Annotated in this window: 42 protein-coding genes, 1 tRNA gene, 2 rRNA genes and 11 pseudogenes (1 of these 56 running past the window's edge); 23 read left to right on the top strand and 33 right to left on the bottom strand. The window is 56.3% G+C overall.

Annotated elements, in window-relative coordinates:
• Positions 1–481 precede the first annotated feature (481 nt).
• The 4 genes and pseudogenes from RBH71_RS03455 to RBH71_RS03470 form a co-directional block, all read right to left on the bottom strand.
• Positions 482–772, bottom strand: coding sequence for a hypothetical protein (locus tag RBH71_RS03455; RefSeq protein ID WP_323687393.1), 291 nt, complete (start codon positions 770–772; stop codon positions 482–484).
• 80 nt (positions 773–852) lie between these two features.
• A pseudogene (locus RBH71_RS03460) lies at positions 853–966 on the bottom strand (hypothetical protein); the annotation flags it as partial.
• A gap of 467 nt (positions 967–1,433) precedes the next feature.
• The gene (locus RBH71_RS03465; protein ID WP_323687090.1) at positions 1,434–1,772 is read right to left on the bottom strand and encodes a hypothetical protein; all 339 of its coding nucleotides are present in this window, start codon (positions 1,770–1,772) and stop codon (positions 1,434–1,436) included.
• 200 nt (positions 1,773–1,972) lie between these two features.
• Positions 1,973–2,607, bottom strand: a pseudogene (locus RBH71_RS03470) (DUF1062 domain-containing protein).
• Between the two features lie 514 nt (positions 2,608–3,121).
• On the opposite strand from RBH71_RS03470, the gene RBH71_RS03475 reads away from it, so the two are divergent.
• Positions 3,122–3,598, top strand: a complete 477-nt coding sequence (locus tag RBH71_RS03475; protein ID WP_323687091.1) for a GNAT family N-acetyltransferase — start codon at positions 3,122–3,124, stop codon at positions 3,596–3,598.
• Positions 3,599–3,681: 83 nt separating this feature from the next.
• Here the strand turns inward: RBH71_RS03475 and RBH71_RS03480 are convergent, their stop codons facing one another.
• Positions 3,682–3,921 (bottom strand): hypothetical protein, encoded by a 240-nt coding sequence (locus RBH71_RS03480; protein ID WP_323687092.1) that lies wholly within the window; start codon positions 3,919–3,921, stop codon positions 3,682–3,684.
• A gap of 703 nt (positions 3,922–4,624) precedes the next feature.
• Here RBH71_RS03480 and RBH71_RS03485 point away from each other — a divergent pair.
• From RBH71_RS03485 to RBH71_RS03515, 7 genes and pseudogenes are all read left to right on the top strand, one after another.
• Positions 4,625–4,945: a hypothetical protein gene (locus RBH71_RS03485; protein WP_112157683.1), complete on the top strand. Its 321-nt coding sequence runs from the start codon at positions 4,625–4,627 to the stop codon at positions 4,943–4,945.
• Positions 4,946–5,308: 363 nt separating this feature from the next.
• Positions 5,309–5,879: pseudogene (locus RBH71_RS03490) on the top strand (AAA family ATPase).
• A pseudogene (locus tag RBH71_RS03495) lies at positions 5,857–6,476 on the top strand (histidine phosphatase family protein). Before RBH71_RS03490 ends, RBH71_RS03495 begins: the two co-directional pseudogenes overlap by 23 nt.
• A 70-nt stretch (positions 6,477–6,546) precedes the next feature.
• On the top strand, positions 6,547–6,930 hold the full coding sequence (locus RBH71_RS03500) for an ester cyclase (protein WP_065662358.1): 384 nt from the start codon (positions 6,547–6,549) through the stop codon (positions 6,928–6,930).
• A gap of 206 nt (positions 6,931–7,136) precedes the next feature.
• Positions 7,137–7,796 carry an outer membrane protein gene (locus RBH71_RS03505; protein WP_013762458.1) on the top strand — a complete coding sequence of 220 codons (660 nt, stop codon included), beginning with the start codon at positions 7,137–7,139 and terminating at the stop codon, positions 7,794–7,796.
• Between the two features lie 661 nt (positions 7,797–8,457).
• Positions 8,458–8,673: a hypothetical protein gene (locus RBH71_RS03510; RefSeq protein ID WP_111810206.1), complete on the top strand. Its 216-nt coding sequence runs from the start codon at positions 8,458–8,460 to the stop codon at positions 8,671–8,673.
• Between the two features lie 259 nt (positions 8,674–8,932).
• Complete coding sequence (locus RBH71_RS03515) at positions 8,933–9,112, top strand: hypothetical protein (protein WP_111810205.1); 180 nt, start codon at positions 8,933–8,935, stop codon at positions 9,110–9,112.
• Positions 9,113–9,275: 163 nt separating this feature from the next.
• Here RBH71_RS03515 and RBH71_RS03520 read toward each other — a convergent pair whose 3' ends face one another.
• Both RBH71_RS03520 and RBH71_RS03525 read right to left on the bottom strand, forming a co-directional pair.
• Positions 9,276–9,665 (bottom strand): SDR family NAD(P)-dependent oxidoreductase, encoded by a 390-nt coding sequence (locus RBH71_RS03520; protein WP_323687093.1) that lies wholly within the window; start codon positions 9,663–9,665, stop codon positions 9,276–9,278.
• 98 nt (positions 9,666–9,763) lie between these two features.
• Entirely contained in the window at positions 9,764–10,660 is an 897-nt protein-coding gene (locus RBH71_RS03525) for a LysR family transcriptional regulator (protein ID WP_323687094.1), read from the bottom strand.
• Positions 10,661–10,750: 90 nt separating this feature from the next.
• On the opposite strand from RBH71_RS03525, the gene RBH71_RS03530 reads away from it, so the two are divergent.
• Positions 10,751–11,959 (top strand): MFS transporter, encoded by a 1,209-nt coding sequence (locus RBH71_RS03530; RefSeq protein WP_416349301.1) that lies wholly within the window; start codon positions 10,751–10,753, stop codon positions 11,957–11,959.
• Between the two features lie 16 nt (positions 11,960–11,975).
• On the top strand, positions 11,976–13,142 hold the full coding sequence (locus RBH71_RS03535; RefSeq protein ID WP_323687096.1) for a serine hydrolase domain-containing protein: 1,167 nt from the start codon (positions 11,976–11,978) through the stop codon (positions 13,140–13,142).
• A gap of 396 nt (positions 13,143–13,538) precedes the next feature.
• On the opposite strand, the gene RBH71_RS03540 is transcribed toward RBH71_RS03535, so the two are convergent.
• Positions 13,539–14,087: a GNAT family N-acetyltransferase gene (locus RBH71_RS03540; RefSeq protein ID WP_013762451.1), complete on the bottom strand. Its 549-nt coding sequence runs from the start codon at positions 14,085–14,087 to the stop codon at positions 13,539–13,541.
• 467 nt (positions 14,088–14,554) lie between these two features.
• On the bottom strand, positions 14,555–15,367 hold the full coding sequence (locus RBH71_RS03545; protein WP_003518975.1) for a nickel-binding protein: 813 nt from the start codon (positions 15,365–15,367) through the stop codon (positions 14,555–14,557).
• Between the two features lie 238 nt (positions 15,368–15,605).
• Between RBH71_RS03545 and RBH71_RS03550 the strand changes: the two genes are divergently transcribed.
• A complete protein-coding gene (locus tag RBH71_RS03550; RefSeq protein ID WP_013762449.1) occupies positions 15,606–16,670 on the top strand; it encodes a class I SAM-dependent methyltransferase in 1,065 nt (354 codons plus the stop codon).
• Between the two features lie 161 nt (positions 16,671–16,831).
• Here RBH71_RS03550 and RBH71_RS03555 read toward each other — a convergent pair.
• The 5 genes and pseudogenes from RBH71_RS03555 to RBH71_RS03575 form a co-directional block, all read right to left on the bottom strand.
• Positions 16,832–16,954, bottom strand: a pseudogene (locus RBH71_RS03555) (type II toxin-antitoxin system Phd/YefM family antitoxin); the annotation flags it as partial.
• An 818-nt stretch (positions 16,955–17,772) separates the two neighbouring features.
• Complete coding sequence (locus RBH71_RS03560) at positions 17,773–17,958, bottom strand: hypothetical protein (RefSeq protein ID WP_323687097.1); 186 nt, start codon at positions 17,956–17,958, stop codon at positions 17,773–17,775.
• Between the two features lie 167 nt (positions 17,959–18,125).
• Positions 18,126–18,372, bottom strand: a pseudogene (locus RBH71_RS03565) (DUF3175 domain-containing protein).
• 69 nt (positions 18,373–18,441) lie between these two features.
• Positions 18,442–18,633, bottom strand: a complete 192-nt coding sequence (locus RBH71_RS03570) for a hypothetical protein (protein WP_111790949.1) — start codon at positions 18,631–18,633, stop codon at positions 18,442–18,444.
• Between the two features lie 50 nt (positions 18,634–18,683).
• Positions 18,684–18,869 (bottom strand): annotated as a pseudogene (locus RBH71_RS03575) (hypothetical protein); the annotation flags it as partial.
• 152 nt (positions 18,870–19,021) lie between these two features.
• On the opposite strand from RBH71_RS03575, the gene RBH71_RS03580 reads away from it, so the two are divergent.
• Together RBH71_RS03580 and RBH71_RS03585 are read left to right on the top strand one after the other, a co-directional pair.
• Positions 19,022–19,210 (top strand): hypothetical protein, encoded by a 189-nt coding sequence (locus RBH71_RS03580; RefSeq protein ID WP_111800619.1) that lies wholly within the window; start codon positions 19,022–19,024, stop codon positions 19,208–19,210.
• 51 nt (positions 19,211–19,261) lie between these two features.
• Positions 19,262–19,501: a DUF6894 family protein gene (locus RBH71_RS03585; RefSeq protein ID WP_006315847.1), complete on the top strand. Its 240-nt coding sequence runs from the start codon at positions 19,262–19,264 to the stop codon at positions 19,499–19,501.
• Here the strand turns inward: RBH71_RS03585 and RBH71_RS03590 are convergent.
• Positions 19,484–20,230 carry a Crp/Fnr family transcriptional regulator gene (locus RBH71_RS03590; protein ID WP_323687098.1) on the bottom strand — a complete coding sequence of 249 codons (747 nt, stop codon included), beginning with the start codon at positions 20,228–20,230 and terminating at the stop codon, positions 19,484–19,486. The genes RBH71_RS03585 and RBH71_RS03590 overlap by 18 nt on opposite strands.
• Positions 20,231–20,491: 261 nt before the next feature.
• On the opposite strand from RBH71_RS03590, the gene RBH71_RS03595 reads away from it, so the two are divergent.
• Positions 20,492–20,830 carry a hypothetical protein gene (locus tag RBH71_RS03595; RefSeq protein ID WP_323687099.1) on the top strand — a complete coding sequence of 113 codons (339 nt, stop codon included), beginning with the start codon at positions 20,492–20,494 and terminating at the stop codon, positions 20,828–20,830.
• A gap of 24 nt (positions 20,831–20,854) precedes the next feature.
• Here the strand turns inward: RBH71_RS03595 and RBH71_RS03600 are convergent, their stop codons facing one another.
• A complete protein-coding gene (locus RBH71_RS03600) occupies positions 20,855–21,103 on the bottom strand; it encodes a hypothetical protein (RefSeq protein WP_323687100.1) in 249 nt (82 codons plus the stop codon).
• Between the two features lie 250 nt (positions 21,104–21,353).
• On the opposite strand from RBH71_RS03600, the pseudogene RBH71_RS03605 reads away from it, so the two are divergent.
• The 5 genes and pseudogenes from RBH71_RS03605 to treZ all read left to right on the top strand — a co-directional run bounded on the left by RBH71_RS03605 (position 21,354) and on the right by treZ (position 26,714).
• Positions 21,354–21,712, top strand: a pseudogene (locus tag RBH71_RS03605) (hypothetical protein).
• Between the two features lie 15 nt (positions 21,713–21,727).
• Positions 21,728–22,510: a Crp/Fnr family transcriptional regulator gene (locus RBH71_RS03610; RefSeq protein ID WP_003518989.1), complete on the top strand. Its 783-nt coding sequence runs from the start codon at positions 21,728–21,730 to the stop codon at positions 22,508–22,510.
• Positions 22,511–22,634: 124 nt separating this feature from the next.
• Positions 22,635–22,862, top strand: coding sequence for a hypothetical protein (locus tag RBH71_RS03615; protein WP_003518990.1), 228 nt, complete (start codon positions 22,635–22,637; stop codon positions 22,860–22,862).
• Positions 22,863–23,376: 514 nt separating this feature from the next.
• On the top strand, positions 23,377–24,906 hold the full coding sequence (glgA, locus tag RBH71_RS03620; RefSeq protein WP_323687101.1) for a glycogen synthase GlgA: 1,530 nt from the start codon (positions 23,377–23,379) through the stop codon (positions 24,904–24,906).
• A gap of 26 nt (positions 24,907–24,932) precedes the next feature.
• Positions 24,933–26,714, top strand: a complete 1,782-nt coding sequence (gene treZ, locus RBH71_RS03625; RefSeq protein WP_323687102.1) for a malto-oligosyltrehalose trehalohydrolase — start codon at positions 24,933–24,935, stop codon at positions 26,712–26,714.
• 116 nt (positions 26,715–26,830) lie between these two features.
• On the opposite strand, the gene RBH71_RS03630 is transcribed toward treZ, so the two are convergent.
• Together RBH71_RS03630 and RBH71_RS03635 are read right to left on the bottom strand one after the other, a co-directional pair.
• Complete coding sequence (locus tag RBH71_RS03630) at positions 26,831–27,355, bottom strand: sigma-70 family RNA polymerase sigma factor (protein ID WP_323687103.1); 525 nt, start codon at positions 27,353–27,355, stop codon at positions 26,831–26,833.
• A 145-nt stretch (positions 27,356–27,500) separates the two neighbouring features.
• Complete coding sequence (locus RBH71_RS03635) at positions 27,501–27,668, bottom strand: hypothetical protein (protein ID WP_162649015.1); 168 nt, start codon at positions 27,666–27,668, stop codon at positions 27,501–27,503.
• Positions 27,669–27,818: 150 nt separating this feature from the next.
• On the opposite strand from RBH71_RS03635, the pseudogene RBH71_RS03640 reads away from it, so the two are divergent.
• Positions 27,819–28,050, top strand: a pseudogene (locus tag RBH71_RS03640) (hypothetical protein).
• A gap of 21 nt (positions 28,051–28,071) precedes the next feature.
• Here RBH71_RS03640 and RBH71_RS03645 read toward each other — a convergent pair.
• From RBH71_RS03645 to RBH71_RS03690, 10 genes and pseudogenes are all read right to left on the bottom strand, one after another.
• The gene (locus RBH71_RS03645) at positions 28,072–28,269 is read right to left on the bottom strand and encodes a hypothetical protein (RefSeq protein ID WP_003519000.1); all 198 of its coding nucleotides are present in this window, start codon (positions 28,267–28,269) and stop codon (positions 28,072–28,074) included.
• A gap of 99 nt (positions 28,270–28,368) precedes the next feature.
• Positions 28,369–28,995: an isochorismatase family cysteine hydrolase gene (locus RBH71_RS03650; RefSeq protein WP_323687104.1), complete on the bottom strand. Its 627-nt coding sequence runs from the start codon at positions 28,993–28,995 to the stop codon at positions 28,369–28,371.
• 9 nt (positions 28,996–29,004) lie between these two features.
• Positions 29,005–29,664 carry a DUF6766 family protein gene (locus tag RBH71_RS03655; protein WP_003519015.1) on the bottom strand — a complete coding sequence of 220 codons (660 nt, stop codon included), beginning with the start codon at positions 29,662–29,664 and terminating at the stop codon, positions 29,005–29,007.
• Positions 29,665–29,745: 81 nt separating this feature from the next.
• Positions 29,746–30,246 carry a ferritin-like domain-containing protein gene (locus tag RBH71_RS03660; RefSeq protein WP_003519016.1) on the bottom strand — a complete coding sequence of 167 codons (501 nt, stop codon included), beginning with the start codon at positions 30,244–30,246 and terminating at the stop codon, positions 29,746–29,748.
• A 48-nt stretch (positions 30,247–30,294) separates the two neighbouring features.
• Complete coding sequence (catE, locus tag RBH71_RS03665) at positions 30,295–32,433, bottom strand: catalase C (RefSeq protein WP_323687105.1); 2,139 nt, start codon at positions 32,431–32,433, stop codon at positions 30,295–30,297.
• Between the two features lie 68 nt (positions 32,434–32,501).
• Positions 32,502–33,110, bottom strand: a complete 609-nt coding sequence (locus RBH71_RS03670; RefSeq protein WP_323687106.1) for a general stress protein — start codon at positions 33,108–33,110, stop codon at positions 32,502–32,504.
• A gap of 26 nt (positions 33,111–33,136) precedes the next feature.
• Positions 33,137–33,454 (bottom strand): PepSY domain-containing protein, encoded by a 318-nt coding sequence (locus RBH71_RS03675; RefSeq protein WP_003519019.1) that lies wholly within the window; start codon positions 33,452–33,454, stop codon positions 33,137–33,139.
• 254 nt (positions 33,455–33,708) lie between these two features.
• Positions 33,709–34,326, bottom strand: a complete 618-nt coding sequence (locus RBH71_RS03680) for a flavodoxin family protein (protein ID WP_112158292.1) — start codon at positions 34,324–34,326, stop codon at positions 33,709–33,711.
• A gap of 105 nt (positions 34,327–34,431) precedes the next feature.
• Positions 34,432–34,838, bottom strand: a pseudogene (locus tag RBH71_RS03685) (low affinity iron permease family protein).
• 539 nt (positions 34,839–35,377) lie between these two features.
• Positions 35,378–35,737 (bottom strand): annotated as a pseudogene (locus tag RBH71_RS03690) (type IV secretory system conjugative DNA transfer family protein); the annotation flags it as partial.
• 235 nt (positions 35,738–35,972) lie between these two features.
• On the opposite strand from RBH71_RS03690, the gene RBH71_RS03695 reads away from it, so the two are divergent.
• Together RBH71_RS03695 and RBH71_RS03700 are read left to right on the top strand one after the other, a co-directional pair.
• Positions 35,973–36,251 (top strand): hypothetical protein, encoded by a 279-nt coding sequence (locus RBH71_RS03695; protein WP_323687107.1) that lies wholly within the window; start codon positions 35,973–35,975, stop codon positions 36,249–36,251.
• Between the two features lie 516 nt (positions 36,252–36,767).
• Positions 36,768–36,944, top strand: coding sequence for a hypothetical protein (locus tag RBH71_RS03700; protein ID WP_323687108.1), 177 nt, complete (start codon positions 36,768–36,770; stop codon positions 36,942–36,944).
• A gap of 100 nt (positions 36,945–37,044) precedes the next feature.
• Here RBH71_RS03700 and RBH71_RS03705 read toward each other — a convergent pair whose 3' ends face one another.
• Entirely contained in the window at positions 37,045–37,638 is a 594-nt protein-coding gene (locus RBH71_RS03705) for a hypothetical protein (RefSeq protein WP_323687109.1), read from the bottom strand.
• Positions 37,639–38,332: 694 nt separating this feature from the next.
• Here RBH71_RS03705 and RBH71_RS03710 point away from each other — a divergent pair.
• The gene (locus RBH71_RS03710) at positions 38,333–38,683 is read left to right on the top strand and encodes a LysR substrate-binding domain-containing protein (protein ID WP_323687110.1); all 351 of its coding nucleotides are present in this window, start codon (positions 38,333–38,335) and stop codon (positions 38,681–38,683) included.
• A 60-nt stretch (positions 38,684–38,743) separates the two neighbouring features.
• Here RBH71_RS03710 and RBH71_RS26625 read toward each other — a convergent pair whose 3' ends face one another.
• The 4 genes from RBH71_RS26625 to RBH71_RS03725 form a co-directional block, all read right to left on the bottom strand.
• Positions 38,744–38,974, bottom strand: a complete 231-nt coding sequence (locus RBH71_RS26625; RefSeq protein ID WP_416349302.1) for a transposase — start codon at positions 38,972–38,974, stop codon at positions 38,744–38,746.
• A 125-nt stretch (positions 38,975–39,099) separates the two neighbouring features.
• Positions 39,100–39,176 (bottom strand) — tRNA-Met (locus RBH71_RS03715).
• A gap of 226 nt (positions 39,177–39,402) precedes the next feature.
• Positions 39,403–39,517, bottom strand: a 5S ribosomal RNA gene (gene rrf / locus RBH71_RS03720).
• A 254-nt stretch (positions 39,518–39,771) separates the two neighbouring features.
• Positions 39,772–42,500, bottom strand: a 23S ribosomal RNA gene (locus RBH71_RS03725) (it continues 78 nt past the right edge of the window).

The following is a 42,500-nucleotide window of genomic DNA, read 5'->3' on the forward strand; positions in this document are numbered from 1 at the left end:
TACGTATTGCTAAGGTTAAAACCAAGACTCGCTGTGCCTAGTTCAGCACCTAGCCGCTCTGGAGACCACAAAAGGTGAGACATGCCGGGGTTCTACCTTCCCCGGCTATTGCAGCGCTGTGCTCACCGCCTGGCCCGGACGAAAACGTAAGGATCGTAGTGCGGGGTGCCAGAGACCACCTACCATTCCCGTCCATAAGAAATGGTTTTTAGCATGGTCGTCGCGATTTCTGCATAGACATTGAACACCATATTTCGAAACATCTTGAGGACTTCCGCAGCGTCGCGGTCATCATATGGGTCAGCTTCGAAGTTGCTCATAGTTCACACTCGCCTCACGATGGCTGGGTATTCAACAGGCCGCTTGCCGTGCGTACGAGCCTGCCGGCAGGTGTCCTGTCAAACGTTTCGTCGCAAAAAGCCGCCTCCTTTCCGGTCTCCAACAGCTGCGTCAGCCATCGTCAGTCCTGCAGCTACCGCCATTAGCGCATAGCTCTTTCTTCAGCGCCAATCTCCCGCGGATCATCGGAACCAGGTGCCTTGACCATCCACCTTTCAAACCCCGCGCCCAACGGCTGGCCGTAGTCCAGAACACAGGTATTTTCCACCTTGTTGAAGCTAATCATAATCTTCGGACGTGCACCCGCGGATCCGCCCTGTGCGCCCTGCAAACGATCGATGTCGGCGATGTCCATCTCCGTCTGTACCAACTCCACCTGATCAGCGAACCAATCGAGATCAAAGACGGCCTGTTGTTTCTGATCGTCTGGCAATTCCGGAATGTATGAGAGTGCCCCATTCCTGTTCTGCCCACCGCCGAGAGACGGTCAACCGGCGTGAGCCGGAGATAATCAATGCCCGCTCGCTGTAGACGGCGGTCCAGCAACAGACGACCCCACCCGTCAGGCAGGCTGTCGTTGAATAGCCCATGGAGCCCGTCGAACGGATCGCGAGGCGCCGCAATCAACTCCGGTGGCCGCCATCATATGGAACGGAGAAATCAAAAGGGGCGCTGTCAGAAACTCCGCCGCGTACTGAAGTAAGCCTCCGTTCCCTGCCACTCCAGGCGAGGGTACCGAGTTTCTCCGTTCCCTTCGAGATTCAGATAAACCTTAATCTGCTGGATTGGCTTGAACTTCATTTCCGGCGCACACGCTGCTTGAGAGGACGATCAATGACATCATCGATATTCTGCGGCGGCCGACCTGGAAACAAGCGTTCGAATCCGCTTTTTTCCCGCCTTCAAGGGGCACCAATTTTCACAAGGCTCTTCGAGCGAAATTTTCCCGGTTTCTTCAAATAGCCTCAAAGTGATCCGTAGGACACATTCGATCTCGAAGCCAGTTCACGCTGGGTCAATCCATGCTCAATCCGTCGGCGCTTCATTCTGTCCGCCAAACCTCTGATAACTTCCACTGGAAGCCATTCTAAATGCTAACATATTATCACCAAAATACAACAAATGACATTACTGCCAATATAATAGCATTTAAATAAATCGCAAGTCGGTGATTTGAGCCATGTCGTGGAAAAGGTGGCGGCATAACTTAGCCGCCGGAATCCAGCACCAAAGAAAGGATCGTACTGAGTGAACGGACGCTCAAACCACATCAACTGCAGCAAACAAACATCCTGCACCAGATAAGCAACGGCAACCTGACTGCCAATCGCCGCCGGAGACTGCCGCTGGCGGCAATCCGGCAGCCGACGAGAAGTCAGCGCATATGGAAAATGACTTTTCCTTATAGCGGTAGCCTCATATTGCGCGCCCAACCCTGGTCTGCTCCCCTGAAAAGTAATACTTCATGAAGTATGGCTTATGAGCCCTGAAGGACATTGAAATGGCAGCGAAAAGACATCATTGCAAAGAATTGGCAAATATCGCCATTTGAGGGAGTCGCGTTGATTTCCGCCAAACAGCGCAGTTGAACGCGTGGCGAATGCCTGGAGATTTCAGGCCTTCGCCATAGCGGCTAAAGCGGTCGACCCGTCGCCAGAGGCTTCCACGATTGCTCTCGATCCGCCTCTTGGATAGATCAATGGTAACCAGCGTCCCGGTCTTTAACACGCCGCCGCATTGCATCAGCGCGGTCAGAGGCTTTGAAGAAAACCTTTCTCGTTCAGCGTCTGAAGTCGCGAGCGCGAGATCCTCAACTCCGACGCCAGCAAACGATCGAGGCGTGTGCTGCTTGGATTCATGACTGCAAGTTCGATCACCAATTTCGTCCAGTTGGTAACTTCGTGCAGCGTAGCCTTTTCGATGATGTAATCATCAAACTCATCAACCCTTTGCGCCTTGCGCCGCAGCGCTTGAAGGCTGAATGTCTCAGCCCGAATCCACTCAGGGTCGTTGGACTGTAACGCTTCATGGATATCGAGAATCGGTGTCGCGAACGTTCTGCCGCTCGAAAATCGGCCGGTTCCATGCCTTTTCGCAGGCAATGCATTTGTAGATGAGCCATGATCAAGCTTTCGGCCGTTAGCGTTGAGCCGGATTTTGCCGCTGGATTGAAAAGCCTTTGGTGCCCCCACATCCGCCGCATGCGATCCAAGGCTGAGGAGGAGTCTGGGGTATAATGGTCCATTGGACCTGAAGTGTATTGCACATACCGTCTTGGCCCTCCGTTCGGAAGTCCACCGGAATGGTGCATGAGATATCCCAGACGGGCGCGGTGTGGCGATGCTATTGGGCGGCTGAAGAGCTTAGACAGCGGAGCTGCACTGGTGGATTGAAACGCCAAACCGGTCTCTTGCCACCACCCGATGAACAAAATCATACGCCGACAGCAGATCGCTATCCGGCAGTACGGATGAAACTGGATTGAGACCGGTATTTACTTCAGGCAAAGCTCTACTTCGATGCGCCAATGTTTTCAACCAACCGGATAACAAATGATCGGTTTGATTTGGAGTCCTCAAAGTTCATCATAGAGCCGAAACAAGAGTTGATGCGGCTTTTTTGCAACTTTGCGATGAAGCCGATCTTGTCAATCAGGCGGGTCGCCGGATACCTAGACGGCGCATCTCCCAGCATACGGAGGCAGCCCGACAGCTTGGGCGTTCCACAGTCTGCAGAGAGATGCGCCGTCTGGGCGTAAGCCGGATCAGTTGAGGAGTCGGAAATGATACGAGTGCGACCCGCCCGCGCCGGTGAAGAGGCAGAACTTGCTGAAGTCGGCCTAGCATCTTGGCGTAAAGGCATAAAGCCGCATGTGAACGATGCAGTCGCAGCACGGATCGAGGGCCAAAATCCATTTATTCCTTTTATTCGGCAACTCGGCCCGCAAATTCTTGTAGCAGAGTATCAAGGCAAGGCCGCAGGCATCGGTGCTTCGGAACATGGAGACAATCAGATCAGTGACATCTGGGTCGCGCCGGAATTTGAAGGACGAGGTGCAGGATCGCTCCTGATAAGGGCACTTGAACGACAAATTGCTGACCGAGGGTTTGCAGAAGCGTTCATTGATGTGACGGCAGCGAACGGGCGGGCCTTGGGACTTTATCGGCACCTGGGATACAGGGATGTGTGGCAGCGATCCGAGTTCGATCCGATACTGGAAGCAACTCTCGAAAAAATTAGATTGAAGAAGATATTTTAGCGCTACTGAGAGGCGGGTTTTCTCCGCGTAGTCAGCTAGCGTTGTCCAGCGGGAACGGTATGACCTCAGGCATCATTATTATCTCATCGACTTGAGCTGATATTGATGACGGCAGACGCCCCGACCTGAACAAAAGAATAATCGATTGCGCCCCGCTTCCACAGTGCGGTTACGCTATTTATCGCATCATTCTTGTCGAGATTGTCTGGTGCTCCAAGCCGCTCCGATAATGCATCCATGAAACCGGCAGGCCTTGGCGTGGTAAACGCGCATGCCTTGTGTCCATCAGGACCAGCGGCAATCCAGAACGACAATAACTCCACTCCGCCTTCCCCTCTCATGTCGCCAACCCACGAGATTAACAGAACCGCCACTATAACCGACGAAGTTGCGACGCCACTCCTCAATGTCGGCATTGGACAGACGCTGCCAGTCGAGTTTGTCGCCGTTCACCATCGCTTCTTGCACAGTGGACGCTTCACAGACGTCGAGAAAGCGTTCAACCGTCGTATCCGCCGGCGTGGCCGCGGCTTCCCCGAAGCTCAAAAAATGCGGCAAAATAGCTGATTGTCGATACCTTGAGGTACCGACGTCGGAACGTGCACGCTCCGTTTTTCATATCGTCACTCCGTTTTGGTCTCACCGCCATTTTGTTACGGTAGACAACCCCACGCCAATCGATCCCCCGAGAGTAGCAGACTGATTAACTTTTGCTTTCCGGCAATCTTCGCGCCGATAATCTTATTGTGCACAAACGGAACGCGACCACCAGATTTCTGCACCCGGCCACCAACCGTCCAAAAAAACAAGCCAGCACGATGCAGGCCTCACGCCTTACTTCCGGAACCTCCATCAACACCATGATAAAAATAGGAATAATTCAGATACTGTTCTGTAAAATTGCTCGCCTCTGTGTCCACGCGCCGTGATGCATCTGCGTCACAGCCTGGCGGCAACTTCGGGGCTTGAACCCCACCTTGAAGGCCTTCCATTGACGCCCGTCAGCCGTCCCGGCAACCTCATACCATGACCCTGACCAACAGTTTCATTGCCGAGCTCGTCCGTGACGCCAACAGGCTCGATTACCTGGACGACTACCAGAAACGGCGTATGCTCGAACGGGCAGTCACGACAATCCGCGACATGCGCGAAACAATCGGTATTCCCTCCGGTCCCGGTCGCGACAGTGTCGTCGACATCCACACCGTCGCCCTGTCGATCGAACACGGATGGCGCAGCGATGACGACGTGCGAAACGCCCTGCTGCAGGCAGCCGGCATGATCCGGGACCTACATATCGTCCTCAACAGCAAAACCGAGATCACCTTCGCCGAACCTGCCCGTTGACGCTCGGTGCCATTCTCCCATCGTCAATGGCACTTCGTACCGGCGACAATCAGGTCACTGTTGTTAGGTTTTCGTTAACCATACGCGACCACCTTCCTCTCACAGCAACGATGGAGGTTGGCTTTGGCTTACGACTGAATCGCAATGAACGCGAAGGCATGTTTGATGAACTGGCGGCGGCCCTGATATTCTTCACAATCGTCAGCCTGCTTCTGGCGTCCGCATACATGGTGACAACCTTTGCCAGATAGGGCGGGTTCTTTCACCCGTCTACCGGCGAGGACGAGAAACGCCAACCTGGCAACTTTGGCCAATGACCGTACAATCAGCCGCCGAATGCCTGCCCCGGGTGAGTGTTTGACCATGACAAACGATCTTCGCGGCCATATCCTGCTTCTCTCCGGCCACCCAGGCTCTGGCAAGTCCACAATCGCCGAAGCCCTTGCGCACTTGTGCGGCGTGCCAAAGGTTCATTTTCATAGCGATGATCTGTGGGGATACATCAAGCATGGCCGCCTCGATCCCCTGGCTTCCCGAATCCGATCAACAAAACCGCATGATCATGCAGATCGCCGCCGATGTCGCAGGTCGCTATGCCGAGGCGGGTTATTTCGTCATTCTCGATGGCGTCGTGCGACCGGACTGGCTCCCGGCCTTCCTGGCGCTTGCATGCCCGCTGCACTACATCGTGCTGCGCACGACAGTAACAGAAGCAATCGAACGCTGTCAGGCTCGCGGCGGCGACGGCCTCCGCGATCCGCTGGTCGTGGCCGATCTTCATGCCCAGTTCGCCAATCTCGGGGCTTTCGAGCACAATGTCCTATCGTTGTCGGGCAAGGACAGTGATCAGGCCTTGCAGGCGGTCATCAATGCGCTGCAATCGGCACGTTTCCGTATTGATGCCACGAGCGATGGCAATCGATTACGAACATAAAGGTGAAGCAAGCGTGGCTGTCCCGACAATCTATCTCCTGCGCCACGGCGAAACAGTTTGGAACTGTCTTGGCCGGTTTCAGGGGCAACAGGATTCGCCGCTGACCGCGCGCGGTATCGAACAGGCAGATCAAGTCGCACGCCTGCTCCGTGACGCTCTCTGCGACGATGAGCAGTCTTTCCGGATGCAAATCAGTCCGCTCGGGCGCGTGCGACAGACAGCAGAACGGGTCCTGGCCGAGGTTACGCTCCAGTATCTCGAAGATGACAGGCTCGTTGAGGTCACCACCGGATCCTGGGACGGGATGACGCGATTTGAGATTGATGCCGAATTTCCTGGGCGCCTTGAAGGATCCAACGCATTCGACTGGTATTTCAGGGCACCGGATGGCGAAAGTTTTGATGACGCCTGCAAGCGCGCGACGTCATGGATCTCGGATCTCCGGCATCCGACGATCGCCATTTCCCATGGCCTGTTCGGGCGGATCTTCGGGGTGTTTTTCTCGGACTTTCGAAGCTGGAGATGCTCGAACTGCCCGTTCCGCAGGATGTGTTGTACCGACTGGATGATGGCAGGTGCGATCTCATCACAGCTTGACCCGCACCGTCATGATCCAGAAAGCCAAGGGCCAAGGACGTCATTCGCCACGTCGACAGGGGACAAACACATGCATACACTTAACGTCATTTACCTGGCTTATCTCGACTGCCTCAACCGTCAGGCGTTCGATGAGCTCGGCACTTTCGTCGACGATACTGTTGAACACAACGGCCGGGCGTTAGGCCTGTCGGGCTATCGCGACATGCTGGTCAGGGACTTTGCTGATATTCCAGACCTTCGGTTTCAGGCAGAGATCCTTGTCAGCGACGTGCCCCGGATCGGCGCCCGGCTTTCGTTCGATTGCACTCCCAAATCCACCTTCATGGGCCTTCCGGTCAATGGCCGCCGCGTTCAGTTCTGCGAGCATGTTTTCTACGACTTCGAACAGACAAAAATCCGCAGGGTCTGGTCGGTCATCGACAAGGCCGCAATTGAGCGCCAGCTCGGCTGACGGCCTTCACCGGTCGAAGGTATCTGTGGCTCGCCAGCGCCAGAAAAATGAGCCGAAAGAGTGTGATTGCACGAGACGCTCGCTGAAGCCGGACAGCCTCAATTTATGCAGACAGCTGCTGAGGTCGCGGGCGTTGCACAAAGGTTACATCATATTTCGGGAAAAAAGCATATGAATGATCTCTCATATAAGGGAGTTCAGAGACTATGAAGAAAATCGTATCGACTATCGCATTCGTGCTTGCGGCATCGACTGCAATGGCGGCCGATGCCGTATCAGAAGTTCCTGCAGCCCCGGCAGCAGACGTTGCGCCGCTGTTCAGCTGGACCGGGTTTACCGCCGGTGTCCAGGCCGGCTACGGCTGGAACAACAATGACGCTTCGATCGTCGGCCTTCCCGGCCAAACGTCCGCAGACTTCGACGGTGCTCTTGCCGGTGGTTTCGTCGGCTTCAACTACGACCTTGGCAACAGCTGGGTCGTTGGCCTCGAAGCAGACTTCGAAAAGAACTGGGGCGATGATTCAGCCACTATCCTTGGCACGGGCTTTGACTACGGGTTTGACTGGCAGGGTTCGGTTCGTGGCCGGGTCGGCTACGCATTTGACCGTGCCCTGGTCTATGGTACCGCAGGCTGGGCCTATGCTCGCGGCTACGCGGAAGTTCCGGGCATTGCCGACGTGAAGGAAACGTTCAACGGCTACACCGTCGGCGTTGGTCTCGACTACGCGTTTACCGACATGGTGTTCGGACGCGTTGAGTATCGTTACACCGATTTCGGCGACAAGGATTTCGATTTCGGCGGCGCTGCAATCAATGCAGATGTCGACCAGCATGCAATACGCGTCGGCCTCGGCGTAAAATTCTGATTCACTCGGACAGCAACAGCAAAAGCCCGGCCATTGTGCCGGGCTTTTTCTTGTCCCTTTTCCGAAGGCGGGAAGCGACAAACAGGGGTGGGCAAGTACGGGCCACCTGTTGGCCAGTTGCAATGCCACCACAATGACTGAACCTGCCGACCAGGACCCGGACGCGACCGGACACGCTCCTTCTCCCTCCAGCAAACGATCAGCCAGCCTCACCCACGATTTCCCCTTGAGCAAATCCCCAAGCAGTGCACGATCGGCATCACGCAGCGCCATCTGCGTCAGCTTACACCGCAGTAAGTGGAGCAGCATCTGCGCATCCATTCCATCCGCCGGCTTTTTGCAGTTGGTTGAGAATCCATGTGCCAAGCAGCACTTTCAGCCGCACCTCGAGCTCCCGTTGCCGCGCGGCAAGGTTCCGCGGATGATGCGGGTGTTCCCTGGAGGCATTGGATCGGTACAAGCCTGTTCCATGCGTTCGACGAGGACACTATTCGCGACCAAGCGCGGTGGCTAGCTGACGGATCCCCTGGATTTGCTTAAGCACGCCAACCGCAGCTTGGAGCAACTTGCGATTTAGATAAAATTTACGCTAAATCTTATCGGTTTGAACCGATCCGGCCATGCTACGTTTCACGCAAGTCAAATCGGGAGGCCGGCTGCGATGATCTGGAATTTGGAGAAACTTGAACAAGAACGTCTCGACCTCATTGAGGTCATCGACAATCTCAAGAGGTGGGAACGTTTCTCTATAGACGACCGGCACATCATCTCATTACAGATCACCGCACATATGATGCGACTTAGCCAACTGGATGAAGACCTGGCGAACTTGCGCAGTCAAGAACTTCGCTCGGTTGAATATCTGGCTGCTGACTGAGGCCCGTCGTTGTGGCGAATTAGGGACCCGTTTGTTCCGTGCTGCCGCTGCGGGAAAGACCTGAGGACATATTGCCCTGTTTCCGCTTCTTCCTACGCCACGCCAGCGCCAATAACTGCGCGCCCTTACCTGAAATGAGCGCCGTCAGCCATGCAAGGCTCACGCATAACTGACCGGGCAACCTACGTGAATTACAGCGTTTTGCCCAGCTGCAACTGCTCGGCCCACAGCAGCTTCCGCCGCCGGCGGATCCGCCGAGATGACCGGCCTCGCCACGATGATGACGGCTTACGAGGCCCGCCTCATTGCCGCAACGCTGACGGCGACAGGTAGAAGCGCCACACAGGCGATGAAGCACCTGAAGATTTCGAGAAAGACATTCTACGACAAGGTGAATAAGCACAAGCTTATGGTCGGGAAATTCCGCATGAAGGGCTGAGGCGGGCGGCGGCGTCACAGGCTGCGGATAGCGCCACCATCGACCCGGTAATGTAACTCGCCTGCTGGCTGGCAAGGAAAATGGCGGCGGCGGCGAATTCTCCTGCGCAGCCGTAACGTCCGCCGGGGATGTCCCCGCGCGACGCTTCCTGCACGGCAGCTAGCTAAAGCGCGGTGTTTCTAGCCCTGATGTCATCCAGCACGCGCACACGGTCGGTGTCACTCCGGCCGAGCAGGATCATGTTGACCGTGACCCCGTGAGGCGCGAGCTCCGTCGACAGCATTTTCGACCACCCGGCGTCCGCGGCGCGAACCGCTTTCGACAGGGCGAAACCGGCAATGGGCCGCTCGATGCCCGATGAACCGATGGTGATGATGCGACCCCATTGACGTTCGATCCTGCCGTATGCAAGCGCATCGGTGATCGAAAAGATCGAAACCCGCCTCGAATCGACCGCTGAACGCCATGCCTCAGACGGCTGGCCGAGTGCTGGCGAGCGGCTTTCGGAATGGGCGGAAATGTCGTCGCGCCCCTTGGCCTTTGCGCTGGCCACGTAGGCGCGGACGATCTCCTGATCCTTTCAAGCGAACGTCAGTTGCCGTCAGTGAGGCCTAAGGCCGCGAGGCGTGGTGCGAACGCGCGAATGACAAATCACCTATGTTGCTCACGCAGAAGGTTTTCAGCCATAAAGGAGACGAAGGCGGACACCTTCGGCGAGGGATGCCGGTTTGCCGGCCAGAGGATATGGAAGGCACCGACCTCTTGCATATAGTCCTCAAGCACGCTGACCAGCGTACCTCGCCGGAGCTGCTCCCGGATCGCGAATTGCGGCAGGCATGCAAGCCCGAAGCCTCCCTCGGCTAAGCAGATCTGCGGCTCGAGCGTGCTTGCTACCGATGTCACGGGAAGAACAAGTTCAAGGGCCGCGCCGTCCGCCACCATCGGCCAGCGCTCCAGCTTGCCGGTGGACGGATATTTGTGATGATGGCAGGCGTGACCGAGCAGATCGTCGGGCGTCGAAGGCACGCCACGCGCTGCGAGATAATCGGGCGATCCGACGATCCGGTGCGAGAATGCCCCTGCCCGACGCATCATCAATCGCGAGTCCCGGGCTTCGCCGGTGCGGACCACGGCATCGAAACCTTCGTCGATCACATCCACCAGCCGGTCGGTGAAGTCGAGGTCAAGCTCGATCTCGGGATAGGCACGCATGAAGGCCATGACTGCGGGCATCATCAGCATGCCGATTAGTGGCAGGCTGACACGAAGACGTCCGCGCGGCGCCTGACGGATTTGCGACAGCTCCAGTTCAGCGGCCTCGATCTCGCTGAATATGCTGCGGCAGCGATCGAGGAACAGAGCTCCTTCCGCAGTCAGCGTCAACGAGCGCGTCGAGCGATGGAAGAGGCGAACGGCAAGCCGCTCTTCCAGCCGCGCGACCGCCTTGCCGATGGCCGAGCCAGAAACGCCAAGCCTCGCGGCTGCACCCGCAAAACTACCGCAATCTGCCGTTTGAACGAAGGCATTCAATGCGCCGAGATGTTCCATCCACCGGTCCCTATTGCGGACATCTATGTCCGATATGATGAGAACTCTAGCATAATTCTCCAATCGCGGCGACCGGCTTATGGTCAGGGCATGACAAACATGCACTTATTCGCCGCGTCCCCCGTCGACCCGCCCCAACCCCGTCGTCTGCCGCTCTCGGGCCTGCTCGCACTCGCCATGGCCGGCTTCATCACCATTCTGACCGAGGCGTTGCCCGCAGCTTTGCTGCCGCAGATCGGCGCGGGCCTTGCCGTGTCGGACGCACTGGTGGGCCAGATGGTGACGATCTACGCGATTGGATCGCTCATCGCCGCGATCCCGCTGACGGCGGCGACGCAAGGCATACGACGGCGGCGGTTACTCCTCGCTGCCATCGCCGGTTTCGCAATCGCCAATACAGTTACAGCCGTCTCCTCTAGCTATCTGCTGACGACGGTCGCACGATTTTGTGCCGGCGTTTCGGCCGGGTTGCTCTGGGCGTTGCTCGCAGGCTATGCGGCACGCATGGTGCCCGAGGCACTAAAGGGACGGGCTATCGCGGTGGCCATGGTGGGCACGCCGCTCGCGCTGTCGCTTGGCATTCCGGCCGGTACTTTTCTGGGCACCCTCCTCGGGTGGAGGGCGTGTTTTGGCCTCATCAGCGGCTTGACTCTGGTACTGGTTGTTTGGGTTATCGCGAAGGTGCCAGACTTCGAAGGCCAGCCTATGGAGCGTCGCCGCGGGCTCGGTACGGTGTTTACTCTGCCCGGCGTGCGCCCGGTCCTGTTCGTCACCATTGCCTTCGTCCTCGCTCACAACATCCTGTACACCTATATCGCCCCGTTCTTGGTCGAGGCCGGCATTGCAGCGCGGACCGATCTTGTGCTTCTGGTCTTCGGCACGACAGCACTGGCAGCCATCTGGATCGTCGGTGTCCTGATTGACCGTCAACTGCGAAGCCTATCGCTCGCCAGCATCGCTTTGTTCGGGCTTGCAGCGCTGGCGCTTGGGCTATGGGGTGAGAACCCAGCGGTTGTCTATGGTGCAATCGCAGTCTGGGGCCTCGCTTTTGGCGGAACTGCCACGCTGTTTCAGACCGCTCTTTCGAACACCGCAGGCGATGCTGCCGATGTTGCTCAATCCATGCTGGTCACCGCCTGGAACCTGGCAATCGCCGGTGGCGGTATCGTCGGCGGGTTGATCCTGCAGCAGAGTGGCGTTGGCGGCTTCGCCCCAGCCATTCTTATCATCCTCGTCCCGGCATTCATCACAACCCTTCTTGCACGCCATCATGCCTTCCCACCGGCTGCCAATCCCTGATCCAAAGGAAACTCTCATGACATCCTCAAATTCTTCGATCGTATCGCGCCTGGACGCTGTGATAGACGGCGCGATTGCAGCCGAACGCATCGTCGGTGCTGTCGTCCTTGTCGCACTCGACGGCAAAACAATACATTGCCGCGCAGCAGGGCTCGCCGACCGGGATGCCGGCACTGAGATGCGAACTGACGCTATCTTCCGACTGGCCTCCGTCTCGAAACTCTTCTCCGCTGCGGCTGCCCTAGCGCTGGTCAGTCGCGGGACACTGGATCTCGATCGACCAATCACGGAATGGCTACCGGCGTTCACGCCGACCTTCGAGGGACGACCGGCTCTTATCACCTTGCGTCATCTGCTCAGTCACAGCGCAGGGCTCAGCTACGGCTTTTTTGAGCCGGAAGGCGGGCCTCTCGCCCAAGCAGGCGTGTCGGACGGTATGGACCGCTCCGACCTGACGCTTGCCGACAACATCCGGCGCCTTGCCGGCGTCCCCCTCTCCTTCGCTCCGGGGTCGGCATTCCGCTATTCGTTGGGGATAGATGTTGTGGGTGCGGTGATTGAGGCGGCAACAGGGCTCGACTTGCCGGAGTCCATCCGCAAGCTCGTCACCGAGCCGCTCGGTCTTAAGGATACCGGTTTTGCGCTTTCCGATCCATCCCGGGTTACGGCTGCATACGCGGACGCCACGCCACGTCCCCGCCGTATGCACGAACCGGACTGCTTGCCATTGCTCCCCGGTATGGCAAGCGTGCTGATGGATCCATCACGGGTGTTTGATACCAAGGCTTTTCCTTCAGGCGGCGCCGGTATGGTCGGCACAGCCTTCGATGTGTTGCAGCTGATAGAATCGTTACGGCAGGGCGGCGGTGATATGATGACTGCCGATCATGCCTCCGTGATGGCGCGCGACCAGATAGCCGGGATCGACATCGAGGGATCGCCGGGCTGGGGCTATGGTCTCGGTTTTTCGGTGCTGCGCGACAGCCAGGCCGCAGGCGTGGCCGAGCCGGCAGGCACTTGGCGCTGGGGCGGGGCCTACGGGCATAGCTGGTTCACTGACCCAAGCAACGGCCTGACAGTTGTGGCCCTGACCAATACCGCATTTGAAGGCATGTCCGGCGCCGGGCGGTTTTCTACCGATATCAGTCGGGCCATCTATGCAGCGATGGCGGAGCCGTCATGAGCGAGAAGTGAAATTAGCGATGCTATCCAACAAACCTAATCGAAGACTACGCCTTGAGGCGGGTTCAAACAGGCGCCCCTCTTTGCGACCATGCTATAACAACGATTTATCCGTCTCGCGCAGATAATCTCCCTTCACCGAAATATCATTCGTTCACACGATTAGCCAACAGCTTCATGAGATCCATTCATTCGTGAAGAATCGCCACGATTAGGGCGGGCGCATCCTGATGTTGACACCGTCCGGCGACTGAAGGCCGCGGGGAGATTAGAGCTGTATGCGTATCATCCTGAACATGATCCAGGTTTTACCTTGGATTTCGCGCAGGAGTCGCTCGTGAGAGACCCAGTTGGTTTATGCGGGAAGCTACAGCCGGATTGGTAACCCGGGACGGTCTCAGCGAACTTTGGAATACAGGAAAGCGTCCCTTGGTTCGTTCGACAAATTTGGATGGAAAAGATACCGCCGAAGCAACGCTTCCTGGGTCATACCAGCCTTTTCCATCACACGTGCTGAGGCCACGTTCATGACATCACAAGCTGCCTCGGTGCGATAGATCATCGGATGGGTAAGGGCATGCTCGATTGCCCATTTTACCACTTCAGTCGCAACGCCCTGTCCCCAGTGATCCTTCCGGACAAGCCAACCGTAGGAAACTCGCGGTCCCGCCAGTCGCGCGTCAATCCTTCCAACAAGTTCGCTCGGCACTTCGCGTCGGCAAATGACCGCTGGGAACGTGGAGCCACCTTCCCACTCCAGATAGGAGCGTTCCGCAGCTTCCTGCGTCTGGGAAAGGTCTGTGTGCGGACGCCAAGTGAGATATTTCGTCACTTCACGATCAGTTGCCCAACCAGCAAAGATTGCGTCGCCATCAGATGGTTGAACCCGCCTGACTAGAAACCGCTCTGTGAAGAATTCCTCCGGGAGGCGATACGCCAAGTCCATTCCATCGATCCTTGATCGCGCTCTTGCCAGCGCTATTGCAGCGTACCGCTTGGCGGCGCAACGTACATTATTTGCGGCCGATGCCATGCAACGTTTATAGATTTCCCAAATTAGCCATGGAAATCAGTGCCTGAAATGGAATTCTGTGGTTTTTCTATCTAATGCCGCACTTTTCATCAATATGCTCCCAACCAAGGCGACATTGAATTGCAAAGTGACCGTGACCTGCCACTGAGAATTTCCTCCAGAATAAATTAGAGTCCGGCCCATTTTTGAACCGCCCCAGGTTTCTGGACCAGCTGAGGCTAGAGTTTTCCGGCTTCGCAGAGCGGCCGCCCAGCGGTGGTGCAAGTGTCCGCACCCCGCCAGACATCAGGCCGGTGTTGCCCGACCGAACAAACCGCACGGTGGCTCAACGCAGATTACCATTTGATGGTCATTTCTACATCGGATTTCAAATCACGTCGCTAGTGCAGCCACTCGCAACGATAGGCGATGACTGGCTCGGCAAATCCTTTCAGTCTGTAATGATTGCCATGGACGAGGACATCGGCGCTGCCATATTCCTGGAAGGCCTTGTCCGATATTAGGATCTGGTCGCTCTCGGCCGCGGCACAGAGCCTGGCTGCCAGTTGCACGGTCGCACCGAAGAAATCATTGCTGTCCTCGATGGGCTCACCACAATCCAGTCCAATGCGGACGTGAATGGGCTCACCGTTGCCGCTGTTGTAGCGATGGAACTCGCGCTGGATATCAATGGCGCAATCCACGGCAAACGGTACGGACGAGAATACAGCCATTATGCCGTCGCCGGTGTGCTTGACCTCCCGCCCCGACCGTCGCCCGAGACAACCACGAACCAGGGCATCGTGTGCGCGGACTAGTTCCGCCGCCATACGATCGCCAAGGCGGGCCGTCATCTCGGTTGAACCGACAATATCAGTGAACAGGATCGCACGGTGGCCGGCATCCATATCTTTCGAGATGGTAGCAAGCGACAAGGGATCCTGTATTCGCCCGAGAAACGCTTCCACAGCGGACAGAGCGACTTCCACAACTTCACTGGCGACAAATCCGTGGGCTTCCCGATGTACGCACTGCGCAGTTTCAGCGTCTGGAGCATCGATAAGGCAAAAGGCCGTACCACGCCTTTCATCAAACCAGTAGGTCAGGAACCTGACGCCGTACTGATCCTGAATGTTGAGATCTTTAAGGTGTGCCGCGGCGATATCCGCCGCTGAAACTCCGGCAAGCTCGTGCCGGTCCATGAAGATAGGCATTGCTTCCTCCCGGGAGTATATCGTTGCCTGGTCTTCAAGCCAGTTTACGACTTCCCCGCGCCATCGTCCATCACTCTTACCTGTAACGCTAGTCAGGAGCGGACCACCGATAGAGCGATATTGGTTTGCGTGACAAATTCTGGGTATTCGGCTATCGTACTTCGCCTACGAGCATTCACTGACGCGTAAATTCTCGGTCAGCCTTTGCCCGCCAACTCAAATAATTGGGGGGAATGAAATGACACAGCTCGACGAAACAAAACTGAATTCTTTTATTGGCAAAATACTGGGCGATCTAGGCGGAGCCTTCAGTGTTCCAACTGTCAGGATTGGCTTGAGACTGGGGCTGTTCGATACGTTGCACCGCGCCGGACCGCTAACATCCACAGGCCTTGCGGCAGCCTCCGGTAACCTGTTGGAGCGCTACGTCAGGGAGTGGGCGCTGGCACAGGCGGCAAACGGCTACATCGACTACGACAGCGGTTCCGGGATGTTCAGTCTCTCACCCGAGCAGGCGATGGTGTTCGTCAACGAGGACAGCCCCGTCTATCTCGAAGGGGCTTTCGATCTGGTCGCGGCGATGATCGAGGGAGAGCCCAAGGTTGAGCACAGCTTCCGGACCGGCGGCGGGGTGCGATGGGGTGACACTGCAGCTTGCCTGTTCTGCGCAACGGGCGCGTTCTTTCGGCCGGGATATGTGAACAATATTGTCCAATCGTGGCTGCCCGCCCTTCATGGCGTCGAGGACAAACTGGTGAAGGGCGCCCGGGTCGCCGATGTCGGCTGTGGCGTCGGCTTCTCGACAATTCTTATGGCCGAGGCGTACCCCAACGCCAGCTTCACAGGCTATGACTTCCACGAGCCATCCATAGAAGAGGCCAACAAGCATGCCCGAAGCCATGGGGTGGACGACCGGGTGAAATTCGTGGCGGCGACGGCCAAAGACATCAAGGATACGGATTTCGATCTCATCACCAGTTTCGACTGTCTGCATGATATGGGTGATCCGCGTGGGTGTGCGGGGCACATGTCGCGAATCCTCAAAAATGACGGCACCTGGATGATCGTCGAACCTATCTCGGGCGACCGCCCGGCGGACAATATGAATCCTGTCGGCCGCCTTTACTACAATGCATCAACCATGATTTGCGTGCCAACGTCACTTGACCAGGAGGTTGGTGAAGGATTGGGAGCTCAGGCTGGCGAAGCTAAGCTCTCAGAGGTCATTCGTTCGGGTGGCTTTTCCAGCGTCAGGCGAGCCTTCACCGGGCCTTTCAACATGGTTCTGGAAGCGCGGGTTTAGGAGTGTTTCGGGAGCGTTGCGCGCCAGCATTGTAGACCAGAGCATTTGCCAGTTCATAGTGCGGAACATGGCGACGAGATTTGGTGGCGATCAGCCGTTAGTGCTCTTGCGTCGTCGACGAGGTTGCGGCGCTTTCCGATGAGGCGCTCGAACTCGCGTTACGTCATCAACACATGAGATGGCCTGCCGCGATGGGTGATCGTCACGGATCCCGCTTGGGCGGCTTTCTTTGCCTTGCTAACGTCAAGATCGACTTCACTGCAGGAAAAACGTGTCATGGTCATCGGAAACCTCTATGTAATCCGAAATCCGCAATGCGGAGGAGCCACCTCCCCTGCGGCATCCCAATCTGGCAAAATTTTATCATGAGGAGATCGCTGCTCTTCACGACCAGCTTGGCAACGAGGCGACGAGGGCACAGGCGGCCGACAAGCTTCGCACGCTGGTAAACCGCATTGATCTCGTGCCCGATGGTGCGGAACTGGTTATCGTACTACGCGGCGATCTGACGCGATCCTGACGTTTGCTTCGGGCAAGAGGAAAACAGAGTTCCTCAACGAGAGGGCAATACTCGAAGAACTGTTGAGCCGAGCCAGGCGATCGAAGGGCAAAAACGCAAAAAGCCTCGTGATGGGGTTTTATTGGAATCGCAGGGATATTGGTTGCGGGGGCCTGATCGCACGGAGACTTGTAAGATCCATGGCTTTGAACTGATCCTTCGAATTCTATCGCAAGTTGAGCTGCTTTTCAATCTGGCGCTGATCCAGCGCAAATGGCTAAGATCGGAGGATAGCTAACAAGTTGCCGATAAGGTGGGTCACCCCAAAAACGCACAAGTGGGTCAATCCGTTACGCAAATCAACAGACGCAATGAAGTCGAAGGAATGGACTGGGTGCGCCGCCACGATCGGTATGAATTGCAGTCCTTACGTTTGCCTATGCAATTCCGGCGAGCAGTGGGGAAGGATACGTTCGTCACTTTGTGGATCGCCACGTCGATGCCAAAAAAACGCACGGGGGCAAAAGGCATGTGGCGTACCTGGCTCATGCCGGAACCGAAACGAAGAAATCCCCGTGACGCGAGGGGGGATGTTCCAGTTCTCTAGCGCCAGGAATTTTTGTGGCTCTGCTGGCCCGCCTTCACGTGCTGCTCATGCGTGCCACCGCGGCCTTTGCCATTGTCGCCACTTTTAGAGGCCGATGCCGACTGCGAACGATTGTCGCTGTTCTTGTGGCTTTGCTGGCCGGCCTTCACGTGCTGTTCGTGCGTACTACCTTGATTTGCCATGATATGTACTCCTCATTTTGGTGATTTGTCACTTGCGCGCCTTGTGGCACGCACTAGGCCAACCACGCACGGCGAGAGGAGTTCCTATATTTAATATTTCGTGAGAAGCGATTTTCGCTCAACCGGGCAGAACGAGCAATGATGGCGATCAATGAGCAGGATCGGTCCTACCGCCGCTTGCCGAATTCCTTGCGAAGCTCCTCCTTCGCATCTTCCAGTACTTTTTTGCGGTTGGTCGGCAGGATCCCGCCGGCGCGGTAGATATAAAACACCAGCATCGACATCGCAGACCTGATTGGTCTTGCGCCTGTCAGATTGCTCTGCCGAGGCCTTCGGCGATCTGGCAATCTCCGAGGCATCGTTTTTTGTGAACACGTCTTTCTCAAGATCGAGCGCGTCGCTTTCCTTGGTCACCTTCTACGACCATTTCTTTTTCTTTTTCTTTTTCTTTTTCGCCTTTTTCACTGTTTCTCTCCCGGCGAATCATGATTTTCGGTATGGGTCATGGGTATGGTGACTGTCACGCCCACGACCTCCTCCGGAAACCCTGCTCTTCGAACGCTTGTCGTTATCTGCGGCGGGTTTCTTGATTTCCAAGGGTGCCTTCGCGTTTTCATGCGATGCACCCGGCCCGCCCTGACGGATGCTGGCCGGTATTTTTGTTGAAGTGGACATGTCTTCCTCCGGTCGCAACGGACGAGCCGCGCATTACTTCTCGTCGCGCGTTTTATTGCGTCGGAAACACGCTTCTTACGTGGGTTTTTGACGTTCTCCCCAACAGCCTCCCGATCGTGCTCGGGATCGTCAAGGGGCTCCATGTAGCCGCTGGGGCGGGTTTCCTTCGGCCCCTCCCAACGGGGTGATTGGTCGGTGGTGCCGGGAGCGCCGTCTCGTGGAGAATTATTGGTCATCATTGCCTCCGGTTGGGTTGCGAACCCACCCAACCTCTTTGCGGCGACGATGTTCCGCGAAGACAACGACACAGCGTGGCAACTTTTTTCGAAACAATTTCGCGTTGCCCCGGTTAGACGCGAGAGAAAATTCAATCCGAGGGAACATGTCGATGACGGACAAATCCGGCAAATCCGATCGCATCTCCAGAATGGCTTATGAGCAGCAGCAGGACTTTATCAGGCGCTCGTCACTGCAATTCCTGGAATGCGCTATTCATTTATGCGCGACCAATATGAGCATTTCCGAACTTGCCGCCCGGCTTGAGAAACAAGCCCAATATTTGCGACACTTCGGCTGAGGACAAGCCGCGGTGCGCCTACGGCGACCATGTCGTTCCTGAGGAACCAACATGCCAAGATTTTTCTTCACCGTGATCAGCGGCAAAAACATCCTCGATGATCCGGAAGGCAGCGATCTGCCGTCGCTCGACCGGGCGATCGAGGAGGCGCTCCAAGATGCCCGGGCGCTGATGAGCGAGGCAGTCCTGCAAGGGCGCGACATCTCGGAAGGATGCATCATCATCCGGAATAAACAGCAGGAAGTATTGAAAGTCGTCCGCTTCGCCGACGCGCTAGGCAGAAATGACTGATGGCGTTGCAACGTCCGTCCGCATACGAGTTATCAGTTTTTCATATTCTTTTTCCGGGACGCCGTAGGTCGTGTCGGCGACGTCTTCCAATATGCTTCGATTGACGATCCGGACGTTTCCTCGGCTGGCACGGATGGCATGAATGCCTTCGAGAACATGGAGCTCGTTGGTGATGCCCGGCCGCCGCACGCCAAGAACCGTGGAGAGGAACTCATGGGTGATCGGCAGATCATCGGTATCGAGCCGGTCATGACACATCAGCAGCCACCGCGCGAGCCTTTCGCGCAGACTGTACTGCCCATTTGCCAGCACAAGCTGGCCCACCTGAAGCAGACAGATATTGATATAGCCCAGCAAAAGCTCCCGCAGCCGCACGTCGTTCTCCATCTCCTGTCGCAGTTCGACGGCGGGGATCAGAAAGCCACGGCCGCCGACACCCATGACGGTTTCATCCGGCGTGGTTTCCGCGCCCAGAAGAGCGGGCCAGCCGGTGATCCCCTCCCGGCCGACGAGCACGGTTTCTATGCTTTTACCGCTATCGTTATGAACGACGGTGGATGCCAGACCGGTTTCGATGAAACAGAGATGGGAAACAGGCACGCCAGGCGCAACGAGCTGATACCCCGCCGGCAGATCGACGTGCTCCATTCGAGACGCGAGCCGTGACAGCCCTTGCATGCCCAGGGTTTTCAATAGCAGGTTATAAACAAAAAAATCAGATCCAAGCATAGCGGTTCGCCCGGTTCGCCCCTTGCTCGAAAACAACAATATGCAGCGTTCATATTAACAGCGGAAAATCGCATGAAAACAGTGAGTACGTTTCCGTACGAATTTGCAGGAGGGTCCCTTGCTGCATCGGGGAATGGCCGAACAGGCGAAATTCTTGCCGGGACGACTTAGCGAAAGCAATCCGCCGCATCCGCCTTCAATATCTGGAACAAGCTCTTCCAATCGTGGTTAGGGGCTGCCACACAGGGAGGCTTGAACACCATGAAAAAGAACATCGAATACCAGATCACGGCGCATGAAAATGGATGGGCCGTCGTCATCTCTGATATCATAAGAGGCGTTTATCCCAGCCGACATCTCGCGCTCGCGGCAGCAAAGCTGCTGGAGAACGATATGCTGCAGACCGAAGAGGCGAGACGCTTCGCTCAAACTACCCATATGACGCTGACCGATACCGCAGCCCCCAATCGGGTGTCCCGGTCGCTTCAGGTAAGGGTGGCGGTGCCCCAACAGGTGGATGTTCCCCTGCGACGCAGAGGCGCAGAAATCAGCGTTCCACCGTCGACTGATGGTCGCAATCTGGAGGCGGGTAAGGTCTAGGCGAAATGACGGGCCGGCGCCGGCTCACGCGGTGCGACCGGGATGCGTCACGATTAAAAAATAGAGCGCAATGGCGGCCGCCAGCGCAAATATCACAAGCGTATAGACCATCATGGTTTTCCAGGTGCGTTTGCGGCGGCGAAAATCGCCGTCATCTACGCCGATGGGTGAAAACTTTGAATCGAGCCTTTCACTTACCGGTCGGTTTATATCCTGCTCAAGCCTGATGCTTTCCCGTGGCGGATCAGCCAAGTCATTGTCTTTTGCCTGCATCCGATACCTCCTCATGGGCGCGCGGCATCCCACCCCCGCCCATCCGCAATTGTTCCGCCCCCGAAGCGGGACGGCGGCGAGGAAAACCGTCGCAAGAGGTTTTCATCATCGGGACGAGATGCCCAACGCCGCGCCAGCCCTCTCGCGCTTATTTGATAAATTCGGACTACGGGGCGGCTGAAATCATCCTGCTCAGGCGTTATGGTAGGTGGAACGGCACACCCATGCAGTGGTATGCGAGGAGTAAAGCATGCGGACTGTCAAACGCCTCACCATCGCAATCATTGGCATGACTGATACCGTGACGCCGGAAATCAGGATGGCTTGGTTTCATGCTCAGATTGGTCTCGAGGGACCGTATTCCGCAAGTTTCATAGAGAGTGAAGCCGCTCTGAAATTTACCGCCGCGATTATCGACGTTCGTTACGAGGCAAACATCCTGCTACGCCTCACCGAGCAGTTGGATGGCGAAGCCATTCCCTATCTTTTTTCGTACCCGAAGCGGTCATCGATAGCGAGCCGGGACCTTTTGTCCTCTCCAGGCGTTCGGAAGACATTGAAAACATTGTTTCCGCCTTGATGGCGCAAGGAGGAGGCATCAGACATTAAAGGGAGGCACGTGTCATGCTGAAGCAACCCGATAGCCATGGCGAAGCCAATATTCTGCTTTCTCATTTACCCGATGACGTCCGGGTTGAGGTTGCAGACGCGTGCAGGTCTATCAACCTCGCACTGGGCGACGTGCTGATACCCGCCGGCGGGGCCATCGAGGGTGTTTTCTTCCTGTCATCCGGCATAGCTTCCGTCGTTGTCGTCACCAAATCGGGACGCAAGACCGAGGCGGGAGTTGTCGGCAAAGAGGGGTTCGTGCCGGCGGGAGCCGTAGCAGGCGCGCAAACGAACCTGACCGAGATCGTCATGCAAGCTCCGGGCGAAGCACTTTTCATGGATATCAGGTCGTTTGACGCGCTTGTTTCAAAACATCGGGTATTCTTCGACATTCTGGTCTGCGCCCTGCACGTCTCAAGAACACAGATACAATTCACGGCATCTTCGAACGCCACCCAGTCCGTAACGGAGCGCCTCGCCCGCTGGCTCCTGATGTGCCACGACCGGGTGGAAAGCAATCAGCTGCAACTGACCCACGAATTCCTGTCAACCATGCTGGCAGTCAGACGCGCGAGCGTAACGGACGCTCTCCACGTGCTGGAAAGCCTTGGGTTCATTCGCTCCGAAAGGGGACGAATTACGATCAAGAACCGCGAGATGCTTGAGACCTATGCCGGCGATCTCTACGGCGTGCCCGAGGAGGAAAACAATCGAATGCTCGCCCGATTTATGCGCAAATACAGCTCTGATTCTGCGCTTGACGACCTGACTGCTGTTGCGAGCGAGGGCGTTCGCTAGGCCCGACGGCCGTTCTCAGTTGTCGTTGGTACGCTTGCGGACATTTACCTTTGGTCGTTTCTCTATAAGATAAATGCATCTTCCCTCATGCTGTGAAACGCCGAGCGCGTTTCAAGGAGGTGAAATGCAAACCAATCACGAATACCTGAGTGCTGGAATTTTTCTGAACGAAGACATCAATATCGTTAAGGCAGCCTACGAAAATGTTGTGTCTGCAGAACGCGATCCGGCTCTATGCCCTGCAGACGTCGCCCGCTATGTCCTGAAAATGTATGATCGCGGCGTCGTCGATCCGTCGAAACTCCAGCAATTGGCCGCTCTCTATTTCCGAACCAAATTGCGTGTCGGCTGACGTCCAGGTCTGACGGGTGGCATCCTGTCACGATTTCAGCTTAGTTTTTCACCTCCCAGGTTTCCGATTATCCTGCATCTCGCCATGCGGGTGGGCAGAACGTTGCCGTGTTCCGACCGTCGATCGATCCGTGAAACGACACGACACCGATATGAAAGTCAGCCGGCGGACCGGGAACAAACCTGCGTAGGCACGGTTCGGGTTGCTCCAAGGAACTCATACCGAACGAGGTTATCAAATGACCCGGAAAACTCTCCCTATTCCAGAAGACAACCGGAGCCACCAGGGCCCCGGTGACAATGGCCGCCTGAGCACGGAAGACGCCTCATCTGTCCAGGAACAGAAAGCTTCGACCCAGACGGGCCGGCAGGCAAACATAAAGATTAACACGACCCATCAAGGGCACCGGCAGGACAGGTAATGCCCGCCTGTTCCCGGCAGGCGGCTTGGTTGTCACCAACCTGTTTCCGGGCTCCTCGCAATCTAAGATCAATGCGGTTCCTGGAGGCGCCAAATGCGGATTCTTGCCGTGACGGCCGAAATGTTTCCATTCGTCAAAACCGGCGGATTGGCCGATGCGGCAGGTGCTCTGCCGGAGGCGCTGGCGAGACAGGGGGCGGATGTTCGTACATTGCTGCCTTTGTACCGCAGGCTCACGCCACTTATCCGCGGAAAGGAGCCATGTCTGAGTGCAACTGTTCTTGAGCAGCCGGTATCGGTTTATCCCGTTATCTCAGACGGTCAACAACTGCTGCTTCTGGAAGCGTCGGACCTGTTCGACAGGGACGGCCATCCCTATGGCATAAAAGGCGAGCCTTTTTCCGACAACGATCTGCGCTTTGCGGTCCTTTCCAAGGTTGCAGCGAAAATCGCAGTCGGTGCGATTGACGGCTGGAAGCCCGATCTCGTTCACGCGCATGATTGGCACGCGGCCTTAAGCTGCGTCTACCTCGCCGAGGCAACGCCGCAGGTGCCTTCCGTCCTTACCCTTCACAATCTCTCGTTTCAGGGACAATATCCACTGGAACGGGCGGGCGTTCTCGGATTGCCGCCCCACCTCTGCACGGTGGATTGCCTCGAATATTATGGCGACATGTCGTTTTTGAAGGGTGGCCTGACGACCGCATCGGCCGTGACGACGGTAAGCCCCACTTACGCAAGAGAAATCCTCACACCGGAAATGGGAATGGGAATGCAGGGCGTGCTTGCTAAGCGGCGCGAGAACCTGCGCGGCATCGTCAACGGCGTCGATCAGGACGTCTGGAATCCGGCGACGGACCCTTACATTCTCGCCAATTTCACGGCTGCCACGGCTACGAGACGGAGCCTCAACAAATATGCCTTGCTCCAGGCCCTTGGTCTTGCACCTACTCAGGGCCCGGTCTTCGGCGTGGTCAGTCGCCTGACCTGGCAAAAGGGGATCGATCTCCTCCCTCACGTCGTACCCCTTATAATTGAAAGGAAAGGCAGGCTGATCATTCACGGAGAGGGGGATACGACACTGGAAGACAGTTTGCAGGCGCTGGCAAAGCGTTATCCGGAGCTGGTCTGCGCCCATATCGGCTATGACGAACGGCTGGCGCACATGATCCAGGCCGGCTCGGATTTCATCATCCAGCCTTCGCGGTTCGAACCATGCGGGCTGACGCAGCTCTACGCGCTGCGATATGGCGCGCTGCCCATCGTCAGCCGCACGGGCGGGCTGGCGGAAACCATTATCGACGCGAATGACGCGGCCATTGAAGCGGGCGTGGCGACAGGCTTTCAATTCGAGCCGGCGAATACAGACGATCTGTGCGCAGCACTGGACCGCGCCATTAACGCCTATAATGACCGGGAACTTTTCCGGCGGCTTCAGGGGCAGGCCATGCAGGCTAATTTTTCCTGGGACAAGAGTGCCGCACAATATATGGCGCTTTTCGAGAGCCTTGTTGGCAACAGCAAGCGCAAAAAGAACGCGGTCGCCGACTTCAGACCCGAGACTTTTGCAAAGATAAGAGCTGACAGGCGGCAGGCGGGAACCCCAGGATCACCAACAGGTTAGGCCACTGGCAACAGGAGGCTCTGGTGATGAATGCAGCGAATTATCGCAAATGGGGTGTGCAGCGCAATCAATCCGGCGACACGGATTTCAGCATCTGGGCACCCGCCTCGGCAACGGTGAAACTGTGGCTGAACGACGCGGAATTCGAGATGCAAACGGCCGGGAACGGCTGGCATAACGCCACAAAACCCACCTCCGCCGGCGATCGCTACGGCTTCATACTGGATGACGGGACAAGGGTTGCGGATCCCGCTTCCAACCAGCAGGACGAAGGCCCGCTCGGCCCCTCCCTTATCGTCAACCATGACTTCCACTGGAAAAACCCCGACTGGAAAGGCCGGCCGTGGCTCGAAGCGGTCGTCTATGAGCTTCATGTCGGAACTTTTACAAAAGAAGGAACATTTGGGGCCGCAGGGGAGAAGCTCGAATATCTCGCAGGCATCGGTGTGACGGTTGTCGAACTCATGCCACTTGCTACCTTCTCGGGCAGTCGCGGCTGGGGTTATGACGGCGTTCTGCAGTTCGCGCCCCAGCGAGATTATGGAACGCCCGAAGACCTCAAGGCCTTTATCGATAGGGCCCACGCCCACGGCATCATGGTGCTGCTGGATGTCGTCTATAACCACTTCGGCACCACGGGGAACGCAATTGAGGCGTTTGCTCCCAGATTCTTCAAGCAGGGCGGGACGCCCTGGGGACCCGCGCCGGACTTCAACCGCGCCGAGGTGCGGTCGCTCTTTCTCCAGAACGCGCTCTACTGGCTAGAGACATATCGGTTTGACGGGCTGCGGATCGATGCCGCCGACCATCTCACCGGCGGCGACGGAGACGTCGATTTTCTGTTCGAGATGGCGGGGCACGTGAAACGGGCGATAACGAGCAGGCATGTCCATATCGTTACGGAAGACGCGCGAAATGCAGTTTCACCCATGACACCTTCGTCTGATGGCCTCGTCGGTGTCGATGCCGAGTGGAACGACGACTTTCACCACGTGATTCATGTTGCCACCACGCATGAGGACGGCGGCATTTACGAGGATTTCGCCAACCAGCCCTATGACGGTCTTCGCCGCTCGCTCGCAACCGGCTTTGTCTATCAGGGCCACCCGCGGCCTTCTCATAATTTTGCCGGAAGCGGTGAACCCAGCGGCCATCTCCCGCCCCACCGGTTCGTAAACTTTCTGCATAACCACGATCAGGCCGGTAACCGCCTGCGCGGGGAGCGGCTGCGTTCCCTGATACAACCTCCCCTTTTCGATACGCTTGAGACGATCCTCCTCCTCGCCCCCCAGACGCCGCTGATGTTCATGGGCGACGACCATGGTTCGACCAACCCGTTCTTCTTTTTCTCCGACCACCCTGAAAACGACCGGGAGCAGGAGATCAAGAATCGGCTGAAACAGGCGGAAAGCTTCCAGGGCGAATTACCTCCCGAGGCCCCAGAGGTGGTGCTGGATCCGAATGATCTGCACACGATGCAAATCTCGACCCTGAAGTGGGATGAGGCGGAAACGACCGAGGGGAAGCTGGCAAGGGAAAGGATGAAGGCATTGCTTGAGAAACGGCGCCGGTACATCTGGCCGCTCCTGTGCTCGGATTTCGAGAGGGGAGTTTCCCTTGACTGCGAAACCCAGTGTCTGGCGATCGACTGGTATTTCAGCGCGGGACGGCTGGAAATGCGCGCCAACCTTTCGCCAAACCTCACCAGTCTTCCGACTGTGCAGGGGGAAACCTTTTTCCGGCACGGCAGTATCGAGGGCACGAGCTATGACGATTATGCCCTGCAATTTGCGATCGGTGACCGCTGACAGGAGCAAAGAAACAAAACGGCGGCGGCAATGTCTTGCGCGAGCGGTTCAACTCACCGAAAGAAAATTTCCGGCGATCCGCCGGAAAGGCGCTCTCGAGTGTGAGAAATTACACTTTAGTCAAGATTGCGCCGAAGCGATTCCCTTGCCCTGTTCACCCGGCTTTTGATGGTGCCCACCCGGCAGCCGCAAATGGCCGCGGCATCGGAGTAACTCGTCCCTCCGGCGACAAGCAGAAGAGCTTTATTCTGATCCTTGTCGAGATCCCGTATAGCCCGCATGACTTCCTGATGCTGCACACGCCATTCCTGGCTGGCAGGGGTAGACATGGTCTGCTCGATACCAACGGGCAAGCCTACACATTCGCGTTTAGACACCTTGTAGCGGGTACAGAACGTGTTGCGCAAAATGGTGAAGAGCCACGATTTCAAAGCCGTGCCGGGCGTAAAACCGTGCAGGGACCGCAGTCCTCGCAACATCGTCTCTTGAACGAGATCGTCGACATCCTCTTCATTCCTGACGAAGCGGCGGGCAAAAGCCGTCAAGGCCGGCGCCAGATCTGCAATACCGATACGCAACACCTCCAGCTGCGAATCATTTAATGTGTTTCCGGAAACTCCACTCACAGCGTGCTTGGCCATTTTCCCATCCTTTCACCATGGGCAAATGGCTCGGCAGACGCTTGGTTGCTGTACGCCAACGTACAATAGCGAAATCCGCGACGATCCAAAGGTCTCATTGAGAACACCCGGACCGCGTCTACGCTCGCGTCCCGACAACGTGGCTTCAGGCACTTTCCGCACTGCCGGGTGATTGTTTCCGATGCCGCTGTTCAATCATGCGTTCCGCGTTTTCTCTCGTCTGTTCCCTGTCCTTGCGGCTTTCATCGCTATTGCCAGAACGGGCGTCATCCGTACCGGGCTCTGGCTTGGCGTCATCGTCTGGTAGGCTCATCGCTTCATCTCCGCTTGTGGTTTCCGAAATGAGGGACCCGCTATCCCCGCAGTTTTCTAACCATGCAGCCTGAAGGATGTTCCGGCGTGATGAAGGCCTGAGGGAACACTGTCGCCGGAAAATGGTTAGGGAGGTATCAAGGAGGATGTCATGAACAAGGACGACAAGCTCAAGCAGATCCATGAGGACAGCGAGCCGCAATTTGCGCGCGGCAAAAAAACCTCTGATAACAACGGCGTCGCGAGCGCGAAGCCAAGGGTTATCACCGGCTCGGACGACGCAACCGCCAACAAGCTGCCGCCCGGGGTCAAAAAACCCGAAAAAGACTGGGGATTTGAACTACGATGAACGGGACACCAACGAGGGTGATTTCAGGGGTTAATCCGATCGACAATCGCAATTTTCACCGTGCCAGGTCCTCGATCAGAAGTTCGATGGACTGTGGCTCGGCGCCCTCTCGTGTCTGCACCGTCAACACGCTGCCGGTGTTCAGAACGCCCTCAAGCACGGTACGCTCGCCCACAATGATCTTGATGACCTTCGGGGTCGCAGCCTCGATATTCAGGCTGTTGCTGGTTTCGTGATCGACTCTCTGGGTCACGGCTGGACCTCCGTTGCTGGGAAGATTGGTGCCCTAACTGCGCTCGGCCAGGCTTGTTCCCTTTCTTCCGTTGCTGCGATGATGAATGGTGACGCTGGCTCACGAAAATCTTACGGACCGCCGAGCGGATTGCGACGGAAGAGCACCGAGGAGTGTCGCCGTATCGCAGACCTGCAGCTGCGTCGAATAACGGCCGGAGAGCAGCTTTAACGCTGCGTCGTGTGTCGCATCCCTTCCGCTGCAAAGCGCGTCCTCTACCATAATGACATGGAAACCTTGGTCTATCGCGCCTAGAACGGTGGCGAGAACGCAGACATCCGTTTCTCCGCCTGTTATCACAATCGTCGATACATGCTCCTTCCGCAGGATTTCGCCGAGACCCCCATGTTGCCAGGGCGAATAGACGCTTTTGCGGAAGATACGGGCGGGTGGGATATAGCGCGATAGGGAGGGGATTACCTCGATGAGCTCGGGAGGCAGGGCCTGCTGCGTCATCATCGGCCATTTTTCATAATAGGCGCGCCACGCACCGGGAGCCTCTTCTACGGTTTTAGGCGGTATAAAACAGGTGAAGATACAGCGGGCGGCATCCGCCCGAACCACGGCCTCCACCTCCTCGCTGATACGGTCCATCCATTCGACATGCCATGGCGTATCCTCGGCGAAAACGCGCTGCATATCGACGCACAGGTGCCGCCAGTCTCCCTGGTCCGAAAATTTGACCATGCCTCCTCCCTACCCGCCGGTCTCGCTGTGAGGAGCGGCAACCGGCTTCGATTCCGGCGAACCGCGAAAGCGCAGGAAGATGGAAAGAACGACGAGGACCGCAGTCGACAGAAACTCCGATTGCCAGTTCTGAAACGATTCAAACCAGAATTCTACACTTCCCAAATGCGCAAACAGCGTCGTCTCGGGCTCGCCGTGCATGGCGGCTTCCAACGCCGCCGTGTCGGCACTGTATTTCAGATGCAGGACAAAACTGACGATAAAAAGGAAGAGCAGCGCCAGACCCAGGGAATAGGAATAAATGGCACGGATAAATCCTCCAAGTTTTACCGGCCAGGGCGCCTTGGGATCATCTTCTTTTTGGGCAGGGTCTTCATCCTGCGAGGCAGTCTTGTCAGGATCCTTGGACTCCGACGAGCCTCTTTGAAAAAGAAATGCGGTCAGCATCACGTAAGCCGACATCTGGAGGAATTCGCTCTCCCAGTTTTCGAACAAAGCGGAGAGAAAATGACCGCTCTTTGCATAGGAAAAAAACGTGAGAGGCATGGCGTGATGTTGCGCCAGCTCCTCATTGTAAACCGCCCAACCGGTCGCCAGCATACCACCGATCGTCAATACGGAAGTCAGGACAAGGACAATCGCCAATCCATTGTCGCGAAACAGCCTCATGGTTCAGCCTCGCATGAAAGAGACAACTGCGAAATCGAAGGTGCCGCCGGTTTGAGCGGCACCTCCCAGGTGACGGACCGCTCACGCCGCCTTGGATTTGGCCTTCACGTTTGCCCTGGCCTGGGCAAGCGACGAGAGCGCCGTGTCCGTCGCGCTTTCTTCGCCCAGCGTCTGTTCGAACAGTTTGGCCGCTTCCTTCATGCCGAGTTCAACCGCCCACGTCTTCAATGTGCCGTAGCGGGTGATCTCGTAATGCTCCACGGCCTGCGCCGAAGAAATGAGCCCGGCATCAAGCGCGGACGAGCCTTTGAATTCCTCCATGATTTCCTCGCCTTCCGCGATGATGCCCTGGATCGCCTCACAGGTCTTGCCGCGCGCCGGCTTGCCGAGCAGTTCAAAGACATTCTGCAAACGCTCCACATGGACCTCTGTCTCGTCCCTGTGTTTTTCGAATGCCGCCTTCAAGTCCGGCGATTGCGCAGCGCGCGCCATCTTCGGAAGCGCCTTGAGAATCTGACGCTCGGCAAAATAAATGTCCTTCACCGTATCGAGGAAAAGGTCTTCCAATGTCTTCTCAGCCATTTTTAGTCTCCTGTTGCTTTGGTTGGTGAGTGGGAAATCAGATGTTCGTCATTGCTCATTAACGGGAACGGAGGCCTTGCCGAGTTTCACCGACGGCTCGCGCGCCCACACCCGCAATTTGCCGAGTTCGGACACGAAGGCCGCCAGTCCCTCCTCGCCTGGCAAGGGCAGCACCCCCTCATCCATGGCGTCCGCAATTCCCGCTTTTTCCAGAAGCGGCAGCGCCGACTGGTCGTAACCGATGAATTTGCAGTGCTGGAACGCGTCGGCGACGAAATCCCGCGCGGTTGCTTCCTTGATCAGTTCATCGACGGCCGTAGCCGATGTCAGCAGCGCCACCGCATCGAAAAGCACCGAAGGACCGCCATCGATCATGTGATGTGCCTCGATGAAGGTACCGTCCGACGCCGTCACGCCGCCAACCTTGGGCGCGATCAACTCGAAGACGGCTTTTTCGGCTGTTACCGCCTTGGTCAGCCCCTTCAGCAGTTTTGCATCCACACCGTCGGTGATGAGAATACCGAGCTTGCGACCCTCGAACCGTTTGGGCCCACGCTGAACAATACTGAGCGCCGGCGAAGGCTCAAGATCCTGACGGGTCGGCATGGCGGCATCCGCGGGCTTGGGCATGGCTTGCAGGCCGAGCTTCTGCGCTACCGTCGCAGCCAGCGTTTCATCGATATTGAGAAGATGCGCGACCATCCTCTCACGAATGACTGGCGTTTCCACCTTGCTGAGTTCGAAGGTGAGCGCCGATGCGATATGGCGTTGTTCAGGCGGCGTTTGGCTAATGTAGAACTGGCGCGCCTGGCTGTAATGATCGGCAAAACTTTCCGGCCGCAGCCTCGCCTTGGGTCCCTGCTCTTCAGCGGGGAAATGCTGGAAACCACGCATCGGCGATTCCCTTGGACCCTCTCCAAAGGAATTCGGCTGATAATTGGCCCGTCCGGTCGGGTTGCGCACCGCCATATGGCCGTCCTGCTGGAAATGCGCGAAAGGACACTTAGGCGCATTAATCGGCAGATGTGTGAAGTTTGGCCCGCCGAGACGCTTCAACTGCGTATCGAGATAGGAAAAATTCCTGCCCTGCAGCAGCGGATCATTGCTGAAATCGATGCCCGGCGGAACGTTCTGCGTCATGAACGCCACCTGTTCGGTCTCGGCAAAAAAGTTGTCCGGCATACGATCAAGGACGAGCCGGCCGACCGGTTTGGGCGCCAATATCTCCTCGGGGATGATTTTGGTGGGATCAAGGACGTCAAAATCGAAACTGTCGGCGAAGTCCTGGTCGAAAAGCTGCACCTGCAACTCCCACTCCGGGAAATTGCCGGACTGGATCGCAGTCCAGAGATCACGCCGATGGAAATCGGGATCGGCACCGTTGATCTTGACCGCTTCGTTCCACGCCACCGATTGCAATCCAAGTTTCGGCTTCCAGTGAAACTTCACGAAGCTCGGTTCTCCCTTCCAATTGATGAGGCGGAAGGTGTGTACGCCGAACCCCTCCATAAACCGGAAGGAACGCGGAATAGTCCGGTCCGACATGATCCACATGACCATGTTCATGCTTTCGGGCGTCAGGCTGATGAAATCCCAGAAGGTGTCATGCGCCGTTTGCGCCTGCGGAAAGGCGCGGTCGGGCTCCTGCTTGGCGGCATGAATGAGGTCCGGAAACTTGATTGCGTCCTGAATGAAGAAGACGGGAATGTTGTTGCCGACGAGATCCCAATTTCCTTCCTTGGTGTAGAGCTTCACGGCAAAGCCGCGCACATCCCGCGAGAGATCGGCCGAGCCCTTGTTGCCGGCCACTGTCGAGAACCGCACGAAGGCGGGCGTCTTTTCACCGGCCCTCTGAAACAGGTCAGCCTTGGTATGGGCGGCAAGGGAGTCATAGGTCTCGAAATAGCCATGCGCGCCGTAACCGCGGGCATGAACTACGCGTTCTGGAATCCGTTCGTGATCGAAATGGAAAATCTTCTCGCGGAAATGAAAATCATCCACGAGAAGCGGCCCGCGAGGACCGACCCGAAGGGAATTCTGGTCGTCCGCAACCGGCCCGCCATGCGCGGTCGTCAGCACGGGCTCGTCGCCAGTGGCAATCTGGTGCAGCTCGCCTCCTTCTCCCCGAACAAGCTTCTGGTCGTGGATGGTAACGGATGATGAGGTGGAATCTGGTTTTTTGGCCATGTTAACTCCTGCAAGGCGTTGACCAGGGACCATGGCGGAATCAGGCCCCTGGAGGACGGACGTTCTCGTCAAATTGCCGAGCGGCGATAGCGGCTACGTTCCTGTTCAATGTCTTCCGCTGCGTAGGGTCTCGATGTCTCGTCGAAACGCGTCCAGCCCTGTTCGCGATAAGCGGCGCGGCGTTCGGCAGGATCAACCCAGCCTTGCCGCTTCAGCACGGCCTCGGCCTCCGGCACCAGATTGTCTTCCACACGGGCGGTTACCAGTGTGCCGCCCCTGCGCACCCCTTCCGCGTAGAGATTGGCATCCTCTTCGGAAACACCCGAGCGGGTCATAGCTCCGATCAGCCCGCCGGCCGCACCGCCGGCAACAGCGCCGCCGGCTGCTCCGACTGCCGTTGCGGCAAGCCAACCGGCTGCAACCACCGGCCCCACTCCCGGGATCGCCATCAACCCAAGTCCCGCCAGCAGACCGCCGGCGCCACCAACAAGCGCGCCGATGCCAGCACCGGCGCCAGCGCCTTCGGCAGCATTGGAATCGGAATCCTCTCCATGTCGCCTGTCGGCGTTGCTGGCCACAACGCTGATATCGCTTGACGGCACGCCCGCTCGCCCCAGTTCGGAAACGGCAGCGCTCGCATCATCATAGTCATCGAAAAGTCCGGTTACGGTTCTCATGTCATTTCTCCCAAATCCTGCGCGCCTCACTTGGCGACGACGTTGCCCTGATAATCGAGCGCGATGGCGACGGTCTTGCCGCCCTTCATGCCCGATGCCATCCACACGCCCTTGTCATCCTTCGTCAGATTCTTGACCTGGGTGTAACCGGCATCTTCAATCCTCTGTCTGGCCTGCGCCTCAGTGAAGCTATTGGCGCCCTCCACCGGGGCCGTAGGGTTACTGGCGCCCGGCGTGGCGACAGCAGGCGTATCGCCTCCGGGATTGGCGGTCGGCGTCTGCTGGGCGAAAGCCGACAGCGCGCCGCTCCCCAGAAGCAACGCAACGAAAACAGTCTTCTTCATTGGGATTTTCCTCCGCTTGCATTATGGCTCTCCAGCCTCCCTCTCGGGAGTTCCCCCGAGATGGGAAACCCCTTCCAGGGCCGGCATGGACATCTCCCGAACAAACCGACATGCGGAGAGTTCCGAAAAATAATGATCGACGAGGAGAATCTCGTTTCGAAAATTCGGAGCGGATCATGGAGGGCTCGATAGCATACGACCCGCGTAGCCGTTCGAGGGCGTAAGGCCTGCGACACGAACCGGTAAAATGGATATCAGTCCTCGCTGCCAGGATATTGGCTGTCCTTCAGGAGTTCCGCCACGTGCACTGTGTTGCGCACAAGCATGCTGATCATGGTTTTAACGGCATCAGGCGTCTCATCGAGATCGACGAAATTCTTCGATCCCATCGCCTCCCCTACCCAATAGGCAACCGCATTTGCCGGGATCGTGAAACCAACATCATTCAGAGCCTGGAAAAGTTCCGCAGAAACATGATGAGCCCCATCCTCATTCCCGACGACCGCCACCGCGGCAACCTTGCCGTAGGAAACCATACGTCCCTGCTCGTCCGTTTCCTCCAGAAATGCATCCATGCGCTCCAGCGCTCGTTTGCACACGCTCGAAGGCTGTCCGAGCCATATCGGTGTGCCAAACAAAAGAATATCGGCAGCAAGAATCTTCTCGCGGATAGCCGGCCAGGCATCCCCCGCGCCTTCGTCTGACGTAACCCCGGCCTTGATGTCATGATCAGCGAGCCAAATCATTTCGCTTTGAACATCGTGATCGCCGAGCTCTTGAAGGATCAGGGCCAGAACTCTTCCTGTCGATGACGGCTCTGCCGATGTGGAGGACTTGAGTGTGGCATTCAACGCAAGGGCCTTAAGAGACATGGTAATTCCTTCTGTCAGCGGGCTTTCCCGCGTGTTGGTCTTCGGTGACGATGTTACGACGATGACAGGAGATGGCCACCGCCGCCATCTGACAAACCGCTCGACCTAACGCCGGGAAAGCAATCGCGCCATGGCATGATGCGGCGGCGGCTTTTCACCTTCAGAGCCGTTTTCCTTTTCCAGCCGAGCGCGGATGTCCTCAATTTCTGCTTCCGTGAGGTGCTCGATCCCGATGAATCCGCCCGCGCCTCCTCCACAGCTCGAAGCAATTCGTCTAATTTTGCTTCCATCGCCGCAGAATCCCGGTTCTGCGAGTTCTGCACGAGGAAAATCATGAGAAAGGTGACAATGGTCGTGCCCGTGTTGATGACCAACTGCCAGACCTCCGAAAACCCGAACAGCGGCCCGCTTATTCCCCAGACGATGACCGTGCCAAGCGCGGCGACAAAAGCTGTCGGCGAACCGGAAAAAGACGCTATGCGGCTCGCTAATTGAGTGAAAAACCTGTCCATGGCGCTGCACCTCATGGCTGACACCGACACTGACACAGAACATACCTGCCGTATCACCCGCGATCCACGGATCGGCAATGCGTGCTGCGTTCCGTTGCCCCAACAAAGAACACACGCGATGGTTCCGGAACGCGGCGAGTTGGAAGCGAGCAGCACCATGCTTTAAGTACGAAGCGAGACGACGTTCACCCGCTGCCAGCCATCTCAAAAGTACAGCACCAGTACGCCATTTCTTCAGGCCAATGTGTAGATGGCAAAGTTACCCAGGACGAGGACCACCCACAAACACCGACCCGTTTTTGCGGGCACAGCTACTGCGAGCCAGTTCTTTCTTCAGCCGCCTGATCTCCTCGGTCACCTCGTCGTCGTTGGCGTTCGACGCCCCAAACCTCTTCTTCCATTCGTATGGTGAGAGCTGGCCAACGCCGTGACGTTGAGAAACCTCGCAACCGGATAGCCTTCGCGCGTGGTCTGGTGCACGTCTCGCATACGCAGCACGATTATCTGGAGATGCTTCGTGGCGCTCTCGCCATGGTCTAGAACACGACCGTTTCCTGTCTGAGCAAATCAGAGATGAGGCGGGCGCTGTCATCGTTGACGCCGAAGACCTGCAGCACGCCAGCGTTGGACAGGAAGGTTCCGGCGCGGTGACCGTATGTGGCACGCAGCTGATGGATGTCCTGGAGGACGGGCCAAAGCTGGACACCATAGCCCGCCATCAGACCCATTGCGCGTTCGACTGGTGCCAAATGCCCAAGGGATGCGAACTCATCAAGCAGATAAAGAACCGGTGTGGCCGGCTTTGTCGTATCGCGAGCCATTTCGAGCAGGCTTTGGGAGACAAGCAGTCGCAGCCAGCGCGAATAGGTCGAAAGGCGATCAGGAGGAAGGACGTGGAACGTACGACGTCACATGACAGTTTATCCCTATGTCCGCAGCGAGCTCGCGCAATTCCATCTCTCACCTCTCCGAAATACCGCGCCACATCATTGTCAGATACTGGACGAAAAAATCGACATTGCGTAGTTTTGAATAACAATTGCATCCATCGAAGCGATTTGGCACTTCGTCTCCCACGATTTGATTCAAACCCGGATACGTCGCCGTTTCAACCGATCGCACAGGAGAAACCCTATGCTGATACTTGAGATCGTCATTTTTTCTGCGGCTCTTATCGCGGTTAGCCTTCTGGCAGTACAACAGATTGTCGCGCAGGTTCGGGAGCGCAACTTCTACAAGAAGAACGGTGGCGATTTTTCTGTCGACAGCGACATGGATCACGTCAGACTTGACAGATCCATGCACTATAACGACCTCCGGCTCACGAATTGGCAGCGATTTTATCTCTTCCGCCCGGCTTGTATCGCGATGCTCGTCTTTGTTTGGGCTATAATGATAGTCTCTCTGCTTTAACTGAAGCGCCAGGCTTTAGTTCAGCAGAATCGCGAAAAAGTTTTCTTCTCCCGAGACAATGCTTCATGCAGAACAGATCACGCTGGTCCAACATCTCAAATCTGCTTCCAGGCACTATACGATCGTATAGTTAGGTGTCGTCGTGAAAATGTTGTGCTTGGGTTACCCTTGTGCCGGCCAGCGAACACATCCCCGGATCCTTCCAGCACATCCATGATCCGCCCTCAGTGGGCTCGCCCGCTATTACCCGATCGTATAGTTCGATGCTAAGCCGCGAAGATGTGTGACTGTCGCTTGCGACAAGAAACTACTGCCCAGATATTCAGCAAAGCTGTATGAAAATATGTCACTTCGTTCTATCGCCTGGACCAGATTGGTATCACCAAAGACAACGAGGTATTCGTGATTCTCCGGCGCCCAGATCCAGAGATCATGACCTGAAAAATGGATCAGAAGGCTATAGGGCGAATTTTCAAACAGTGCATCAAACACCAACCCGACCGGTTGCGGCGCAAAATGGCGCGCAGGCTGACCGAACTCATAAGCGACGAAATCAATCTCGTCACTACCGATACGCGCGGCAACAAGAGCGATTTCCTCCTCGCTTGGAAATTCGGGATAAATTCTCGCCGCGAAATTCCTGTTTCGGATGGCCCGATGATCCAGCGCGCAATCTTTTCCAATGAAGTCTAAAATTACGAGAATCCTCTTTAATCGCCGTGGAAGCCAATACCACCCAGACCGATATTCCTCTTATTGGGACGAAATGACCGCATTACCGGGAGCAACTGGCTCATTTGGGATCCCTCACAAAGGCTTCAATCGCGCTCTGGGATGACGATAAAACACGGCCCGCAGAGAAACGCTCGATAGAAACGGCCGCTTTATCCTCGCTAGTGAAAGCCAGATCGAAAGTGGAAGAGAGTATCCGCGCCCATCCCTCATTGTAGGTCGCACCTTCAACATGAATGACGCTCATCGAAGGCCAACTCACCTGCTTTTTGGTTTCCGGATCGGCTACCTCGGCACTGCCAGTTAAAACCTCCCGGGTTTTAAGGGGCGGGGCGTTGCTGCCAGGAGGAAGTTGAAACTTAAAACTGTAGGTTCCGCTCTCTGGGTAAACAAAATCCACTACAGAGGCAGGCGACGACACGCTTAAATGGAACTCCTTTTCGCGAGCGTCCCCAGGTCCCGAATCTGCAGCTAGGGCGCGCCATTCAACATCAGAAACCTGACGACCAGATATGATTACCGCCCCGCCTTCTTTATTCAGCGGCTCATCAACGGATATAATCAAACGAGTCGAGAATTTCGGCTCCTTCGATTGGCTTGATGACGATGATACAGTCAAAGCAAAAAAGACGGCTAAGCTGACAGCATTCTTCAAGATTCTCATCCCTACCGATATTCCTCACTTCAAATCCATTCGCTTGCAGCGGTTTTAACGCGCTTTCTTCGTCGACAAAGTTTTTTCATTAGTCCTGATATCCCGATCAGGAAGCGTTCGAATGCGACTCCCAGGTCGGTGTCTCAACGATGTGCGGCTCCAGACTGGATGCCAGGAAGTTTTGCACTTGCTCTGTCGAAGGAAGGCAGTTTTGCGGGTGTTACTTGCGTTCGCAACTGGGCATCTCGTTTCCTCCGGTGAAGAATACACCACCACAGATTGCTCCCCATTGTCATTGCAATCCCAAATTCGATGCCACACTAATACATCTCCATGTCGCCTTCTCATTGTACACTGAACGCAACCCCGGATTTCCGCGCCCGGCCACCGTCCATCCGGAACACAAACGTGCTAGATGAATGCCTCATATTTCACTTCCGGAAAATCCATCAACGTTATGATAAAAGGAAAATAACTACGAAATGCGAGTGAGAAAGCCCACCTCTGTACCCACGCGCCGTGATGCATCGGCGTCACATTCTGGTGCCGACTTCAGGGCCTGAAGCCCACCTCGAAGGTCTGGGATTGACGCCCGTCAGCCGACCCAGCAACCTCATATAATGACCGTGACCAACAGTTTCATTGCCGAACTTGTTCGCTACGCCAACAGGCTCGATCACCTCGACGGCTATCCTTGGATGAACTGCCGCTTCTTCATCGACGTCAGAACCCGGACGCCTGGCGACGTTATGCGCAGGAGACCGGAATCGCGCTGGCCAATCCTGCGATCGGTGCCCGCTACGATCTTCACATTATGCTGATCGAGGCAGCGCTCACGGGGCTCGGCGTCGCACTGGTGCCGCGCCTCTATATCGAAACCGAGTTGACGGAAGGTCGATTGATCGCACCTTGGCCTGATGGTCAGTCAATCTCCAAGACCTTCTGCCTCATCCTGCCGGAGCCGATCCGATTGAGTGACGGTCCAATACAGGTTTTCGCAAATTGGCTTCTCAACGAGGCGCGATCGTCAAATCCAATCCCTTGATGTCAGCCTGCGTGCCCCTGGCGCGCAACTCCGCCCTGACAAACTCAGACAACGGGCAACTCAGCCCATTTCGTGCGGCGTCAGAGGGCTATGCTTGCGCACCCATTTGCGCACTAGGTTCGTATTGATCCCGTGATCAATGGCAACACGCGATAGCGAAGCATCCGGTTTGAGGGCCGCAGCAACAACCTGCTTCTTCCACGTTCGATCGTAATGATGGTTCCCTTGCCGGTCCACAAACAGCACGTGCGGTTTGTCTCCATTCGCTGCCGTAATTCCATCGGTGTCCACCCTTTCAGTCGGTGGACACCCTTTGCACCAATCCCTTCAGCCAGTGAAGGTGCGTGGAAATGAGCGCTTACGGTATTTCGCAAAAGGAAAACCCCGCAGCTTAAGCTACGGGGTTTTTGTGAAGATGGTTGCGGGGGCAGGATTTGAACCTGCGGCCTTCAGGTTATGAGCCTGACGAGCTACCGGGCTGCTCCACCCCGCGTTACCAGCGTAAATCCCTATTGGATTTATCGCGACTGCATCACAGGGACGCTGTGATGTATAGTTCCGGAGCAAATTGCCGAAGGCGATTTGTCTCCTTTAAGGGACGCACGTTGCGTTTTCCTTATGTTTTCATGTTACGCAATGCAAAAAGGCCGCTTTGAGCGGCCCTTTGTATCGGCTGGGCCGAAGAGTTTGCTTGAGAAGATATTTGTTGCGTTTTGCAGACCTGGCAGCGACCTACTCTCCCGCGTCTTGAGACGGAGTACCATTGGCGCTGGGGCGTTTCACGGCCGTGTTCGGAATGGGAACGGGTGCAGCCGCCCCGCGATAACCACCAGGTCGGCAAAACGCAACACAGTTCATGTTTTCACATGAGTGTTGTTTCGAGAAGCTGGGAAGCTTGCGCTTCATTTAATTTAACACGTCTTTCTTTGACTGGTCCGTTTGCCTGCCTTGCTCGGGATAGAGCTTGGCAGCCATACAGGACGCTAGTCCGTCGCCGGTTGTCCGGCGCGCCGTCCGCAGGGCCATTGGCCCGTGAGGACATAAAGATGATGTCATCAAGCTTTGCTTGATGAACATATTCAATGGGAACGAAGAAGTCGATCGAGCTATTAGTAACGGTAAGCTTCACATGTTGCCATGCTTCCACACCCGTCCTATCAACGTGGTCGTCTTCCACGGCTCTGATAGGGAACACTCGTTTTCAGGTTGGTTTCCCGCTTAGATGCCTTCAGCGGTTATCCATTCCGTATATAGCTACTCTGCTATGCCCTTGGCAGGACAACAGATCCACCAGAGATACGTCCATCCCGGTCCTCTCGTACTAGGGACAGATCCTGTCAATATTCCTACACCCACGGCAGATAGGGACCGAACTGTCTCACGACGTTCTGAACCCAACTCACGTACCGCTTTAAATGGCGAACAGCCATACCCTTGGGACCTGCTCCAGCCCCAGGATGCGATGAGTCGACATCGAGGTGCCAAACAACCCCGTCGATATGGACTCTTGGGGGTCATCAGCCTGTTATCCCCGGCGTACCTTTTATCCGTTGAGCGATGGCCCTTCCACACGGGACCACCGGATCACTATGACCGACTTTCGTCTCTGCTCGACTTGTCAGTCTCGCAGTCAGGCGGGCTTATGCCATTGCACTCGACGACCGATTTCCGACCGGTCTGAGCCCACCATCGCGCGCCTCCGTTACTCTTTCGGAGGCGACCGCCCCAGTCAAACTACCCACCATACACTGTCCCGGATCCGGATAACGGACCGCGGTTAGACATCCACGAAGATAAGGGTGGTATTTCAAGGATGGCTCCACAAGAACTGGCGTCCCTGCTTCAAAGCCTACCACCTATCCTACACATGCCTTGGCGAATGCCAGTGTAAAGCTATAGTAAAGGTGCACGGGGTCTTTCCGTCTGACCGCAGGAACCCCGCATCTTCACGGGGAATTCAATTTCACTGAGTCTATGTTGGAGACAGCGGGGAAGTCGTTACGCCATTCGTGCAGGTCGGAACTTACCCGACAAGGAATTTCGCTACCTTAGGACCGTTATAGTTACGGCCGCCGTTTACTGGGGCTTCAGTTCAGAGCTTGCACCCCTCCCTTTAACCTTCCAGCACCGGGCAGGCGTCAGACCCTATACGTCGTATTGCTACTTCGCAGAGCCCTGTGTTTTTGATAAACAGTCGCTACCCCCTGGTCTGTGCCACCCCATCATACTTGCGTAAAATGGGGTCACGCTTCTTCCGAAGTTACGCGTGCAATTTGCCGAGTTCCTTCAACATAGTTCTCTCAAGCGCCTTGGTATACTCTACCTGACCACCTGTGTCGGTTTCGGGTACGGTCTATACGGTGGAGCTATTTCCTGGAACCTCTTCGCCGCACATTCAATCCAGTAAGAATGTACAACACACGAGATCCGTCACTACCACCAGGCCCACGAATATTAACGTGGTTCCCATCGACTACGCGTGTCCGCCTCGTCTTAGGGGCCGGCTAACCCTGCTCAGATTAACTTTAAGCAGGAACCCTTGGTCTTTCGGCGAGGGAGTCTCTCACTCCCTTTATCGTTACTCATGTCAACATTCGCACTTCCGATATCTCCAGCAGCCCTCACGGGTCCGCCTTCACAGACTTACGGAACGCTCCGCTACCACGCAACAGTCACTACAACTGTCACATCCTCAGCTTCGGTGCATGGCTTTAGCCCCGTTACATTTTCGGCGCAAAGACCCTTATTTAGACCAGTGAGCTGTTACGCTTTCTTTAAATGATGGCTGCTTCTAAGCCAACATCCTGGTTGTTTTGGGATCCTCACATCCTTTCCCACTTAGCCATGACTTGGGGACCTTAGCTGGAGGTCAGGGTTGTTGCCCTTTTCACGACGGACGTTAGCACCCGCCGTGTGTCTGCCGACTAGTACTCCTCGGTATTCGGAGTTTGGTTAGGATCAGTAAGACGGTGAGTCCCCATAGCCCATCCAGTGCTCTACCCCCGAGGGTATTCGGTCGACGCTCTACCTAAATAGATTTCGCGGAGAACCAGCTATTTCCGAGTTTGATTGGCCTTTCACCCCTAGCCACAAGTCATCCCAATCTATTGCAACAGATACGGGTTCGGCCCTCCAGTTGGTGTTACCCAACCTTCAGCCTGCTCATGGCTAGATCACTCGGTTTCGGGTCTAATGCAACTAACTCAATCGCCCTATTCAGACTCGCTTTCGCTGCGCCTACACCTACCGGCTTAAGCTTGCTAGTTACACTAAGTCGTTGACCCATTATACAAAAGGTACGCCGTCACCCTTGCGGGCTCCGACTGTTTGTAGGCATCCGGTTTCAGGTTCTATTTCACTCCCCTCGTCGGGGTGCTTTTCACCTTTCCCTCACGGTACTTGTTCGCTATCGGTCATGCACGAGTACTTAGGCTTGGAGAGTGGTCTCCCCATGTTCAGACAGGATTTCACGTGCCCCGCCCTACTCAAGGACAATGACTGTTCTACGCGTAAGGGGCTATCACCCTCTATGGCCGACTTTTCCAAATCGTTCCGCTTTATTCATCATTGCCACTGGCCTGGTCCGCGTTCGCTCGCCACTACTTACGGAGTCTCGGTTGATGTCCTTTCCTGCAGGTACTTAGATGTTTCAGTTCCCTGCGTTCGCTTCTTACCCCTATGTATTCGAAAGTAAGATACCTTATCACAATGCTTGGAAACCCAGGCCGTTCATAAAACAGACTGGATTTTCCAAGCATTTAAGGTGGGTTGCCCCATTCGGAGATCCATGGATCAAAGCTTATTCGCAGCTCCCCAC

It is taken from the genome of Rhizobium sp. AN68 (genome assembly GCF_030758035.1).
GTDB classification, from domain to species: domain Bacteria; phylum Pseudomonadota; class Alphaproteobacteria; order Rhizobiales; family Rhizobiaceae; genus Agrobacterium; species Agrobacterium tumefaciens.

What these genes read in the sequence shown, in the direction of transcription:
- RBH71_RS03475 (WP_323687091.1), top strand. Translation starts at nt 3,122, where the DNA reads ATGATACGAGTGCGACCCGCCCGCGCCGGTGAAGAGGCAGAACTTGCT.
- RBH71_RS03485 (WP_112157683.1), top strand. Translation starts at nt 4,625, where the DNA reads ATGACCCTGACCAACAGTTTCATTGCCGAGCTCGTCCGTGACGCCAAC.
- RBH71_RS03500 (WP_065662358.1), top strand. Translation starts at nt 6,547, where the DNA reads ATGCATACACTTAACGTCATTTACCTGGCTTATCTCGACTGCCTCAAC.
- RBH71_RS03505 (WP_013762458.1), top strand. Translation starts at nt 7,137, where the DNA reads ATGAAGAAAATCGTATCGACTATCGCATTCGTGCTTGCGGCATCGACT.
- RBH71_RS03510 (WP_111810206.1), top strand. Translation starts at nt 8,458, where the DNA reads ATGATCTGGAATTTGGAGAAACTTGAACAAGAACGTCTCGACCTCATT.
- RBH71_RS03515 (WP_111810205.1), top strand. Translation starts at nt 8,933, where the DNA reads ATGACCGGCCTCGCCACGATGATGACGGCTTACGAGGCCCGCCTCATT.
- RBH71_RS03525 (WP_323687094.1), bottom strand. Translation starts at nt 10,660, where the DNA reads ATGGAACATCTCGGCGCATTGAATGCCTTCGTTCAAACGGCAGATTGC.
- RBH71_RS03530 (WP_416349301.1), top strand. Translation starts at nt 10,751, where the DNA reads ATGACAAACATGCACTTATTCGCCGCGTCCCCCGTCGACCCGCCCCAA.
- RBH71_RS03535 (WP_323687096.1), top strand. Translation starts at nt 11,976, where the DNA reads ATGACATCCTCAAATTCTTCGATCGTATCGCGCCTGGACGCTGTGATA.
- RBH71_RS03540 (WP_013762451.1), bottom strand. Translation starts at nt 14,087, where the DNA reads ATGGACTTGGCGTATCGCCTCCCGGAGGAATTCTTCACAGAGCGGTTT.
- RBH71_RS03545 (WP_003518975.1), bottom strand. Translation starts at nt 15,367, where the DNA reads ATGCCTATCTTCATGGACCGGCACGAGCTTGCCGGAGTTTCAGCGGCG.
- RBH71_RS03550 (WP_013762449.1), top strand. Translation starts at nt 15,606, where the DNA reads ATGACACAGCTCGACGAAACAAAACTGAATTCTTTTATTGGCAAAATA.
- RBH71_RS03560 (WP_323687097.1), bottom strand. Translation starts at nt 17,958, where the DNA reads ATGGCAAATCAAGGTAGTACGCACGAACAGCACGTGAAGGCCGGCCAG.
- RBH71_RS03570 (WP_111790949.1), bottom strand. Translation starts at nt 18,633, where the DNA reads ATGTCCACTTCAACAAAAATACCGGCCAGCATCCGTCAGGGCGGGCCG.
- RBH71_RS03580 (WP_111800619.1), top strand. Translation starts at nt 19,022, where the DNA reads ATGACGGACAAATCCGGCAAATCCGATCGCATCTCCAGAATGGCTTAT.
- RBH71_RS03585 (WP_006315847.1), top strand. Translation starts at nt 19,262, where the DNA reads ATGCCAAGATTTTTCTTCACCGTGATCAGCGGCAAAAACATCCTCGAT.
- RBH71_RS03590 (WP_323687098.1), bottom strand. Translation starts at nt 20,230, where the DNA reads ATGCTTGGATCTGATTTTTTTGTTTATAACCTGCTATTGAAAACCCTG.
- RBH71_RS03595 (WP_323687099.1), top strand. Translation starts at nt 20,492, where the DNA reads ATGAAAAAGAACATCGAATACCAGATCACGGCGCATGAAAATGGATGG.
- RBH71_RS03600 (WP_323687100.1), bottom strand. Translation starts at nt 21,103, where the DNA reads ATGCAGGCAAAAGACAATGACTTGGCTGATCCGCCACGGGAAAGCATC.
- RBH71_RS03610 (WP_003518989.1), top strand. Translation starts at nt 21,728, where the DNA reads ATGCTGAAGCAACCCGATAGCCATGGCGAAGCCAATATTCTGCTTTCT.
- RBH71_RS03615 (WP_003518990.1), top strand. Translation starts at nt 22,635, where the DNA reads ATGCAAACCAATCACGAATACCTGAGTGCTGGAATTTTTCTGAACGAA.
- glgA (WP_323687101.1), top strand. Translation starts at nt 23,377, where the DNA reads ATGCGGATTCTTGCCGTGACGGCCGAAATGTTTCCATTCGTCAAAACC.
- treZ (WP_323687102.1), top strand. Translation starts at nt 24,933, where the DNA reads ATGAATGCAGCGAATTATCGCAAATGGGGTGTGCAGCGCAATCAATCC.
- RBH71_RS03630 (WP_323687103.1), bottom strand. Translation starts at nt 27,355, where the DNA reads ATGGCCAAGCACGCTGTGAGTGGAGTTTCCGGAAACACATTAAATGAT.
- RBH71_RS03635 (WP_162649015.1), bottom strand. Translation starts at nt 27,668, where the DNA reads ATGAGCCTACCAGACGATGACGCCAAGCCAGAGCCCGGTACGGATGAC.
- RBH71_RS03650 (WP_323687104.1), bottom strand. Translation starts at nt 28,995, where the DNA reads ATGGTCAAATTTTCGGACCAGGGAGACTGGCGGCACCTGTGCGTCGAT.
- RBH71_RS03655 (WP_003519015.1), bottom strand. Translation starts at nt 29,664, where the DNA reads ATGAGGCTGTTTCGCGACAATGGATTGGCGATTGTCCTTGTCCTGACT.
- RBH71_RS03660 (WP_003519016.1), bottom strand. Translation starts at nt 30,246, where the DNA reads ATGGCTGAGAAGACATTGGAAGACCTTTTCCTCGATACGGTGAAGGAC.
- catE (WP_323687105.1), bottom strand. Translation starts at nt 32,433, where the DNA reads ATGGCCAAAAAACCAGATTCCACCTCATCATCCGTTACCATCCACGAC.
- RBH71_RS03670 (WP_323687106.1), bottom strand. Translation starts at nt 33,110, where the DNA reads ATGAGAACCGTAACCGGACTTTTCGATGACTATGATGATGCGAGCGCT.
- RBH71_RS03675 (WP_003519019.1), bottom strand. Translation starts at nt 33,454, where the DNA reads ATGAAGAAGACTGTTTTCGTTGCGTTGCTTCTGGGGAGCGGCGCGCTG.
- RBH71_RS03680 (WP_112158292.1), bottom strand. Translation starts at nt 34,326, where the DNA reads ATGTCTCTTAAGGCCCTTGCGTTGAATGCCACACTCAAGTCCTCCACA.
- RBH71_RS03695 (WP_323687107.1), top strand. Translation starts at nt 35,973, where the DNA reads ATGCTGATACTTGAGATCGTCATTTTTTCTGCGGCTCTTATCGCGGTT.
- RBH71_RS03700 (WP_323687108.1), top strand. Translation starts at nt 36,768, where the DNA reads ATGGCGCGCAGGCTGACCGAACTCATAAGCGACGAAATCAATCTCGTC.